General features: G+C 59.8%; 57 protein-coding genes (2 of these 57 cut by a window edge). 16 read left to right on the plus strand and 41 right to left on the minus strand.

Features of this window, described 5'->3' with window-relative positions; genetic code table 11:
- The 22 genes from nuoG to ACRZ9X_RS06375 all read right to left on the minus strand — a co-directional run.
- Positions 1-6: the start of an NADH-quinone oxidoreductase subunit NuoG gene (gene nuoG, locus ACRZ9X_RS06270; RefSeq protein ID WP_480516914.1), read on the minus strand. 2,016 nt of this gene lie to the left of the window's left edge; the window shows 6 of its 2,022 coding nt (coding positions 1-6); the start codon lies at positions 4-6; its stop codon lies beyond the left edge, outside the window.
- 3 nt (positions 7-9) lie between these two features.
- Positions 10-414 carry a DUF5333 domain-containing protein gene (locus ACRZ9X_RS06275; protein WP_480516916.1) on the minus strand — a complete coding sequence of 135 codons (405 nt, stop codon included), beginning with the start codon at positions 412-414 and terminating at the stop codon, positions 10-12.
- Between the two features lie 98 nt (positions 415-512).
- Positions 513-959 (minus strand): hypothetical protein, encoded by a 447-nt coding sequence (locus ACRZ9X_RS06280; protein ID WP_480516918.1) that lies wholly within the window; start codon positions 957-959, stop codon positions 513-515.
- Positions 908-1,324, minus strand: coding sequence for an MAPEG family protein (locus ACRZ9X_RS06285; protein WP_480516920.1), 417 nt, complete (start codon positions 1,322-1,324; stop codon positions 908-910). Before ACRZ9X_RS06285 ends, ACRZ9X_RS06280 begins: the two co-directional genes overlap by 52 nt.
- A 5-nt stretch (positions 1,325-1,329) precedes the next feature.
- Positions 1,330-2,628, minus strand: coding sequence for an NADH-quinone oxidoreductase subunit NuoF (gene nuoF, locus ACRZ9X_RS06290; protein ID WP_480516922.1), 1,299 nt, complete (start codon positions 2,626-2,628; stop codon positions 1,330-1,332).
- Between the two features lie 7 nt (positions 2,629-2,635).
- On the minus strand, positions 2,636-2,863 hold the full coding sequence (locus ACRZ9X_RS06295) for a DUF5337 domain-containing protein (protein ID WP_480516924.1): 228 nt from the start codon (positions 2,861-2,863) through the stop codon (positions 2,636-2,638).
- 30 nt (positions 2,864-2,893) lie between these two features.
- Positions 2,894-4,006: an NADH-quinone oxidoreductase subunit NuoE gene (gene nuoE / locus ACRZ9X_RS06300; protein ID WP_480516926.1), complete on the minus strand. Its 1,113-nt coding sequence runs from the start codon at positions 4,004-4,006 to the stop codon at positions 2,894-2,896.
- Entirely contained in the window at positions 4,006-5,229 is a 1,224-nt protein-coding gene (locus tag ACRZ9X_RS06305) for an NADH-quinone oxidoreductase subunit D (protein ID WP_480517298.1), read from the minus strand. Before ACRZ9X_RS06305 ends, nuoE begins: the two co-directional genes overlap by 1 nt.
- 217 nt (positions 5,230-5,446) lie before the next feature.
- Complete coding sequence (locus ACRZ9X_RS06310; RefSeq protein ID WP_480516928.1) at positions 5,447-5,572, minus strand: hypothetical protein; 126 nt, start codon at positions 5,570-5,572, stop codon at positions 5,447-5,449.
- 1 nt (position 5,573) lies between these two features.
- On the minus strand, positions 5,574-5,747 hold the full coding sequence (locus ACRZ9X_RS06315) for a hypothetical protein (RefSeq protein WP_170658736.1): 174 nt from the start codon (positions 5,745-5,747) through the stop codon (positions 5,574-5,576).
- Positions 5,747-6,352, minus strand: a complete 606-nt coding sequence (locus ACRZ9X_RS06320; protein WP_480516930.1) for an NADH-quinone oxidoreductase subunit C — start codon at positions 6,350-6,352, stop codon at positions 5,747-5,749. The genes ACRZ9X_RS06315 and ACRZ9X_RS06320 overlap by 1 nt, the downstream gene beginning before the upstream one ends.
- The gene (locus ACRZ9X_RS06325; RefSeq protein ID WP_480516932.1) at positions 6,345-6,671 is read right to left on the minus strand and encodes an antibiotic biosynthesis monooxygenase; all 327 of its coding nucleotides are present in this window, start codon (positions 6,669-6,671) and stop codon (positions 6,345-6,347) included. Before ACRZ9X_RS06325 ends, ACRZ9X_RS06320 begins: the two co-directional genes overlap by 8 nt.
- Positions 6,668-7,201, minus strand: coding sequence for a NuoB/complex I 20 kDa subunit family protein (locus ACRZ9X_RS06330; protein ID WP_480516934.1), 534 nt, complete (start codon positions 7,199-7,201; stop codon positions 6,668-6,670). Before ACRZ9X_RS06330 ends, ACRZ9X_RS06325 begins: the two co-directional genes overlap by 4 nt.
- The gene (locus tag ACRZ9X_RS06335) at positions 7,192-7,557 is read right to left on the minus strand and encodes an NADH-quinone oxidoreductase subunit A (RefSeq protein ID WP_170325678.1); all 366 of its coding nucleotides are present in this window, start codon (positions 7,555-7,557) and stop codon (positions 7,192-7,194) included. The genes ACRZ9X_RS06330 and ACRZ9X_RS06335 overlap by 10 nt, the downstream gene beginning before the upstream one ends.
- 187 nt (positions 7,558-7,744) lie before the next feature.
- Complete coding sequence (locus ACRZ9X_RS06340; RefSeq protein WP_480516936.1) at positions 7,745-8,533, minus strand: crotonase/enoyl-CoA hydratase family protein; 789 nt, start codon at positions 8,531-8,533, stop codon at positions 7,745-7,747.
- A gap of 11 nt (positions 8,534-8,544) precedes the next feature.
- Positions 8,545-9,399, minus strand: a complete 855-nt coding sequence (locus ACRZ9X_RS06345) for a hydroxymethylglutaryl-CoA lyase (protein ID WP_480516938.1) — start codon at positions 9,397-9,399, stop codon at positions 8,545-8,547.
- Positions 9,400-9,473: 74 nt separating this feature from the next.
- Complete coding sequence (locus ACRZ9X_RS06350) at positions 9,474-11,402, minus strand: acetyl/propionyl/methylcrotonyl-CoA carboxylase subunit alpha (RefSeq protein WP_480516940.1); 1,929 nt, start codon at positions 11,400-11,402, stop codon at positions 9,474-9,476.
- Positions 11,395-11,826, minus strand: a complete 432-nt coding sequence (locus ACRZ9X_RS06355; protein ID WP_480516942.1) for an ASCH domain-containing protein — start codon at positions 11,824-11,826, stop codon at positions 11,395-11,397. Before ACRZ9X_RS06355 ends, ACRZ9X_RS06350 begins: the two co-directional genes overlap by 8 nt.
- Positions 11,823-12,104 (minus strand): hypothetical protein, encoded by a 282-nt coding sequence (locus ACRZ9X_RS06360; protein ID WP_480516944.1) that lies wholly within the window; start codon positions 12,102-12,104, stop codon positions 11,823-11,825. The genes ACRZ9X_RS06355 and ACRZ9X_RS06360 overlap by 4 nt, the downstream gene beginning before the upstream one ends.
- Before the next feature lie 3 nt (positions 12,105-12,107).
- Complete coding sequence (locus ACRZ9X_RS06365) at positions 12,108-13,715, minus strand: carboxyl transferase domain-containing protein (protein WP_480516946.1); 1,608 nt, start codon at positions 13,713-13,715, stop codon at positions 12,108-12,110.
- A complete protein-coding gene (locus ACRZ9X_RS06370) occupies positions 13,712-14,188 on the minus strand; it encodes a hypothetical protein (protein WP_480516948.1) in 477 nt (158 codons plus the stop codon). The genes ACRZ9X_RS06365 and ACRZ9X_RS06370 overlap by 4 nt, the downstream gene beginning before the upstream one ends.
- Positions 14,185-15,711, minus strand: a complete 1,527-nt coding sequence (locus ACRZ9X_RS06375; protein WP_480516950.1) for an AMP-binding protein — start codon at positions 15,709-15,711, stop codon at positions 14,185-14,187. Before ACRZ9X_RS06375 ends, ACRZ9X_RS06370 begins: the two co-directional genes overlap by 4 nt.
- 136 nt (positions 15,712-15,847) lie before the next feature.
- Between ACRZ9X_RS06375 and ACRZ9X_RS06380 the strand changes: the two genes are divergently transcribed.
- Positions 15,848-16,453 carry an OmpW/AlkL family protein gene (locus ACRZ9X_RS06380; protein ID WP_480516952.1) on the plus strand — a complete coding sequence of 202 codons (606 nt, stop codon included), beginning with the start codon at positions 15,848-15,850 and terminating at the stop codon, positions 16,451-16,453.
- Between the two features lie 52 nt (positions 16,454-16,505).
- Here ACRZ9X_RS06380 and ACRZ9X_RS06385 read toward each other — a convergent pair whose 3' ends face one another.
- From ACRZ9X_RS06385 to ACRZ9X_RS06395, 3 genes are all read right to left on the minus strand, one after another.
- The gene (locus tag ACRZ9X_RS06385; protein ID WP_480516954.1) at positions 16,506-17,669 is read right to left on the minus strand and encodes an isovaleryl-CoA dehydrogenase; all 1,164 of its coding nucleotides are present in this window, start codon (positions 17,667-17,669) and stop codon (positions 16,506-16,508) included.
- Positions 17,670-17,824: 155 nt separating this feature from the next.
- A complete protein-coding gene (locus ACRZ9X_RS06390) occupies positions 17,825-19,015 on the minus strand; it encodes a DegT/DnrJ/EryC1/StrS family aminotransferase (protein WP_480516956.1) in 1,191 nt (396 codons plus the stop codon).
- A gap of 39 nt (positions 19,016-19,054) precedes the next feature.
- Complete coding sequence (locus ACRZ9X_RS06395; RefSeq protein WP_480516958.1) at positions 19,055-19,726, minus strand: HAD-IA family hydrolase; 672 nt, start codon at positions 19,724-19,726, stop codon at positions 19,055-19,057.
- A gap of 134 nt (positions 19,727-19,860) precedes the next feature.
- On the opposite strand from ACRZ9X_RS06395, the gene glmU reads away from it, so the two are divergent.
- Genes glmU through ACRZ9X_RS06410 form a run of 3 tightly spaced genes read left to right on the plus strand, consistent with a single transcriptional unit; the run spans position 19,861 to position 23,724 of the window.
- Positions 19,861-21,216, plus strand: coding sequence for a bifunctional UDP-N-acetylglucosamine diphosphorylase/glucosamine-1-phosphate N-acetyltransferase GlmU (gene glmU / locus ACRZ9X_RS06400; RefSeq protein WP_480516960.1), 1,356 nt, complete (start codon positions 19,861-19,863; stop codon positions 21,214-21,216).
- A 3-nt stretch (positions 21,217-21,219) separates the two neighbouring features.
- Complete coding sequence (gene glmS / locus ACRZ9X_RS06405) at positions 21,220-23,043, plus strand: glutamine--fructose-6-phosphate transaminase (isomerizing) (protein WP_480516962.1); 1,824 nt, start codon at positions 21,220-21,222, stop codon at positions 23,041-23,043.
- A gap of 6 nt (positions 23,044-23,049) precedes the next feature.
- Positions 23,050-23,724 carry a DNA alkylation repair protein gene (locus ACRZ9X_RS06410; RefSeq protein WP_480516964.1) on the plus strand — a complete coding sequence of 225 codons (675 nt, stop codon included), beginning with the start codon at positions 23,050-23,052 and terminating at the stop codon, positions 23,722-23,724.
- Here the strand turns inward: ACRZ9X_RS06410 and ACRZ9X_RS06415 are convergent.
- The gene (locus tag ACRZ9X_RS06415; protein ID WP_480516966.1) at positions 23,721-24,137 is read right to left on the minus strand and encodes a hypothetical protein; all 417 of its coding nucleotides are present in this window, start codon (positions 24,135-24,137) and stop codon (positions 23,721-23,723) included. The two genes, ACRZ9X_RS06410 and ACRZ9X_RS06415, sit on opposite strands and share 4 nt — an antisense overlap.
- 90 nt (positions 24,138-24,227) lie before the next feature.
- On the opposite strand from ACRZ9X_RS06415, the gene moaA reads away from it, so the two are divergent.
- Both moaA and ACRZ9X_RS06425 read left to right on the plus strand, forming a co-directional pair.
- A complete protein-coding gene (moaA, locus tag ACRZ9X_RS06420; protein WP_480517300.1) occupies positions 24,228-25,235 on the plus strand; it encodes a GTP 3',8-cyclase MoaA in 1,008 nt (335 codons plus the stop codon).
- 1 nt (position 25,236) lies between these two features.
- Entirely contained in the window at positions 25,237-26,559 is a 1,323-nt protein-coding gene (locus ACRZ9X_RS06425; RefSeq protein WP_480516968.1) for a 3-deoxy-D-manno-octulosonic acid transferase, read from the plus strand.
- A 42-nt stretch (positions 26,560-26,601) separates the two neighbouring features.
- Here the strand turns inward: ACRZ9X_RS06425 and ACRZ9X_RS06430 are convergent, their stop codons facing one another.
- From ACRZ9X_RS06430 to ACRZ9X_RS06450, 5 genes are read right to left on the minus strand one after another with little or no spacing between them, the layout of a single operon-like run.
- Positions 26,602-27,765, minus strand: coding sequence for a M20 aminoacylase family protein (locus tag ACRZ9X_RS06430; protein WP_480516970.1), 1,164 nt, complete (start codon positions 27,763-27,765; stop codon positions 26,602-26,604).
- Positions 27,766-27,782: 17 nt separating this feature from the next.
- Entirely contained in the window at positions 27,783-28,946 is a 1,164-nt protein-coding gene (locus tag ACRZ9X_RS06435; protein ID WP_480516972.1) for a M20 aminoacylase family protein, read from the minus strand.
- Between the two features lie 14 nt (positions 28,947-28,960).
- Entirely contained in the window at positions 28,961-30,127 is a 1,167-nt protein-coding gene (locus ACRZ9X_RS06440; RefSeq protein ID WP_480516974.1) for a M20 aminoacylase family protein, read from the minus strand.
- Positions 30,128-30,148: 21 nt separating this feature from the next.
- On the minus strand, positions 30,149-31,315 hold the full coding sequence (gene argE / locus ACRZ9X_RS06445) for an acetylornithine deacetylase (RefSeq protein WP_480516976.1): 1,167 nt from the start codon (positions 31,313-31,315) through the stop codon (positions 30,149-30,151).
- A 5-nt stretch (positions 31,316-31,320) separates the two neighbouring features.
- Entirely contained in the window at positions 31,321-33,141 is a 1,821-nt protein-coding gene (locus ACRZ9X_RS06450; RefSeq protein WP_480516978.1) for an ABC transporter ATP-binding protein, read from the minus strand.
- A 284-nt stretch (positions 33,142-33,425) separates the two neighbouring features.
- Between ACRZ9X_RS06450 and ACRZ9X_RS06455 the strand changes: the two genes are divergently transcribed.
- The 3 genes from ACRZ9X_RS06455 to ACRZ9X_RS06465 all read left to right on the plus strand — a co-directional run bounded on the left by ACRZ9X_RS06455 (position 33,426) and on the right by ACRZ9X_RS06465 (position 37,204).
- Complete coding sequence (locus ACRZ9X_RS06455) at positions 33,426-35,132, plus strand: peptide ABC transporter substrate-binding protein (RefSeq protein ID WP_480516980.1); 1,707 nt, start codon at positions 33,426-33,428, stop codon at positions 35,130-35,132.
- Positions 35,133-35,223: 91 nt separating this feature from the next.
- Complete coding sequence (locus tag ACRZ9X_RS06460; RefSeq protein ID WP_170736410.1) at positions 35,224-36,231, plus strand: ABC transporter permease; 1,008 nt, start codon at positions 35,224-35,226, stop codon at positions 36,229-36,231.
- Positions 36,224-37,204 carry an ABC transporter permease gene (locus ACRZ9X_RS06465; RefSeq protein ID WP_480516983.1) on the plus strand — a complete coding sequence of 327 codons (981 nt, stop codon included), beginning with the start codon at positions 36,224-36,226 and terminating at the stop codon, positions 37,202-37,204. Before ACRZ9X_RS06460 ends, ACRZ9X_RS06465 begins: the two co-directional genes overlap by 8 nt.
- A gap of 7 nt (positions 37,205-37,211) precedes the next feature.
- On the opposite strand, the gene ACRZ9X_RS06470 is transcribed toward ACRZ9X_RS06465, so the two are convergent.
- The 6 genes from ACRZ9X_RS06470 to ACRZ9X_RS06495 form a co-directional block, all read right to left on the minus strand.
- Positions 37,212-38,348, minus strand: coding sequence for an MFS transporter (locus tag ACRZ9X_RS06470; protein ID WP_480516985.1), 1,137 nt, complete (start codon positions 38,346-38,348; stop codon positions 37,212-37,214).
- 69 nt (positions 38,349-38,417) lie between these two features.
- Entirely contained in the window at positions 38,418-39,695 is a 1,278-nt protein-coding gene (locus ACRZ9X_RS06475) for a DUF3422 family protein (protein ID WP_480516987.1), read from the minus strand.
- Positions 39,696-39,802: 107 nt separating this feature from the next.
- A complete protein-coding gene (locus ACRZ9X_RS06480; RefSeq protein WP_480516989.1) occupies positions 39,803-40,159 on the minus strand; it encodes a VOC family protein in 357 nt (118 codons plus the stop codon).
- Between the two features lie 153 nt (positions 40,160-40,312).
- Complete coding sequence (locus tag ACRZ9X_RS06485) at positions 40,313-41,767, minus strand: NAD(P)(+) transhydrogenase (Re/Si-specific) subunit beta (RefSeq protein WP_480516991.1); 1,455 nt, start codon at positions 41,765-41,767, stop codon at positions 40,313-40,315.
- A gap of 14 nt (positions 41,768-41,781) precedes the next feature.
- Complete coding sequence (locus tag ACRZ9X_RS06490) at positions 41,782-43,353, minus strand: Re/Si-specific NAD(P)(+) transhydrogenase subunit alpha (protein WP_480516993.1); 1,572 nt, start codon at positions 43,351-43,353, stop codon at positions 41,782-41,784.
- Positions 43,354-43,488: 135 nt separating this feature from the next.
- A complete protein-coding gene (locus ACRZ9X_RS06495; protein WP_480517302.1) occupies positions 43,489-43,938 on the minus strand; it encodes a methyltransferase family protein in 450 nt (149 codons plus the stop codon).
- 178 nt (positions 43,939-44,116) lie between these two features.
- On the opposite strand from ACRZ9X_RS06495, the gene kynU reads away from it, so the two are divergent.
- Positions 44,117-45,310: a kynureninase gene (gene kynU / locus ACRZ9X_RS06500; protein ID WP_480516995.1), complete on the plus strand. Its 1,194-nt coding sequence runs from the start codon at positions 44,117-44,119 to the stop codon at positions 45,308-45,310.
- Here kynU and ACRZ9X_RS06505 read toward each other — a convergent pair.
- On the minus strand, positions 45,303-45,881 hold the full coding sequence (locus ACRZ9X_RS06505; protein ID WP_480516997.1) for a TetR/AcrR family transcriptional regulator: 579 nt from the start codon (positions 45,879-45,881) through the stop codon (positions 45,303-45,305). The two genes, kynU and ACRZ9X_RS06505, sit on opposite strands and share 8 nt — an antisense overlap.
- Positions 45,882-45,980: 99 nt before the next feature.
- Between ACRZ9X_RS06505 and ACRZ9X_RS06510 the strand changes: the two genes are divergently transcribed.
- Together ACRZ9X_RS06510 and ACRZ9X_RS06515 are read left to right on the plus strand one after the other, a co-directional pair.
- Positions 45,981-46,445, plus strand: coding sequence for a (2Fe-2S)-binding protein (locus tag ACRZ9X_RS06510; protein ID WP_480516999.1), 465 nt, complete (start codon positions 45,981-45,983; stop codon positions 46,443-46,445).
- Positions 46,446-46,448: 3 nt separating this feature from the next.
- Positions 46,449-48,689: a xanthine dehydrogenase family protein molybdopterin-binding subunit gene (locus ACRZ9X_RS06515; protein WP_480517001.1), complete on the plus strand. Its 2,241-nt coding sequence runs from the start codon at positions 46,449-46,451 to the stop codon at positions 48,687-48,689.
- Positions 48,690-48,735: 46 nt separating this feature from the next.
- Here the strand turns inward: ACRZ9X_RS06515 and ACRZ9X_RS06520 are convergent, their stop codons facing one another.
- Positions 48,736-49,515: a gamma-glutamyl-gamma-aminobutyrate hydrolase family protein gene (locus ACRZ9X_RS06520; RefSeq protein ID WP_480517003.1), complete on the minus strand. Its 780-nt coding sequence runs from the start codon at positions 49,513-49,515 to the stop codon at positions 48,736-48,738.
- A gap of 171 nt (positions 49,516-49,686) precedes the next feature.
- Here ACRZ9X_RS06520 and ACRZ9X_RS06525 point away from each other — a divergent pair, with 171 nt between their 5' ends.
- Entirely contained in the window at positions 49,687-50,634 is a 948-nt protein-coding gene (locus tag ACRZ9X_RS06525; RefSeq protein ID WP_480517005.1) for a phosphatase PAP2 family protein, read from the plus strand.
- A gap of 3 nt (positions 50,635-50,637) precedes the next feature.
- Here the strand turns inward: ACRZ9X_RS06525 and ACRZ9X_RS06530 are convergent, their stop codons facing one another.
- Both ACRZ9X_RS06530 and ACRZ9X_RS06535 read right to left on the minus strand, forming a co-directional pair.
- Positions 50,638-51,063 (minus strand): GlcG/HbpS family heme-binding protein, encoded by a 426-nt coding sequence (locus tag ACRZ9X_RS06530; RefSeq protein WP_480517007.1) that lies wholly within the window; start codon positions 51,061-51,063, stop codon positions 50,638-50,640.
- Between the two features lie 25 nt (positions 51,064-51,088).
- Positions 51,089-53,221, minus strand: a complete 2,133-nt coding sequence (locus tag ACRZ9X_RS06535; RefSeq protein WP_480517009.1) for a malate synthase G — start codon at positions 53,219-53,221, stop codon at positions 51,089-51,091.
- Positions 53,222-53,426: 205 nt separating this feature from the next.
- On the opposite strand from ACRZ9X_RS06535, the gene pepN reads away from it, so the two are divergent.
- The 3 genes from pepN to ACRZ9X_RS06550 all read left to right on the plus strand — a co-directional run.
- On the plus strand, positions 53,427-55,979 hold the full coding sequence (pepN, locus tag ACRZ9X_RS06540; RefSeq protein WP_480517011.1) for an aminopeptidase N: 2,553 nt from the start codon (positions 53,427-53,429) through the stop codon (positions 55,977-55,979).
- Positions 55,980-56,062: 83 nt separating this feature from the next.
- Positions 56,063-56,404 carry a hypothetical protein gene (locus ACRZ9X_RS06545; RefSeq protein ID WP_480517013.1) on the plus strand — a complete coding sequence of 114 codons (342 nt, stop codon included), beginning with the start codon at positions 56,063-56,065 and terminating at the stop codon, positions 56,402-56,404.
- Positions 56,405-56,602: 198 nt separating this feature from the next.
- A protein-coding gene (locus tag ACRZ9X_RS06550) for a hypothetical protein (RefSeq protein WP_480517015.1) crosses the window boundary here: on the plus strand, positions 56,603-56,770 show its beginning. 1,023 nt of this gene lie beyond the right edge of the window; 168 of the gene's 1,191 nt are visible here — the first part of the coding sequence; its start codon is at positions 56,603-56,605; its stop codon lies off the right edge, out of view.

Consider the following 56,770-nt stretch of genomic DNA (forward strand, 5'->3'; position numbering starts at 1 on the left):
AGACATCGCCTAGTTCGCCCTCAAATACACGCCAATGGCGCTGTTTCTTTCGATCTCTTTCTGCCCCAGCGTGCAGAAAGTGTTCGGATTTTCGTAAGTGACGCCGTTTTGCGCCAAATAGGCCTCGCCTTTGGCGCGCATCCGGTCCTTTTCAGTATCCGAATCCACATAGGCCCGGATTTCCTTGTCCGAATATCCCAGTTTGTTCGCCTTGGACCTCAGGTCCCACATCACACCAATCGCTTTCAACCGACGCCCGCTGATCGAAGGGCAGTACTCGGAAATCTCATTTGCGACGGCGATGTAATAGAGTTCGTTGTCGATCTCTTTGACCTCGCGCAAAGGAGGCTTGGCTTCAGCAGCCGCAGGGACCACCAGCAAAGACAACACCGCACAGAGTTTCGCACCAGACATGAAAAATCCTTTCGTTTTGGAAGAACCAAAACGAACGAGACCAGCACTGTTATGCAATAACAGCCCAAATGCGCCAGCCTGATATGCGAACCATTGCCTCATGGTCGCTGACACCGTCCGATGAAGGTCAGCTTATCGTCGCTGATGCGCAGCTTCTGAGGTTCGGTATCCGGCCCAACAGACCACACAATTCTGGAAGACCCGAAATTCTGAATGCAGAACTTGGTCCCCTCAAAGCGCCCCGCCTCGCGCGCGCCTTTCAGCGATTTGGATACGCCGGTCACCACGACGGTGAAATCCGTGGGCGACGCTTTTTTGTCAACGGGCTTGGCCTTCGCCCGAAACGATTTCCCATCAAAGACGATCTGATCTTCCGATGATTTCACGATACCGCACGCGGTCACCAATCCAAGCGCAACAACCGCCACCTGCAGCCGCAGAAGGCTCGCCCGCAATCCGGCCCGTCCGATATGTTGACAACCAAGGCCCCCCATCAGAACGCCGCCACCAATGCCATGATGCCCGTAATGAACATGCAGGCCCATCCCACAACATAGAGAACAGATCGTAAGCCACTGTTAGGACGACCTATTCCTCGAATATGGACAAACAGCATCGCCAGACGTGCCAGCAGTGCGACCGAAGCCAGAAGGTTCACCCAGAACGGGCTGGCCCCCATCAATATGGCAGCAACCGTGACCGCCACGAAAGCCGGCAGTGTCTCGGTTCCATTCAGATAGGCACGGTTCAGGCGATAGGCCTTGTCGGAATAGTCCTGATCCGGCGTCGCGCCCGGGGCGAGGCCCTTGCCTTGCTTGGCCAGCGCCGTAAACGGCGCCAGGAACAATACGATTAGCGCGAAAATCACCAGCGATGCGACCGCGTGACCATATTCAGCTAGAACGTCCATCAGCCCTACTCCGCCGCCATCGCGCCCATGCGGCCCGATTTCTGCGCCTTGATGCGGTCTTCGATCTCTTCGCGGAAATTGCGGATCAGGCCCTGGATCGGCCAGGCTGCCGCGTCGCCTAGGGCGCAGATCGTATGTCCTTCGACCTGTTTGGTCACATCAAACAGCATGTCGATCTCTTCCAGTTCCGCCTCACCGCGCACCAGACGGTCCATCACGCGCATCATCCAGCCGGTGCCTTCGCGGCACGGCGTACACTGACCGCAGCTTTCGTGCTTGTAGAATTTCGACAGCCGCCAGATCGCCTTGATGATATCTGTGGATTTGTCCATCACGATCACCGCCGCCGTGCCCAGGCCCGAGCCCAACTCGCCCCGCAGATAATCAAAATCCATGATCGCATCGCGCATATTCTCACCGCGCACGCAAGGCACCGAGGATCCGCCGGGGATCACCGCCAGCAAATTGTCCCAACCGCCGCGAATACCGCCGCAATGGGTTTCGATCAGTTGCTCGAACGGGATCGACATCGCCTCTTCGACCACACATGGGTTGTTCACATGGCCCGAGATCGCGAACAGCTTGGTACCTGCGTTGTTCTGCCGGCCAAAGCCCGCGAACCAATCCGCGCCCCGGCGCAGGATCGTCGGCACAACGGCAATCGATTCCACGTTGTTCACCGTGGTCGGACAACCATACAGCCCCGCCCCCGCCGGGAATGGAGGTTTCATCCGCGGCATACCCTTCTTGCCCTCAAGGCTTTCGATCAGGGCGGTTTCCTCACCGCAGATATAAGCTCCAGCACCGTGATGCAGGAACAGGTCGAAATCCCAGCCCGAGCCAGCGGCGTTTTTGCCCAGAAGACCGGCGTCATACGCCTCATCAATCGCGGCCTGCAGCGCCTCACGCTCGCGGATATACTCGCCGCGCAGGTAGATGTAGCAGGTATGCGCATTCATCGCGAAGGACGCGATCAGGCAGCCTTCGATCAACGTATGCGGATCATGGCGCATGATCTCGCGATCCTTGCAGGTGCCGGGCTCGGATTCGTCGGCATTCACCACCAGATACGAGGGGCGACCGTCGCTTTCCTTGGGCATAAACGACCATTTCAGACCGGTCGGAAAACCCGCCCCGCCCCGACCGCGCAACCCGGAATCCTTCATTGTCTGGATAATCCAGTCGCGGCCCTTGTCGATCAGGCCAGCGGTGCCGTCCCAATGCCCCCGGGCCTGCGCGCCTTTCAGAGTGCGCTCATGCATCCCGTAGATGTTGGTAAAGATCCTGTCCTGATCCTTCAGCATGGCTCAGTTACCCTTGGCTATCCTGACGCATGCGCCAGAGTTGAAAAATGTTGACACCCGCATAGATGAACCCTGCCAGAGCGGCAAAATCAAAAAGCAGCGCATAGCGCCCGGGCATACCCAACGCGGGACCGATGAACATGGTCGCGCCAAGCCAGATCACCATCGTCACCGCAATGACGATGCCGACATGGCGGCCCTTTCGGGCTATGGCCTGTTCCGTATCCTTGTCCATCTTCCCCCGATGCCCCTGCGGGCACCTGTCCTAGTCTTCGTAAGTGCCGTCTTCCTTGGCACGTTTGGCAAACTCGGTCTGGTCCCCAACCGCCAGCCTGGCCGCCTGTTCGATCCAGCCGTCGCGTTCGATCCGGCCCTTGAACTTCAGGCGCGCATCCACCCAGGCCACATGCGCAGGCGTCCAGGCGGCGATCTGGTCGTAGTGATAAAAGCCCAGACCGTTGAGCGTCTCTTCCAGCTTCGGCCCGACCCCTTTCAGCAGCTTGAGGTCGTCCGGCAAGCCTCCACGCGCCTCAGTCAGCGTCCGGGGTTTGTCTTCCTTGACCTGTTCCTGCGCGGCCTTGGCCTCTTCGGCCTGCTTAACGGCAGGTTTCGCGGGCTCAGGCGCTTTGGGCGGTTCTGACGCGGCCGAGGCTCCGGCCTGTTTGCCGTCTTTCCCAAGCCACGGCGTCAGGATCGGGACCTCGGTCCCGTCAATGCGCTTGACCGTATCGCCCAGACCCGTCGCCAGGGCCACACTGGCATTGTGGTCCGGCTTACCGGCCTCATGCTCGGTCAGGCTGGTCAACCCTTTCAATGGCTCCGCCGCATAGCGACCGTTCTGCGGGCCCGGCGTCGGAACATTGCCCGCCGACAGATCGTCGATAATCTTGCCAAAGCTCTCGGCGGTCAGGTCCTCATAATAATCCTTGCCGATCTGAGCCATCGGCGCATTGGTGCAGGAACCGAGGCATTCGACCTCTTCCCAGCTCAGCTTGCCATCGGCGGATAGTGCGTGCGGTTTCGCGGCAATCTTGTCCTTACAAACCGAAATCAGGTCCTCAGCCCCGCAAATCATGCAGGAGGTCGTGCCGCACACCTGAATATGCGCCACCGACCCAACTGGTTGGAGTTGGAACATGAAGTAGAACGAGGCGACCTCGAGCACACGGATATAGGCCATGCCCAGCATATCGGCGACGGATTCAATCGCCGGACGGGACAGCCACCCCTCCTGCTCCTGCGCGCGCCACAGCAGAGGGATCACCGCACTGGCCTGACGGCCTTCGGGGTATTTGGTGATCTGAGCCTCAGCCCATTGCTGGTTGGCAGCGGTAAAGGCAAAGCTTTCGGGTTGTTCGGGGTGAAGACGGCGGAGCATTAGCGGTCAATCTCTCCAAATACGACGTCCATGGTGCCGATAATCGCGGCGACATCAGCCAGTTGGTGGCCTCCGGCGACATGGTCCATGGCTTGCAGGTGCAGGAACCCCGGCGCGCGCAGCTTGGCGCGGTAGGGCTTGTTGGTGCCGTCGGCGACCAGATAGACGCCAAACTCGCCCTTGGGGGCTTCGACGGCGGCATAGACCTCGCCCGCGGGGACGTGGAAGCCTTCGGTATAGAGCTTGAAGTGATGGATCAGGCTTTCCATCGAGGTTTTCATGTCCGAGCGTTTCGGCGGGGTGATCTTGCCACGCGCCAGAACATCTCCGGGGCAGTCGCGGATTTTGGCGATAGCCTGACGGATGATCAGCAGTGACTGGCGCATTTCTTCCATGCGCACCAGATAGCGGTCATAGCAGTCGCCATTCTTACCGACGGGGATCTGGAATTCGAACTCGTTATAGCATTCATAGGGCTGCGCGCGGCGTAGGTCCCATGCGAGGCCCGAGCCACGGACCATCACGCCCGAGAAGCCGTATTTCTGGATGTCATCCTCGGTCACGACGCCAATATCGGCGTTGCGCTGTTTGAAGATGCGGTTTTCGGTCAGCAGACCGTCAATGTCGTCCAAAACGGCAGGGAACTCGTGGCTCCAAGCCTCGATATCGTCCAGCAATTCCGGCGGCAGATCCTGATGGACGCCACCGGGACGGAAATAGGCGGCGTGCAGGCGGGCGCCACAGGCACGCTCATAGAACACCATCAGCTTTTCGCGTTCTTCAAAGCCCCAAAGCGGTGGAGTCAGGGCACCCACGTCCATCGCCTGCGTGGTCACGTTCAGCAGGTGGTTCAGAATGCGCCCAATCTCGGAATACAGAACCCGGATCAGCGAGCCCCGGCGCGGCACCTCGACTCCGGTCAGCTTTTCGATGGCCAGACACCAGGCATGTTCCTGATTCATCGGGGCCACGTAATCCAGACGGTCGAAATACGGCAGGTTCTGCAGATACGTCCGGCTTTCCATCAGCTTTTCGGTACCACGGTGCAGCAAGCCGATATGAGGGTCGCAGCGCTCGACGATCTCGCCGTCCAGCTCAAGCACAAGGCGCAAAACACCATGTGCCGCAGGGTGTTGCGGACCGAAGTTGATGTTGAAATTGCGGATCTTCTGCTCGCCGCTCAGCGCATCCGAGCTGCCGTCATCATATCTTGAGCCGTCCATCATCAGACCTCAGAATATCGTCGCTCTGCACGAGCGATAGTTGTAACAATTAGTGCTACAGGTCCAATCATTGGCAACAAGCAAAGCGCTACGCGGCTTGCTGGAACCCCTTGGATGCGAAGCACAATCAACAGTGGGGCGAGCAAAGAAACATACATGCCCAAGCCAACGGACAAGACGGTCAATAAATCGAGAAATGACACTTCGACAAAGTCCATCAGCGACGCCCCCGTTTCTTCTTTGCTTCGGCCCGTACCCGGACCTTTTCAGCTTCGGTCGCTTTGGCTGCGGCCCCTGCCAGCAGAACGCCCAAAGCGCCCAGAATGATCAGTTCGCCTATCATATCAGAGGCGCTCCAACTCTTGCAGCTTGATCCCGACCCACCACAGCAGCGCGATCGTTCCAAACGGAACCAAACATAGAAGGCACCAGTATTTGTTGATCCCGAAAAACGGCAAAATCTTCACCATCGGGATGATGGTCAGTGCAGATAGGATCAACCACCAGATGCCGCCCATTATTCGGACTCCTGCTTCTCATCCCCTGGCAGAATATAATTCGCACCCTCCCATGGGCTCATGAAATCAAACTGCCGGTATTCCTGAACCAGCGACACGGGTTCGTAGACCACGCGCTTTTTCGCCTCGTCATAGCGGACCTCGGTATAGCCGGTGGTCGGGAAATCCTTACGCAGCGGATGACCGCGAAAGCCATAGTCGGTCAGAATGCGCCGCAGGTCCGGGTGTCCCGAGAACAGGATGCCGAACATGTCGAACACCTCACGCTCGAACCAGTTGGCCGAGGGGTGAATATCGACGATCGAGGGCACCATGTCTTCTTCGCGGATCGAAACCCGCAGGCGGATGCGCTGGTTCTGGTACATCGACAGGAAGTGATAGACCACATCGAACCGTTTGGCCCGTTCGGGGTAATCGACGCCAGTGATATCGACCAGTGACGAGAACTTGCAACTTTGGTCGGATTTCAGGAATTCAACGAATTCCACAAGGTTCGACGGGGCCACATCGACGTTCAGCTCGCCATGGGTCACATCCCATGACAGAACACAATCTGCCCTCTTCAGCTCAAGCTGCGCGCCGAGTTCTTTGAGCGCTTCACTCATTGCGGCCCTCCTGCAAAACTTCGTCATAGAACGTAGCTTCTGCGTCGTAAGACTTGAAAAACTTCGCCATAAAGTCGGGCATAACCGTCTTTGCGACGTCCTCGCCCGCATAGGTCGCAATGGCGGCCATGTCACGCCATTTGCTCAGCACCACGACATGGCAGGGATCCTGATCGCGCCGGACTTGGAAGGACACGCTTTCGAACCCTTCCACGGCGCGCATGCCGGGGAGCGCACGCGTCCGAAAGGTACCGACCCACTCGGCAACATCGTCTCGGGCAACCACAGCCTCCCAGCGCCTGACAACCGGATCACTCATCGCACGATCGTTCCTGTACGACGGATTTTGCGTTGCAACTGCATCAGGCCATACAGCAGCGCCTCAGCGGTCGGAGGGCAGCCGGGCACGTAGATATCCACCGGAACGATACGGTCACAGCCACGCACGACCGAATAGGAATAGTGGTAGTAGCCGCCGCCGTTGGCGCAGGACCCCATCGAGATCACATAGCGCGGCTCGGGCATCTGGTCGTAGACCTTTCGCAGGGCCGGGGCCATTTTGTTGGTAAGGGTGCCAGCGACGATCATCACATCTGACTGACGCGGGGACGCGCGCGGAGCGATACCGAACCGTTCCGCATCATAGCGCGGCATCGAGGTATGCATCATCTCAACTGCGCAACACGCCAGACCAAAGGTCATCCAGTGCAACGAACCAGTGCGCGCCCAGTTGATGATGTCCTCGGTCGAAGTCAGCAGGAAACCTTTGTCCTGCAATTCCGCATTCAGGGCCTGGGTGGCGACTTCTTTATCGACGCCGGTGGCGTTTGCACCCGTCATCACTCCCATTCCAGCGCCCCCTTCTTCCACTCATAGGCAAAGCCGATGGTCAGCACGGCCAGAAACACCATCATGGACCAGAAGCCCACATCGCTGATGTCCTTGAAGCCCACGGCCCAGGGAAACAGGAACGCAATCTCCAGATCGAAGATGATGAACAGAATCGAGACCAGATAGAATCGGACATCGAACTTCATCCGCGCATCATCGAATGCGTTGAATCCACATTCATATGCGCTGACCTTCTCGGGGTCGGGATTGCGGACGGCCAGTACCACAGCCGCCAGAATCAGGACGATTCCAAGGCCCACGGCAACGGCCAGAAACACCAGAATCGGGAGGTACTCCCGCAGCAGGTCTTCCACGTATAGCTCCTTTCCTGCGCATGCCCCGAAAGGGTGCGCCGTCAATTGGCGAGTTGACTGGCCATTCTCTATCTGTGCGGGGTCAGAGGGTCAACCGACCAGAAACGCGCAGGGGGCTATTAATCCGCTTACGCCTGTTCTGCCCTTGCCAACCGAAATTTTGAATCCACGCGAAGGCTTGTGCCTTCTAAACATTACTAATCCATGCAGGTTTTCGTTTTTCGAAGAAAGCAGTGATCCCTTCGCGCGCCTCTTCGGTTTCCCAGCGCGACACCAATCCCCTAATCGTGTGGTCGATCACAGCATCGTCAATGCGAGGACCCAGATGTCGGATCATCTCTTTGGCCGAAGCCACCGCCCCCGGCGCGCAAGAAAGATAGGGTAGCACCTCTGCCTCAACCGCGTCGTTCAACCCGTCGACAGGGACGTTTTTGGCCAGCAATCCCAGATCGACGGCTTCTGCAGCATCAAACAGACGGGCCGACATGAAAACACGCCGGGCGCGCGCCTCACCCATTCGCGCAATCACATAGGGGCCAATCGTCGCCGGGATCAGACCCAGACGGGTTTCGGTCAGCGCCATTTTCAGACTGTCGACCCCAATCGCCACGTCGCAGACAGCGGCCATCCCGACGCCGCCGCCAAACGCGTTGCCCTGCAAGGCACCGATCAAGGGCTTGGGCAGCGTGTTCAGCGCATTCAGCATCTCGGCCAACTTGCGCGCCTCGACAAAGCGCGTTTCAGGATCGGCGGCCATCTGCGCCTGCATCCAGCCCAGATCGCCCCCGGCACAGAAGCTTTTGCCTGACGCAGCCAGAACGACCACGCGCACCGAGTCATCACTGGCCAATTGCCCGGCGGCTTGGGTGAGCTCGGCAATCATTTGCGCCGACAAGGCATTGTGTTTTTCGGGGCGGTTCAGCGTCAGTGTAGCCACACCGCGCGCATCTGTTTCCAGCGAGATCGTATCAAACATAGGCGTCCCCCTCATTCTGGCCGCATGGCGCGCGCCATGTCCGCCGCCAGCTCCAGAACAGCGGTATCCAGACCGGTTTCATAGCCCAGCCGCCCCAGATGAGCGGCCACAGCCTCGGTCGCGACATTGCCCGCCGCACCGGGCGCATAAGGGCAACCGCCCAGCCCGCCCACGGCGGCGTCAAACACCCGCACGCCCAGCGCCAGTGAGGCGTCTATGTTGTCAATCGCCCGCCCGTTGGTGTCGTGGAAATGTCCCGCAAGGCGGGTCGCGGGTACACGCTCACGCACCGCCAGCAGCATATGGGCGATCTTGTCCGGAGTCGCCTGCCCGATCGTGTCGCCTAGAGAAATCTCGTAGCAGCCATGGGCGAACAGCGCGTCCGCTACCTCGGCCACCTTTTCGGGTGAGGTCGGGCCGTCATAGGGGCAATCGGTCACGCAAGAGACATAGCCCCGCACCGGCAGGTCGATATGGCGCGCGGCTTCGAGGATCGGCACAAACCGCTCGATGGACTCGGCGATGGTTGCGTTGATGTTGGCTTTCGAAAACCCCTCAGACGCCGAGGCAAACACCGCGATCTCATCCGCCTTGGCCGCCAGCGCATCCTCATATCCCCGCATATTCGGTGTCAGCGCCGCATAGCGCACGCCGTCGGCCCGGGTAATTCCGGCCAGCACCTCTGCGCTGCCCTTCATCTGCGGCACCCATTTCGGAGAGACAAAGCTCGCCACCTCAATCCGGTTGAACCCGGCGCGGCTGAGGCAATCGACCAGAGCCACCTTCTCGGCCACCGGAATCTCGCGCTGTTCGTTCTGCAGACCATCGCGCGGCCCGACCTCGAATATTTCGACCCGTTCTTTCATCAGCGCATCCCTTCCCGGCTTCTTCTCGTTTCAAATACGGATGACTGTGCCACGCAATGCACGGCCCGAACAGATCAATCCTCGGCCAGCCGAACCAGCGCCGCCCCGGCCTCGACCTGCGCGCCCGCCTCGGCCAGCACCTCGGCCACCACGCCATCACGGGCGGCCAGCAGCGAATGTTCCATCTTCATGGCTTCCAGAATGGCCAGCCGGTCGCCCTCCTTCACCTCTTGCCCTGCCGAGGCAAACACGGCCTTGACCAAACCGGGCATGGGGGCCTCGATCACATTGGTGTCACCCGCCGCGCTGGCGTCACGGTCCAGCGGGTCAACGACCTCAAACACCTGCCCGTAGTCATCGAATACAGTGATCTGAGACCCGGCGATGGCGACGTTGGGCATCGGCTTGCCGTCGATGGTCCAGTCGCCGCTGCGCTGAGCGATCAACTGCGTGCCGTCGACCTCCCAAACCTGACGATCAGGCCCGTCGACCTGCACATCCAGATCGACGATGTCCCCATCCCGCAGCAACTGAACCGCGCGGTGCATTGGTCCCCAAAGGGTAAAGCCGGTCTCCGAAACTGCATCTGTCAAACCCAGCGCAGTCATCGCAGCGGCCACGGCGGACGCAGGGCCTGGGTCGGCCTTTTGAACCAGATTTTCCAGGTCACGCCCGATCAGACCAGTATCCACATCGCCTGCAGCAAAGCCGCTGTGCCGCGTCAAAGCCCCCAGGAAAGCAAGATTGGTCACCGTCCCTGCCACCACGGTACGACGCAAGACACGGTGCAGGCTTTCCAGAGCAACCGCACGGGTCGGTCCATGTACTACCACCTTGGCGATCATCGGATCATACCAGGGGCTGATCGTATCCCCGGCCCGCACGCCACTATCGGCGCGGCACTCTTGCGGGAAGTTCAGATGGGTCAGAGTACCCGTCGCGGGTAAAAAGCCCTTGGGCACATCCTCGGCATACAACCGCGCCTCAAAGGCGTGCCCGCTGATGGACAGATCACTTTGCTGCTTCGGCAGGCTTTCCCCTGCAGCAACGCGCAGCTGCCATTCGACCAGATCGACGCCCGTGATCGCCTCGGTCACCGGGTGTTCGACCTGCAGGCGCGTGTTCATTTCCATGAACCAGAACCGATCCGGGCGCAGCCCGTCCGAGGCATCGACGATGAACTCAACCGTCCCCGCCCCCTTATAGCCAATCGCCTCAGCCGCACGCACGCCCGCCTGCCCCATCGCCGCGCGCATTTCAGCGGTCATGCCGGGGGCCGGAGCCTCTTCGATCACCTTCTGGTGCCGCCGCTGCAATGAGCAATCGCGTTCGAACAGATGCACGGCCTGGGTGCCGTCGCCAAACACCTGCACCTCGATATGACGGGGCTTGGCGACGAATTTCTCGACCAACACGGCATCGTTGCCAAAGGCCGTCTTGGCCTCACCGCGCGCGCTGCCCAAAGCCGCCGCGAAATCCTCCGGCCGTTCGACCAGCCGCATTCCCTTGCCACCGCCTCCGGCAACAGCCTTGATCAGCACGGGATAGCCAATAGCATCTGCAGCCCCAGCCAGATGTTCGGGATCCTGATTGTCGCCATGATAGCCGGGCACGACGGGAACGCCCGCATCCTCCATCAACACTTTTGCCGCGTCCTTGAGACCCATCTTGCGGATCGCATCTGCCGAGGGCCCGATGAAAGTCAGGCCCGCAGCTTCGACCGCATCCACAAAATCCGGGTTCTCGGACAGGAAACCATATCCGGGGTGGATCGCCTGCGCGCCGGTATCCAGCGCCGCCTGTATGATCACGTCGCCCTTCAGATAGCTCTCAGCCGGGGCCGCACCGCCGATATGCACGGCCTCATCCGCCATCTGCACATGCTTGGCCGAGGCATCCGCATCAGAATAAACCGCCACGCAGGACACGCCCATCTTCTGGGCGGTTTCCATGACGCGACAGGCAATCTCACCCCGGTTGGCAATCAGGATTTTGTTAAACATCGATACTCTCCGCCAAATCCTCTACCAGCCGGAACCGTTCACAAAGCAATTCCATTTCGGGATCAAACCCGCCATTTCGTTCGAAATAGCGGCGGTGATCTTCGCGCCAGCCCTCAAGCGTCTCATTTTCGCCCTCGGCCAACGCAAAATCCTCGGTCACATCGCAATACCGGCAGATCGAAACCTCAACCGTTTCAATCACCAGCGCCGGTCGGTCGTCCCACTCCAAAGCGATGTCCCGCTGCCCCACAGCCGGAGTGTCTGCGCTGCCTTCGGGATAGTCTCGCAAAGCACCGCAGGTTGCCGTCTTCCGGCCTGAGCGCACCAAGGCCAGAAGCTCGGCGCTGAGGGCCGCGTTATCGCCGAACTTGAAAGTCTGCGCACCGGGATAGCGTGAGATCAGTTGCCTAAGGTCTTCGCTCATGAAAGCCCTCTAAGTGTTCGAACTGTTGTTTCATGCAGCGCCTCTGCATCTGGCATGGGTAAATTGGTCAATATTCCACCATAAGGAGCGACTTTTTTACCCGTGAGGCAGGAGCGATCTCGAATAGCTGGCTCACTGAGGGCTAAAATCAAAGCCTCACCGAGCTCTGTTTCTATGCGCTCGCCCTCTATTGGTTCTCCGACAACTCCCGTGAGCCAAAGCACAGTGCCTTTGCCGGGAATTGAGAATACATCCTGAACTTTCCCAGAAAACGCCATAGCTTACATCCTGAACACGCCGAAACGTGTCTCCTCAATCGGGGCATTCAACGCGGCGCTCAGCGACAGGGCTAGCACATCGCGCGATTTGCGTGGATCGATGACACCATCGTCCCAAAGGCGGGCTGAGGCATAGAGCGGGTGCGATTGCTCCTCGAACATCTCCAGCGTCGGGCGTTTGAATTCGGCCTCTTCCTCGGCCGACCAAGAACCACCCTGACGTTCGATCCCGTCGCGCTTGACGGTGGCCAGAACGCCCGCGGCTTGCTCTCCGCCCATCACCGAGATGCGCGAATTGGGCCATGTCCACAGGAATCGCGGCTGATAAGCGCGCCCGGCCATTCCGTAATTGCCCGCACCAAAGGACCCACCCACCAGCATCGTTATCTTCGGCACAGATGTCGTCGCCACGGCTGTCACCATCTTGGCCCCATGCCGCGCGATGCCCTCGTTCTCGTATTTGCGGCCCACCATGAAGCCGGTGATGTTCTGCAAAAACACAAGCGGTGTCTTGCGCTGCGAACACAGCTCAACAAAATGCGCACCCTTCTGCGCGGCCTCGGAAAACAGCACGCCATTGTTGGCGATGATCCCGACCGGGCAGCCTTTGATATGGGCAAAGCCGGTCACCAGCGTCTCGCCAAAGCGGGGCTTGAATTCATCGAACCGAGAGCCGTCGACCAGACGCGCGATCACCTCGCGGATGTCATAGGGCGTGCGCAGGTCGGCAGGAACAACGCCCAGAATTTCTTCGGGGTCATAAGCCGGGTCCTCGGGCGTCTCGAACTGGAGGCCGGGCTTCAGCCCGGCACCGCCCAACGACCCGACCGCGCGGCGGGCCAAGGCCAGAGCGTGGGTGTCATCCTCGGCAAGATAATCGGCCACACCTGACAGGCGGGTGTGCACATCGCCACCGCCCAGATCCTCGGCGCTGACCACCTCTCCGGTCGCGGCCTTGACCAGAGGCGGCCCGGCCAGAAAGATCGTGCCTTGCTCTTTGACGATGATCGTCACGTCCGACATCGCGGGCACATAGGCACCACCCGCCGTGCACGAGCCCATCACGACAGCAATCTGAGCAATCCCCTTGGCGCTCATCCGCGCCTGATTGAAGAAGATGCGGCCAAAGTGATCGCGGTCGGGAAAGACCTCATCCTGATTGGGCAGGTTCGCGCCGCCGCTATCCACCAGATAGATGCAGGGCAGATGGTTTTCCTCGGCAATCTCCTGCGCGCGGAGGTGTTTCTTGACGGTCATCGGATAGTAAGTGCCGCCCTTCACGGTGGCGTCGTTGCACACCACCATGACCTCGCGCCCCTGGACCCTGCCAATGCCTGCGATCACCCCGGCACAGGGTGCTGCATCACCATACATCCCATGCGCCGCTGTCGCGCCGATTTCCAGAAACGGAGACCCCGCGTCCAGCAAGTTCGCCACCCGACGTCTCGGGAGCATCTTGCCCCGAGACTCATGCCGCGCGCGGGATTTCTCACCCCCGCCTAAGCGGGCGGACTCGGCGGCGGCAGAGATTTGCGCCAACGCCTCGAGGTGGGCTGTGTGGTTGGCCTTGAAGCCCTCAGAGGTGGGCATGGCTTTGGATGTGAGTTTCATTCTGTTTCCGATCCTCCGGGCGCATTTGACAACCGTTCAAGATCTCTGGCTGCGCTCCATCGCACTACGATATTAAAAGTCTCACACATAAACTCTGTCATTTGAGAGCAGTCTGGATCGAATTCATCATTTCTGAATTTCTCCAAACGACGCGGGTAAGACCATTTCTTTAAGCCGCTCAAACCTGCTACTTGATCTGGCAAGCCATCCGCGATTTCTAGGGTCTTTGCCAGAAGATGCGCGTTCAACTTCTCCATGCAATCGCGCGGGTCCTCGGGTGGATGCCCAAGCTCGCAATAATCATATGCTGACGACATACATCGAGTATCCATTTCGTCCGCTATGATGGTGCTTGAAAGCGCTGTGCAACCGTCAAACCAAGCTGGGACATCCAGCGTTTCTATCGTTTCCTCAGAAGCTAGCGGAGTGGCGGCGCCAAAGCACAGAACACTCAGTGTCAGAAGTCGCTTCATTCGTGAACTTCCCCCGCTGCCCGCGCCTTCAATTCCTTCCGGATCACCTTCCCCGTCACCGTCATCGGCAGCTCGTCCAAAAACGCCACCTCACGCGGATAGGAATACTGCGCCAGACGGTCCTTGACCCACGCCTGCAGCTCCGCGCCCGTCGCTTCGGCCCCCGGCTTCAACACCACATAAGCCTTCACGATCTCGGTCCGCAGCGGGTCGGGCTTGCCGACCACGCCGACCGTTGCCACCGCCGGGTGGGTCAGCAGGCAATCTTCGATCTCAGCCGGGCCGATGCGGTATCCGGCTGAGGTGATCACGTCATCATCGCGCCCGACGAAGCGCAGATAGTCACCTTCCCATACGCCTCGGTCCCCAGTGATCAGCCAATCGCCCCGGAATTTCTCAGCCGTGGCTTCGGGACGGTTCCAGTATTCCAGCAGCATTGAGGCCGAGCCGCGCCGGATCGCAACGTCACCCTCTTCATCCGTCGGTTGGCCATCGTCATCAACCACCGCAACCTCATGGCCCGGCACCGGTTTGCCAATGCAGCCGGGGCGCACCGGGAAATCCTCGGCGCAGGAGGACACGACCATGTTGCATTCGGTCTGGCCATAGAACTCGTTGATCGTCAGGCCAAACGCCTGCTGCCCCCAGGCCAGCATCTCGGCCCCCAAAGGCTCACCCCCCGACGCCACAGAACGCAGGCCGGGGATCGACTGATCCGCTGCCTTCAGCATCCGCAGCGCGGTCGGCGGGAAAAACACATTCCGCACCCCGCCGCGCGCCACCACATCGGCGCAGGCCTCGGGCGAGAACTTCTCGAGCCGCGCCGCCACCACGGGGATGCCCAGCGCCAGCCCCGGCATCAATACGTCGAACAGCCCACCGATCCAGGCCCAGTCGGCGGGGGTCCAGAGGCAGTCACCCTCGCGCAAATGGTCATGACTGATCGACACGCCCGGCAGGTGGCCGGTCAGAACCCGGTGCCCGTGCAGCGCACCTTTGGGGCTGCCCGTGGTGCCCGAGGTATAGATCAGCACGGCAGGGTCTTCTGAGCTGGTATCCGCAAATGGCAGAGGGTCATCCGATGGAGCGATCTGATCAATCAGAACAGGAGTTGCCAAATCACCCAATAACGCCGCGCCTTCGACATCGGTCAGGACAACCCGGGCGCCGGCATCTCCGATCCGGGATCGAAGAGCATCGTGTTTGAACAGTTTGAACAAAGGCACCGAAATTGCACCGATCTTCCAGATCGCCAGATGCGCCGCCGCGCACCACGGCGACTGGCTGAGTAACACGCCCACACGGTCACCGGCGCGCACCGATTGCAGCAGATGGTACGCGACGCCATCCGTCATGCGCGCCAGCTCACCAAACCGGAAGGCGGTCTTCCCCGCTGCGGTCAAGTCGACAATCGCCACACCTTCGGCTGGATGATCCAGGCATTGCCGCGCCATATTCAACCCGGTCGGAACGTCCCAGCTGCCATCAGCATGCAACCCCGGTATGCGCCTAGTGGGATACATTCATATAACCTTTTGTTTTTATACAAATCCACCCCACGCCCGAAACCGGGGGCATCACGGAAACTTGATACAGATCAGAGCCGGGGACCGACGGCGCCTGTAGCTGCGGATCGTTAGCTAAAACATAGGCCGTGAAATGACCAAAAAACTCGCCGCTTTGACTCTTTCGACCGCGCTTATCGCGCTTGCCGCGCCTGCCTTCGCCCAGTCCCAGGGGGATTGGACCGTGGGCGTCGGCGTTGGCTATCTCGACCCGAAATCCGACAACGGAACGCTGGCCGGGCTGGACGCCGAAATCGACTCCGACACACGCCCGATCTTCACCGTCGAGTACTTTGTTCAGGACAACCTCGGGATCGAGCTTCTGGCATCGACCCCTTACACCCATGACATCACACTCGGTGGCAATATCGACGCAGGCAGCGTCGATCACCTGCCCCCGACCCTGTCGCTGAACTATCACTTCCCGACCACCAGCAAGTGGAAGCCCTATGTCGGCGCCGGGATCAACTACACCATCTTCTTCGACGAAGATTCGCCGCTGGGCGATCTGGAACTCGACAATTCGGTTGGTGTCGCGGTTCAGGCCGGGCTTGACTACATGGTCACCGATAACGGGTCTGTACGCCTGAACGTGCGCTGGTTCGACATCGACTCGGACGTCGAACTGGACGGCGTCGATATCGGCGAAGCCGAAATCGATCCCTGGCTGATCGGCGTATCCTACGTCCATCGGTTCTGATCCTTTTCAGACAGCGCATGCCCCGCGGGTTCCTCAACCGCGGGGCGTTCCGTCAGAGCATCTCGTTCATCAGTTCGCGCCCGATCAACATCCTGCGAATCTCGCTGGTACCGGCCCCGATCTCCATCAACTTGGCATCCCGGAAAATTCGGCTAACCGCTGAATCCGACAGGAAACCGGCCCCGCCCATGGCCTGCACGGCCTGATGCGCCTGCGTCATCGCAGCCTCGGAGGCATAGAGGCAGCACGCCGCTGCATCCTGACGGGTCACATCGCCCCGGTCACAGGCTTTGGCGACCTCATAGACATAGGCCCGCGCCGAATTCATCGCCGTATACATATCGGCAATCTTGCCCTGCATCAGCTGGAACGCTCCAATCGGTTTACCGAACTGTTTGCGCTCGGCGAGATAGGGCATGATTTCATCCAGACAGGCCGCCATGATTCCGGTTCCGATCCCGGCCAGAACCACGCGTTCATAATCCAGACCGGACATCAGAACAGCAACGCCTTTGCCCTCTTCCCCCAGAACGTTCTCGAACGGAACCTCGACGTCTTCGAAAATCAGCTCGGCCGTGTTCGAGCCGCGCATCCCCAGCTTGTCGAAATGAGGCGAGGTCGAAAACCCCGTCATCTCTTTCTCGATCAGAAAGGCGGTGATGCCGCGTGAACCGGCCTCGGGGTCTGTCTTGGCGTAAACCACCAGCGTGTCCGCGTCCGGCCCGTTGGTGATCCAGTATTTGCTGCCGTTCAGCCGGTAATGATCGTTCCGCTTTTCCGCCCGCAGCTTCATCGACACAACGTCAGACCCGGCAGATGCTTCGGACATCGCCAGCGCGCCCACATGCTCGCCCGAGACCAGTCGGGGCAGGTATTTCGCTTTCTGTTCGGCCGTCCCGTTCAACTTGATCTGATTGACACAAAGGTTCGAATGCGCGCCATAAGACAATGAAACCGAGGCCGAAGCGCGGGCCACTTCCTCGACCGCGACCGTGTGGGCCAGATAGGTCATCGCCGCGCCGCCATACTCTTCCGGCACGGTAATCCCCAGCAACCCCAGATCACCCATTTCCCTCCACAGCTCGTTCGGAAACGCGTTCGAGGCATCGACATCGGCGGCCATCGGCTTGACCCGCTCTTGCGCCCAGCGGTGCACCATCTCGCGCAGGGCATTCACGTCTTCACCCAGATCAAATTGCATGGTCGCCGTGAACATCCGCGATCTCCCTCTTCGCTTTAATGAACAGTTGTTCAATAAATATCAGCAAAACTCTCAGCGGTCAACGACGGCAATATGGAAACACCCTGCCGACCCGTCAGGGGTGGCAGGGTCCGGATATCGAGCGTGCGCTGAAAGCGCACTCCTTCGGATTACGATTGATAGACCGCGCCGACCTCGGCCCGGATGATCCGCGCGATCAGGCGGCAATCATCCAGCGAAAAGGTCAAAGGCACCCGCATGTCCATGATCCCAGCCAGTATCCGGTCGCTTGTGGGCAAAGGCATGCTTTCGGCATAGCGCCAACTGTCATAGCGCGAGGTGAATCCCGTGGGTTCGGCCCCGCCGAACCATTTCAGTTCGACCCCGCGCGCGGCGCAACGGCGGATCACCTCGGCAATCCGCTGGGGCGACCAGTCCAGCAACAGGAACTGGATCGACGACCCTACAAAAGTCTCGCCTTCGGGCCGTTCGACGATTGTCAGGCCGGGCGTACCACGCAGATCGGATTCAATCGCGGCATAACGCTCATTCCACCGCTGCACCTGCCGGTCGAGATCGCGCAGCTGAGGCCGCAGGATCGCGGCGCGCAGATTGTCCATCCGGCCCGACACATTTGGCGTGGTGTATTTGATTCGCTCAAACACCTCCGGCCCCGGCGCGGCCAGATGTCGTTCATAAAGCATATAGGAGCCCGACAGCATCGTGGCCCTGGCCGCCAATTCCTCGTCATCAGTGATCAGCAAACCGCCCTCACCGGAATTGACATGCTTGTAGGTCTGGCACGAGTAACACCCGATGGCCCCCTGCCGTCCCGACAATTGCCCGCGCCATGCGGCCCCCATCGTATGGGCACAATCCTCGATCACCGTTACCCCGGCGGCATCACACATTCGGATCAGCCGGTCCATGTCACACAGATGTCCCCGCATGTGGCTCAGCATCAGCACCTGAGCCTGATCCAGCTTGGCCTCTAGATCATCCAGATCAATCGTCAGACCTTCGGTCACACCGACAAAAACCGGCTTGGCACCAACTGATGCGATCGATCCGGGCACCGGTGCCAACGTGAACGCATTGGTCAGAACCGGATCGCCTGGCTGCACGCCCACCGCGCGCAATGCGGTTGCCAGTGCATACCCTCCGGACGACACCGCAAGACAGTATTTCGCCCCCATCTGGGCGGCAAATTCCTGTTCCAGCAGCGCGGTTTCCCCCAACTCGCCGGGGACCACATTGTAGCGATGCAACCGCCCATGGCGCAGGACGGCCAAAGCCGCCTCGATGGCCTCGTCCGGGATGGGCTCCTGCTGGGTGAAACTGCCAGTAAATGTCTCGGTCATGAATCCGTTCTGAGGCCGCAAACGCCTTCGGTCAAGGGACTAAGCCGCCACACCAATCAGACCGGCCACGACATCGGGCAGATCATCGAACCGATGCAGCAGCGCCTCTGGCTCCAGCGCGGCCATGTCATCGCCCGACGGCCCGAAGGTGACCAGAACCGAGGGCACACCCGCAGCGCGGGCAGTATTGCGGTCGGTGTCGGAATCACCGATCAGCACACACATATCGGGATGCCCACCCGCCCGGCGCGCCGCTTCGCGCAAGGGTTCGGGGTCAGGTTTGCGCACTGGCAATGTATCGGCTCCGACCAATGAGGCGAAACGATCCCGGACCCCCATCTGCCTCAGCAACTGATCTGCCAAAGCCTCGGGCTTGTTCGTGCAAATCCCGACGCCATAGCCTGCCGATTTCAATGCTTCGACCGCTTCAAGTGCGCCGGGGTAGAAGTGTGTATGCGTATCGATGGCCTGCGCATAAGCCTCAAGCAACATCGGATAGTAGGACAGGATCGTGTCCTCGTTATAACGTCCGACCCGTTTCAACCCATGGCTCAGCATCATCCGCCCGCCGCGCAAGGCGACGGCCGCATCCTGACCGTGGACCAGCACATCGCCATGCCCCATATGGCGGAAACAGTGGTTTGCCGCCTCCAGCAGATCGCCCGATGTATCCGCCAAAGTTCCGTCAAGATCGAAGATGACCGTGCGCATGACCCCTCCTGCCTCGGCGGCTTCCCGCCATGAGTTGTTGCAAACGGCAATCTAGTTTGATGGCTGAACCGCTTGCGCCTTTGCCCCCAGCGGATAAAACGGACCGCAACAAAACACAAAGAGAAAACGATTTCATGACCATTGCCCTTGTCATCCTCGCCGCCGGAAAAGGCACCAGGATGAATTCGGATATTCCCAAAGTCCTGCATCCCATCGCCCAGACGCCATTGCTGGTGCATGCCATGCGCGCCGGAGCAACCCTGTCGCCCGAACGGACTGTAATCGTCACGGGCCACGGTGCCGAGATGGTCGCCAAAGCAGTCAAGGCCGAGGACGAAGCCGCCATAGTCGTGACGCAGGAAGAGCAGTTGGGAACGGCCCACGCAGTCAATCAGGCGCGCGACGCACTGGACGGGTTTGAAGGCGATGTGATTGTCCTGTTCGGCGACACGCCGTTTATTCAACCCGCCACGTTGCAGCGCATGATCGATGCACGGCAATCCCATGATCTGGTCATGCTGGGATTTGACATCGCCGAGGTTCAGCCGCGCTATGGGCGGCTGATCATGGACGGCGACCGGCTGGTGGAAATCGTCGAGTACAAAGATGCAACCGAGGAACAACGCGCCATTCGCTTTACCAACAGCGGATTGCTGGCCTGCGACGCCAAACTGCTGTTCGATCTGATCGATCAGGTCAGCAATGAAAACGCATCTGGCGAGTACTATCTTACTGAAATCGTTGGTCTCGCCAACGCACGGGGCCTGTCGGCCACCGCGATCAAGTGCGCCGAGGCCGAAACGCTGGGCGTGGATTCCCGCGCCGATCTGGCCGCTGCGGATGCCGAGTTTCAGACGCGCGCCCGGGCCGAGTTGCTTGCGCTGGGTGTGACCTTGATGGCCCCCGACACGGTCTACCTGTCCGCCGACACGGTCATTGGCCGCGACACGGTGATTGAACCCAATGTGGTGTTCGGCCCCGGCGTCACGGTAGAAAGCGGCGCGACGATCCGTGCGTTTTCGCATCTGGAAGGCTGTCATGTCAGCCGGGGATCCGTCGTGGGACCCTATGCCCGTCTGCGCCCCGGCGCAGAACTGGCCGAAAACGCCAAAATCGGCAATTTCGTCGAGGTCAAGAATGCCGAAATCGCCGAAGGTGCCAAGGTCAATCACCTGAGCTATATCGGAGACGCATCTGTGGGGGCGGCGTCCAACATTGGTGCGGGCACGATCACCTGCAACTATGACGGCGTGATGAAGCATCGCACCACTATTGGTGAGAATGTCTTTGTCGGTTCAAACACCATGCTGGTGGCCCCCGTGACCTTGGGCGACGGAGCGATGACAGCGACCGGAACCGTGGTGACCCGCGATGTCGAACCCGACGCGCTGGCGCTGGCGCGGGCCAAACAGGAAAACAAACTTGGCTATGCGCGTAAATTGTTCAAAGTTTTGAAGGCGAAAAAGGCTCGCCGCGAAAAAGGAGCCTAAGGCATGTGTGGAATTGTAGGTGTTCTGGGTGAACATGAAGCCGCGCCCATTCTGGTCGAGGCACTGAAACGGCTGGAATATCGCGGCTATGACAGTGCCGGGATTGCAACGGTCAATGACGGCACGCTGGGACGTCGCCGGGCTGTGGGCAAGCTGGTCAATCTCAGCGATTTGCTGGTGCATGATCCGCTGCCTGGCAAATCCGGTATCGGGCACACCCGCTGGGCCACGCACGGAGCGCCCTCGGTCACCAATGCGCATCCGCACAAGGCAGGCCCCGTGGCCGTGGTGCATAACGGTATCGTCGAGAATTACCGCGAACTGCGCGCGGAACTGGCGGAACACGGGATTGGTTTTCAAACCGAAACCGACACTGAAACCGTGGCTCTGATGGCCGAGCGTTTCCTGAGTACCGGCCTGTCCCCGGTTGAGGCTGCATTCAAGACCATCGATCGACTGGATGGTGCTTTTGCGCTGGCGTTTCTGTTTGACGGTCAGGACGATCTGATCGTGGCCGCGCGCAAGGGCTCTCCGCTGGCAATTGGCCACGGCGACGGCGAGATGTTCGTCGGCTCGGACGCCATCGCTCTGGCTCCGCTGACGGATAGGATTACCTATCTTGAGGAAGGCGACCGTGCAGTGCTGACCCGGACCTCGCTGGAGATCCGCAACGAAGCCGGAGAGCTGGCCAACCGGGAAACGCGCCAGATCAAGCTGGATCAAGCCCGCGCAGACAAGGGCGGGCACAAGCATTACATGGCCAAGGAAATCGCTGAACAACCCGTCGTGGTGGCCGAGGCGATCCGGTCCTATCTGCCCACCGGTGGCGATCAGGTGGTTCTTCCGGGGGCCGAACTGGATTTCTCGAAACTGGACCGTCTGACAATGGTGGCTTGCGGCACGGCCTTCTATGCTTGCCTGACGGCCAAATACTGGTTCGAGCAGCTGGCCAAGATGCCCGTCGAAGTCGATATCGCAAGCGAGTTCCGCTATCGCGAACCCCCGATCACCGACCGAACGCTTGCTTTGTTTGTCAGCCAGTCGGGCGAAACCGCCGACACCCTGGCCGCGCTGCGCTATTGCGAAGGGAAGGCGGACAAGATCGTTTCTGTCGTCAACGTCCCCGAAAGCTCGATCGCGCGGGAAAGTGACATTGCCCTGCCAATCCATGCGGGTGTTGAGATTGGCGTGGCCTCGACCAAGGCCTTTACCTGCCAGCTTAGCGTTCTGTTGATGCTAGCGCTGAAAGCCGCCGCGGATCGTGGCACTTTGAGCGCCGAGGAAATCGCCGATCACGCCGCAGCCCTGCGCGGTTTGCCGACCGTACTGAACACGGCGCTGGATCAGAACCGGGCGATCAAAAAGGCTGCCCAGCGTCTGTCCGAGGCGCGCGATGTTCTGTTCCTGGGACGTGGCCTGATGTATCCGCTTGCTATGGAGGGCGCGCTGAAACTGAAGGAAATCAGCTACATCCATGCTGAAGGTTATGCATCAGGTGAACTCAAACACGGCCCCATTGCGCTGATCGACAAGCATATGCCGGTTGTCGTCATGGCCCCGCGGGATACGGTTTTCGACAAGACAGTTTCGAACATGCAAGAGGTCATGGCGCGAAAGGGTAAGGTCATTCTTATTTCGGACGATGATGGCATCGCCGACGCCGAGGACGGTGTCTGGACCACGATCCGAATGCCGCATATCCACACCAGCCTTGCGCCGATCCTCTATTCTGTTCCGGCGCAGTTGCTGGCCTATCACACGGCGGTCGCCAAAGGGACCGATGTGGATCAGCCGCGCAACCTGGCGAAATCCGTGACCGTCGAGTAATCGGCGATGCAGGCCTATCTGGATCAGATCAAGGCGCATGCCGATCCCGAACGGGCGGCACAGGTAGCGGCCTATCACAAGATCGACCGCCCCTATCTGGGTGTACCAAATCCGGTGCTGAATGATCTGACCAAGGCCTGGCGCCAGCAGCTTGATACAGACAGTCGCGTGGCCCTGGCGGACGCCTTGTGGCGGACAAACATCCACGAAGCACGCGTCGCTGCCGCCAAATTGCTGACCCAGGCGCGTATCCGACCGGATGACGTGGTCTGGGAGCTGCTCCTAGGCTGGGTCCCGGATTTCGACGCATGGGCCATCGCCGATCACGCCTGCATGGCCCTGCAAAAACGGCTGACCGCGGATCCCTCTCGACTGGATCAGGTCGAAAGTTGGACAGGTTCAGATCATATGTGGACCCGTCGCGCGGCTCTGGTTGCTACCTTGCCATGGACAAAGCAGAACCATCCCAAGCCCGAAGATCTGGCCTGTCGAGACCGGATCCTGGGATGGGCCGCTGGATATGTTCCAGATCGTCAATGGTTCATCCAGAAAGCCATAGCGTGGTGGCTGCGCGAATTGTCGAAACACGATCCTGAACGCGTGCGTGGCTTTTTGGATCAGCACGGTGCCGCCATGAAACCATTTGCCCGCAAAGAAGCTGGTAAATACCTGCGCGCCTAGTTCGAGTAAACGTCCAGTTCGACCAGTTCGTCTAACGGCACCAACAAAGCCCGCATCGCCTCAAGCGACAACTGACTGCCTCCGCCTTCTGGGCCAGCGATCGGCACCAGCGTGATGAACGCCTGCGCGCCCGTGCGCGGAACCACGACCCGGCCAGTGGTCTCGACTTCGACCAGTGGGGTCCGCAGCCAACGCCCCGGCGTGGTGGGATCACCCAAACTGGCAATGGTGCGTTTCGCGCCACTCCAGCTGGCGACAGCGACCGCAGGCTCGGGCGCAACCGGCGCGGTCTCGGTGACCTCTGGGGTTTGCTGCGGCGGCGCGTCAATGCCGCCGAACACCCGATCCGTGGTCGAACGTATGGCATCGCAGCCAACCAGAGGGAAACAAAGAAGAAGCCACGTGGTTTTCATATGGTGAATCTATCTGCCTGCGCCCATCTGTACCAGCGCTATCTGCGGTTCCCCCTTGCCGCTGCCCGACCTGCGCTTTACCTATGTCGCATGACTGCTCCACTGATCGACCCGTTTGCCCGCGCCATCACCTATCTCCGCGTCTCCGTCACGGACCGCTGTGATTTCCGCTGCGTCTATTGCATGTCCGAGGACATGAAGTTCCTGCCCAAGAAGGACTTGCTGACGCTGGAAGAGCTGGACCGTATGTGCACCACCTTCGTGAACATGGGTGTCGAAAAGCTGCGCATCACTGGCGGAGAACCTTTGGTGCGCCGAAACATCATGTCCTTCTTCCACAACATGACGCGGCATCTGGACAGTGGCGCGTTGAAAGAACTGACACTGACCACTAATGGCTCGCAACTGCACCGTTTCGCAGATGATCTTTATGCGGCGGGCGTGCGCCGGGTGAACGTCTCGCTGGACACGCTGGACGAAGACAAGTTTGCCAAGGTCACGCGCTGGGGCCGCCTGAAGCAAGTTCTGAACGGCATCGACGCCGCGCAAAAGGCGGGACTGCGGATCAAGATCAACGCAGTGGCGCTGAAGGGCTTCAACGAACCCGAGCTGCCACAGATCACCGAATGGTGCGCCGAACGCGACATGGACCTGACCTGGATCGAGGTCATGCCCATGGGCGATATCGGCAACGAGGATCGGCTGGATCAGTACTGGTCCCTGAAAGACGTGCGCAAGGAATACGAGAACCACTATACCGTGACCGATCTGGCCGAGCGCACCGGCGGCCCCGCCCGCTATGTCCGTCTTGAAGAGACCGGCCAAAAGATCGGCTTCATCACCCCGCTGTCCCATAACTTCTGCGAAAGCTGCAACCGCGTGCGCCTGACCTGCACCGGAGAGCTGTATATGTGCCTCGGCCAGGAAGACATGGCCGACCTGCGCGGTGCCCTGCGCGACCACCCAGATACCGAAGAACCACTTGAACGGGCGATCCGCGCGGCCATAAACCTCAAGCCCAAGGGCCATGATTTCGACTATTCCCGGCAGGCGGTCGACGGCCAGATGAGCCGCCACATGAGCCACACAGGCGGCTGATTTGCCCGGCCCCGGCGGACAGCCGACGCTGCTGTACAAGCTGTACTGCGGTCTGACTTCTCTGGTCGGACCACTGATCTGGCGTAAGGTGCGCGCAAAACTGCAGGCCGCGAACGTGCCCGAACAGCGACAGCAGGAAAGGTTGGGCCATGCCAGCGCCCCCCGCCCCACCAAACGCCTGATCTGGTTCCACGCCGCCAGCGTCGGCGAAAGCCTGTCCGTCCTCAGCCTGATCAAGCGACTGGGCGAACGCCTCCCCGATGCCGAATTCCTGATCACTTCGGGCACCCCAACGTCCGCCGAGTTGATCGCCAAACGCATGCCCCCGCGCACGCGCCACCAATACCCTCCGCTCGACGGCGGCGGACCGGTGCGACGGTTTCTGAACCATTGGCAACCGGATGCCGCCATCTTCGTCGAAAGCGAAATCTGGCCCCGCCTCATCGTCGAGACCTCAAAACGCGGAACACCGCTGGCCCTGCTCAACGCGCGCCTGTCCGAAAAATCCGTCGCGGGTTGGACGAAGCGCCCCAAGACTTCCCGGTTCCTCCTGAACCATTTCTCGCTGTTCCTGACCCAGAACAAGAAAACCGCCAGCAACCTGATCGCTATGGGTGCTACGCCTGAGAAGGTACAACCCGGCACCAACCTCAAAGCCTTGTCCGACCCACTACCGGTGGACACAAAAACTCTGTCTCAGATCACGCAGCAGATCAGCGATCGCCCGATCTGGATCGCCAGCTCTACCCATCAGGGTGAGGAAGAAACCGTTCTCACCGCGCATAAAGCCCTGCTCGACCGCTGGCCCGATCTGTTGCTTCTGCTGATCCCGCGCCACCCCGAGCGCCACACAGAAATCGGTGATCTGATCCACGCCCAGGGCCTTACACATGCCCAGCGCAGCGCCGACCAGCCCATCACCGGCCATACTCAGATCTACATGGCCGACACGCTGGGCGAGTTGGGCACATGGTACACCCTTTGCCCGATCGTCTTCCTCGGCGGTTCTCTCAAAGAGATCGGAGGACACAACCCCTTCGAACCCGCGCAAGCCGGGGCCGCGGTCCTGACCGGCCCGGGTACCTTCAACTTCGCGGAAACCTTCGCCCCGCTGATAGAAACTGGCGGCGCCATCGAGGTCCAAACCGCGCCCGATCTGACCAAGGCCGTCGACCGCTGGCTCTCGGACATCAACGCACTGAACAAAGCCCGCGGCGCCGCCCAGTCCTGCGTCAACAGCCAGGCCACCGCGCTGGACATGGTCATAGAAACCCTGTGCACCACGCTCGACTTGCGTGCACCGGATCCCTCTTCATCTGGCTAAAAATATCCCGGGGGTGTGGGGGCAGAGCCCCCACCCTTTCCATCAGGCTGCCGGCATCCGCTGTTCGACAATCTCCGCCCACCAACTGCATCCGGCCGGAATCGCGTCATCGTTAAAATTGTACTCCGGGTGATGAACCGCTGCGGTATCACCATTGCCCACCAGAATATAAGCCCCCGGACGTTCCTCCAGCATAAAGGCGAAATCCTCGCCCCCCATGACCAGCGGTGCGTCATCGCAAGCCCCCGATACCGACCGCGCCACGTCTGCGGCAAATTCGGTCTGCGCGTCGCTGTTCACCATCACAGGATAGCCCCGGATATAGGTCACGTCCGCAGTTCCGCCAAAGGTCGCCGCCACGCCGGCGCAAATCTCTTTGATCCGGGTTTCGGCCAGATCGCGCATCTCTTTGGTCATGGTGCGCACGGTGCCTTTGATCTGCACCGTCTGCGGGATCACGTTGAACGCCTTCGAAGATGTCTCGAACGACGTCACCGACACCACCACCTGATCAATCGGGTCGGCATTGCGCGAGGCAATCGTTTGCAGCGCCAACACGGCCTGCGCCGTCATCACGGTCGTATCCACCGTCTCCTGCGGTTTGGCGGCATGCCCGCCCCGCCCCTCAAAAGTGATGTCAAACTGATCGGTCGCCGCAAAGAACGAGCCCGGGCGGATCGCAAAACTGCCGACCGGACGACCCGGCCAGTTGTGCATGCCATAGACCTCCTGAATGTTCCAGCGCTCCATCATGCCGTCTTCGCACATCTCGCGACCACCTCCGCCGCCTTCTTCGGCAGGCTGGAAAATCACCACGACGGTGCCGTCGAAATTGCGCGTCTCAGACAGGTATTTCGCCGCGCCCAACAGCATCGCCGTATGCCCGTCATGACCGCAGGCATGCATCGCCCCGTCGGTTTTCGAGGCATAGTCTAGCCCTGTCGCCTCATGGATCGGCAGAGCGTCCATATCGGCGCGCAATCCAATCACCTTTCCGCCGGTATCGGCCTTACCCTTGATCACACCAACAACCCCGGTACGACCGATCCCGGTCACGACCTCATCGCAGCCGAATTCCTTCAGCTTTTCGGCCACCAAGGCGCTGGTGCGGTGTGTTTCGAACAGAATCTCGGGGTTTTCGTGAATATCCCGTCGCCATGCGGTGATTTCATCCTGCAACTCGGCAAAGCGGTTTTTGACTGGCATCTCTTCTCTCTCCTATTTCAAGCCGCCGGCATCCGGCGCTCGACCATTTCGGCAAACCAGGAACATCCCATCGGGATGATCTCATCATTGAAGTTGTATTCGGGGTGGTGCAGCCCGGCGCTGTCGCCATTGCCCAGCACGATAAAGGCACCGGGGCGTTCTTCCAGCATGAACGAAAAATCCTCGCCCCCCATCACCATGGGCGCCTCATCACAGCTGCCGCCAACGGAAATGGCGGCCTCGGCGGCATAGCCGGTCTGTTCCTCGGCGTTGATCGTCACCGGCACACCGCGCGTATAGGTCACTTTGGCGGTGCCACCAAATGTCTCGGCAATACCCTTCACGACTTCGCTCAGCCGCGTCTCGATCTGGTCGCGCACCTCTGCGGAATGGGTGCGGACAGTTCCGCGCACCCGCGCCGATTGTGGGATCACGTTGAACGCCTTGGACGACGTCTCGACCGAGGTCACAGACAGAACCGCCTGCAGGATCGGATCCGTATTGCGCGACACGATGGTCTGAAGCGCGACAATCAGTTGCGACAGCATCACTGTGGTATCAATGGTTTCCTGCGGCTTGGCCGCATGACCACCCTTGCCTTCCAGATGAATGTCGAACTCATCCGCAGCCGCCAACAACGGACCGGACCGAATGGCAAATTGCCCGGTGGGGACACCCGGCACATTGTGCATGGCATAAACTTCCTGAATGCCAAAGCGGTCCATCAGCCCGTCCTTGCACATCGCCTCGGCCCCGTTTCCGCCCTCTTCTGCCGGTTGGAAGATCACGATGGCCGTACCGTCAAAGTTCCGCGTCTCAGAGAGGTATTTTGCCGCCCCCAGCACCATCGCCGTGTGCCCGTCATGGCCGCACGCATGCATCGCGCCCTCGGTCTTCGAGGCATAGTCCAGACCTGTCTGCTCCTGCATCGGCAGTGCGTCCATGTCAGCGCGCAACCCGATCACGCGGCCCTGCGTGTCGGTCTTGCCCCTGATGACACCAACAACGCCAGTGCGGCCAATGCCGGTTACCACCTCATCGCAGCCGAACGCTTTCAGCTTATCGGCGACCAAGGCGCTGGTGCGGTGGGTGTCATAGAGGATTTCAGGTTGTTGATGGATATCCCGCCGCCAACCGGTGATCTCTTCGTGCATTTCGGCAAGCCGGTTCTTGATTGGCATCTGGTCCTCCCAAATCAGGTGACGGGCAATCGTCGTTCCACCAGTTCAGCAAACCAGCTGCATCCGGCAGGAATGGCGTCGTCGTCGAAGTTGTATTCCGGGTGATGGCACATGGCCGTGTCCCCGTTTCCGATAAAGATGTAGGCTCCGGGCCGTTCTTCAAGCATGTAAGCAAAATCTTCGGACGGCATGATCGGATCGGGGCTGTTATTGACCTTGCCCGCCACGGCTTGCGCAGCCTCGGCGGCATAGATCGTTTCGTCCTCCGAGTTCACCGTCACCGGATAACCCGGTTTCCACGTCATCGTGGCCGAGGCACCAAAGGCCGAGGCGGTATCTTCCGCGATCCGACGTACACGCTCTTCCGCGATTGCGCGGTATTCGGGGTCCAGCGTCCGCACTGTGCCCTGCAGACGGGCCGAATGGGCGATCACGTTCGACGCAACACTGTCCGTCTCAAACGTCCCCACCGTCAGAACCACGCGTTTGATCGGGTCAACGGTACGCGATACAACCGATTGCAAAGCCACGACAATATGGGACGCGACCAGAGTCGTATCGATTGCATCATGCGGGGCCGCAGCGTGGCCGCCCTTGCCGGTGACAACGATTTCAAACTCATCGGACGAGGCCAGGAACGCGCCGGGCCGGATTGCGAACTCGCCAACCGGATAACCCGGCATATTGTGCATGCCATAAATTTCCTGAATGCCCCAACGGTCCATCAAACCATCGCGGCACATGGCCAGACCACCGGCGCCGCCTTCCTCGGCGGGCTGGAAGATCAGCACGACGGAGCCGTCAAAGTTTCGTGTCTCGGCCAGATATTGCGCCGCACCCAGCAGCATTGAGGTATGCCCGTCATGCCCGCAGGCATGCATCTTGCCCGAAACGGTTGAGGCATAGTCCAGCCCCGTCGCCTCTTCGATCGGCAGCGCATCCATATCCGCCCGCAGCCCGATCACCCGGCCCTGCGTGTCCTGCCGCCCCTTGATCACCGCCACAACGCCTGTCTTGCCGATCCCCGGTGTGATCTCATCGACGCCGAACTCTTTCAGGCGGTCGACCACAAACCCTGCGGTTTCTTCGACATCATACATCAGCTCGGGATGCATGTGCAGATGACGACGCCATTTGGTGATCTCACCATGCCTTTCGGCGAGCCGGTTTTTGACGGGCATCCTTGACCTCCGATCCGAGTGTTATTCGCAGAGCCGTTCTACCAGACGTTCCATGAATTTCTGGCCTGCGTTGAATTGAGAAACCGTAATGAATTCATTCGGCTGATGCGCCTGTGCGATATCACCGGGGCCGCAGATCACGGCGGAATAACCCGCTTCCTGAAACTGTCCCGCCTCAGTGCCATAGCTGACCACATGACTGGCATTGTCACCAGTCAGCGAGCGCACCAGCATCTCGGCCTCGCCATCCTGTTCAGGCACAAGACCGGGGATCGAGAAATGTTCGGACAGCTCAATCCGCGCGTCCGGGTGGACTGCCTGCATCCGCGCCTCGACCTCGCGCACCTTGTCGAAATACGCCTTTTGCCAGACCCCCTTATCCTCATCCGGGACGGTGCGGAAATCCATCATGAAGTGGCAGTCTTTGGCAGTGATGTTATGCGCGGTGCCGCCTTCGATCATGCCCACATGACAGGTTGTCCAGGGCGGATCGAACACTGCCGCAATGTCCGAAGGCTGCGCCGCCATATTCTGAGCGTTGCGTTGGTTGGCCCAATCAATCAGCGGCGCGGCCTCCATGATCGCGTTGACGCCGGTGTGCATGATCGAGCTGTGGACCTCGAACCCAACCATATGCGTGTCGAAACCGAACCCGCCCTTGTGGCCGGTCACGGCCTGCATCACCGACGGCTCTCCCACGATCACCGCAGAGCCCTTTGGCAGTACCTCTTGCATCGCTTCGATCATCGGCGGGGCACCCGTGCAGCCGACCTCTTCATCAAAGCTCAGCGCCAGTTGCAGGGGGCGTTTGATATCGGCGTGCTGCGCCTCGGCCAGTGCCCAGATGGCCAAAGCGTCAAAGCCTTTCATATCGCAGGTGCCGCGCCCGAAATACTTGCCGTCTTTTTCGGTGACGATGAACGGATCGGTGTCCCAGGGCTGGCCGTCCACCGGCACCACATCCGTGTGCCCGGACAGGACAATCGCGCCCTCTTCCCACGGTCCGACATGCGCGAAAACGGCTGCCTTATGCGGCTGGTCCGGGTCCGGCCAGCGATGCGGTTCGATCCCGTGGCTGCGCAGATACTCTTCAACCCAGTCAACCAATGGCAGATTGGTTTCGCGGCTGACCGTCGGGAAAGAGATCAGCTTGGTCATGATCTCAAGCGGGCTCAGGCGTTGGGGCATTTGGATCAGTATCCGCTGTCGGTCGTCAGGACGAAGTGCCCCGGTTCAACCTCGTTATATTGCGAGGGTTCAGGGGCGTAACCAATCGGATGAATTGGCGACGGGATCGGCTTGAAGTTCAAGTCTTTTTCCGACTTCCGTTTGTTCGGATCGGCAATCGGTACCGCCTTCATCAGCGCCTGTGTATAAGCGTGCTGTGGGTTCTCAAACACCCGCGCTCGCGGTCCCAGCTCGACAATCCGACCCAGATACATCACGCCTACATGGTGGCTGACACGTTCGACCACAGCCATGTCATGGCTGATGAACAGATAGCTGAGGTTCAGTTCCGACTGCAGTTCCATCATCAGGTTAAGAACCTGCGCCTGTACCGAGACGTCCAGCGCCGAGACCGCCTCATCCGCTACAATCAGCTTGGGGTTCAGGGCAAGCGCGCGCGCGATGGCGATCCGTTGACGCTGACCGCCCGACATCTCATGCGGGAAGCGGCGCATGAAGCTGCGCGGCAGTTGCACCTTGTCGAACAATTGCGCCACCCGGTCCTGCAATTCCGACCCCGAGGCGACGCCGTAATTGCGCATCGGTTCCGCCACCTGATCGACCAGTTGCATCTGTGGGTTCAGCGAGGCGAACGGGTCCTGAAAGATCATCTGCATGTCCAGCCGCGCCTTGCGCAGGCCCGCCGGATCCAGCTTCATGATATCGACGCCGTCCAGATCGACCGCACCCTTCATCGGTTCAACCAGACGCAGGATCGAGCGCCCAGCCGAAGACTTGCCGCAGCCCGACTCACCCACGAGGCTGAGGGTCTGACCACGGTTGATGGTGAATGATACATCCTCGACCGCATGCACGTTCGAAATGGTCCGCCGCAGCAATCCGCCTTTGACCGGGAAGCGCGTGGTCAGGTTTTTGACCGTCAGCAATACATCGTCGGTACCGGGAATCGGCGCAATGTTCTGACCTTCAACGCCCAGCAGCTTCATCGGTTCGGGCGCGGCCTTGCCCTGCATCTCACCCAGCTTCGGCACCGCCGCCAACAGCGCCTTGGTGTAATCATGTTGCGGGTTTTCGAAAATTTCGGTGACCGAGCCCTCTTCGACCTTGTTGCCCCGGAACATCACAACCACGCGGTCGGCCATCTGCGCGACGACGGCCATGTCATGGGTGATGAACATCACCGCCGTGCCGGTTTCGCGCTTGAGCCGGTCCATCAGGGCCAGAATCTCGGCCTGAATGGTCACGTCCAGGGCAGTTGTGGGTTCGTCCGCAATCAGCAGGCGCGGCTCGCAAGCCATGGCCATCGCGATCACGACGCGCTGGCGCATCCCGCCGGACAATTCGTGCGGATATTGCTTTAGCCGCCGTTCGGGTTCGGGGATGCGCACCTGCCGCAGCAGTTCCAACGCGCGTTCTTCCGCTTGCGACTTGGACATGTTCTTGTGAATGCGCAGACCTTCGGTCAGTTGCCGCCCGACGGTAAACACCGGGTTCAGGGCTGTCATCGGCTCCTGAAAGATCATCCCGATCTCGTTGCCGCGAATCTGTTTCATCAGATCCTGATCGGCATCGGCGAGGTTCATCTCATCGCCGTCGCGCCGGTCAAACAGCAACTGACCGCCCGCAATCTCGCCGCCGCCGAATTCCACAAGGCGCATCAGAGACAGCGAGGATACCGACTTGCCGGACCCGGATTCGCCAACAATACATACGGTTTCGCCGGGGTTGACCTCGAACGAGACATCCTCGACGCCGACAACCGGACCGTCCTTGGTCTGAAACTCGACCCGCAGTTTTTTGATCTGGGCAATAGGCTGGTCCAGCACGCGCGCACTCCCGTCTGCGTCATTTTTGTTCTGAATGCCAAACGCTAAGGCCGCTGGCCGGGAAAAGTCAAACCCCATCGGAAATTCGTGACGGCAAGGCTTGCTTTTTTTTGAAGTTCTGTTTCGATACGCCTCGTAACCGTCTTGGGGAGAAGGTGAAATTTGCGGCAGGCAAAAAACATTGCCGTTTCAATTCAAATCCTTACCCCATTCGCGGCAACGCCAAATCCGCAGGCATTGCGGAGATAATCGAGACACATGCGTGTCCAATCCGGGAGTGTATAATGAAAATCAAAACCCTTTTGCTTGGTGCGATTGCAAGCACGGCGATGGCCCCGATGGCCTTTGCCGAGCGCGGATCGGACGGCAATGTCAGCATCATTTACTGGCAGGCCCCGTCGATCCTGAACCCGTTTTTGTCGGGCGGTACCAAGGATGTGGAAGCCGCCTCGCTGGTGATTGAACCACTCGCCCGCTATGATCAGGACGGCAACATGGTTCCGTTCCTCGCGTCCGAGATTCCGACGGTTGAAAATGGCGGCGTCAGCGAAGACCTGACCTCGATCACGTGGAAAATCGCGCCGGGCATCAAATGGTCCGACGGCACCCCGTTCACGTCGGCGGATGTGAAATTTACCGCTGATTACTGCATGCACCCCGAAGGCGGCTGCGCGCAGGTAACTAAATTCGAGGGCGTCACCTCGGTCGAAGCTGTGGATGACCTGACCGTCAAAGTCACCTTCGACGCACCGACCCCGTTCCCTTACGGACCGTTTGTGGGCGGCGAAAGCCCGATCATTCAGGCCGCTCAGTTCGCCGAATGTCTCGGTGCCAAGGCGCCCGAGTGCACCACCGAAAACTTCAACCCGATCGGTACGGGGCCGTTTGCGGTTACTGAGTTCAAGCCGAACGACGTGATTACCTTTGCCGCCAACGACAACTATCGTGACCCGGCAAAACCGGCCTTTGCGACTGTGACCTTCAAAGGCGGCGGTGACGCGACGGCGGCTGGTCGAGCGGTCATGGAAACCGGCGAATTCGACTATGCCTGGAACCTGCAGCTTGCGCCCGAAGTGATCGCGCAGATGGAAGCCGGCGGCAAAGGCACGCCTGTTGCGGGCTTTGGCCCGCTGGTCGAGCGCATCATGCTGAACCAGACCAACCCGTCGCCCGATCTGCCGGAAGGTGAGCGGTCAACTGCCAAGCATCCGCATCCGTTCCTGCAGGACCCTGCGGTTTACAAAGCAATGTCCATGGCCATCGACCGTCCGCTGCTGGTGGAAATCGGCTACGGTCAGGCTGGCAAGGTGACCTGTAACTGGGTTCCGGCCCCGGCGGCCTTCAACTCGACCTCGATGAGCTGCGACACGCAGGATATCGAAGGCGCGAAAAAGCTGCTGGATGACGCAGGCATCGTCGATACCAATGGCGATGGCGTACGCGAAAAAGACGGTGTTCCGCTGAAAATCGTCTATCAGACCTCGACCAACGCTGTCCGTCAGGACTTCCAGGCGCTGATCAAGGAATGGTGGAGCCAGATCGGTATCGAATCCGAGCTGCGCAACATCAACGCATCCGTCTTCTTTGGTGGTGATCCGGGCTCGCCCGACACGTTCCAGAAGTTCTATGCCGACGTTGAGATGTATGCCAACACCTTCAACGGCACCGACCCGCAATCCTATCTGGGCAACGGTCTGTGCGACAAGGCTCCCAAGCCAGAATCGCAGTGGCAGGGCGAAAACATCAGCCGCTTCTGCAACGAAGAGTTCGACAAGCTGCATGGTCAGTTGGCCGAAACCGCCGGTCTGGAAGCCCGCGCCGAGATCGCGAAGAAGCTGAACGACATCATCGTGCAGAATGGCGGTATGATCCCGCTGGTGCACCGTGGTCGTCTGTCGGCACATGCAAACACACTGGGTGGCGTTGTCCTGAACGTTTGGGACAGCGAGCTGTGGAACATTGCGGACTGGTACCGCAAAACCGGTTCCTAAACCTTAGCCTTGCAAATCTGCGCCCCGGTCCATATCGGGGCGCAGTCCTTTGCACACCCCAACAAGAAGACGCATATAAAGGCGCCTCTTAATGCTGAATTTTACCATCCGACGACTGGTGCTGGCCGTACCAACGCTGCTGTTCATCAGCCTCGTCATCTTCCTGCTGCTCGAGCTTGCCCCCGGCGACCCGATGGCGCAGGTCCCACTCACCGTCCCCCCCGAAGTCAAAGAGAAGATGCGCGAGGCACTTGGCCTCGGCCAGCCGATGCATATCCGGTTCTGGAAATGGATCGTGCAGTTCTTCTGGATCGAACCACAGGTTCTGGTCGACGCCATGTTCGGCACCACTTTCTCTGAAGGTGACCTGCGTGTGATTTCGTGGCAGACCCGCTCGCCCGTCATGGACATCGTCGTTCAGCGTATCCCCCAGACCCTGTGGGTTGTTGGCACCGCCTATGTCGTCGCCATCCTGATCGCCCTGCCCATCGGCATCTATTCCGCCTACCGCCAGTATTCGTGGTTCGACCAGATGGGCACCTTCGTGTCGATGGTCGGCTTCTCGGTCCCGCCCTTCTTCTCGGGCGTGCTGGTGATTGTGATCTTCTCGGTCCAGCTGGGCTGGTTCCCGTCGATCTATGACACCACCCTTGTGGTCAACAGTTGGGACAGCTTTATGCTGCAGCTCAAGCAGATGATCATGCCGGTGATGGTTCTGGCACTGCAGATCACCGCGCAGCTCAGCCGGTTCATGCGCGCCTCGATGCTGGACAACCTCAATCAGGATTACGTCCGCACCGCCCGCGCCAAGGGGCTGAGTGAATATACGGTTGTCATGGTCCACGTTCTGCGCAACTCGATGATCCCCGTGGTCACCGTGATCGCGCTGGGTATTCCGGCCATCTTTGGCGGCGCGATTATCACCGAGCAGGTGTTCAAGGTGAACGGCATCGGCCAGTTGCTGATCGGCGCCATTCAGGCCAACGACCTGCCGATGGTGCAGACGCTTACCTTCATCTTTGCCGTGCTGATCGTGCTGTTCAACCTGATCGCCGACGTCCTGTACGGCATTCTGGACCCGAGGATTCGCTATGACTGATACCGATAAATCAGACACGCTGATCCCCGACGAAGGATTGGCCCCCGCCTCGACCGCGTTGCCGACCACGGGCGTGATGGAGGAACTAACCACCCCGCCCCGCAGCCAGTGGCGCGATGTGTGGGATCAGTTCAAGACCCATAAGGGCGCGATGATCGGAGCGGTCCTGTTCGTCTTCATCGTCGCCGCCGTGTATCTGGGGCCGTTCATCTGGACCATCGACCCCACCCAGATCGACATCCGGTCGCGTAATCAGGGCCCCAGCCTTGCCCATCCCTTCGGCACCGACCAACTGGGCCGGGATATTTTGGCACGGATGATGTCCGGCGGTCAGACCTCGGTGTCGGTTGGCATCACCGCGATGCTGCTGGCGCTGTTTCTGGGCTCGTTCATCGGCGTTCTGGCCGGGTTCTTCAAACGGCTGGACGGCCCGCTGATGCGCCTGACCGACCTGTTCCTCGCCCTGCCCCTGCTGCCACTGTTGCTGGTCATGATGCTGCTGTTCCGCGAGCCGCTGTCGGCGGCCTTCGGGTTGGAGCGCGGCATCTTCATCCTGATCGTCTGCGCCATCGGCATCACCTCGTGGATGCCTACGGCACGGATCGTGCGCGGCGATGTGCTGGCCATCAAGGAACGTGAATTCGTGCTGGCCGCGCGGTCCATCGGCACCAGCAACAGCCAGATCATCACGCGGCATATCCTGCCGAATGTGTTGTCTCCGATCATGGTGTCTGCCACGCTGGGCATCGCGACGGCGATCATCACGGAAAGCGCGCTGTCCTTCCTCGGGCTTGGCTTCCCGCCAGACTTCCCGACATGGGGCCGGTTGCTGTTCGATGGCGTCGACTACCTGCAGCAATACCCCGAGCGTGTGTTCTGGCCCGGCCTGGCGATCTCGTTGACGGTTCTCAGCGTGAACTATCTGGGCGACGGCCTGCGCGACGCGCTGGATCCGCGTATCCGCGGACGTTAAACGAACTTCAGTCGGCGCGCTTCAGCGCGCCGGCCAACAGGATGATCAGAACGGCCAGCGGCAACAAAACTGCAAATGCCAGCCTCAAGGTCATCAACTCGGCCAGAAACCCGATCAGCGGGGGGCCGATCAGCAACCCTCCGTAACCCAATGTCGCAACGCTGGCGATCGCCTGCCCGGGTGGCACGTCCGGGTCGTTGGCGGCGCGACTGAAGGCCAATGGCATGATCACCGCATATCCCACCCCCATCAGCGCAAAGCCCACCAGCGCCAATCCCGGCTGCCCTGCTGACACCACGCCAAAGACGCCCAAAGCGGCACATATTCCCCCAAACCGGGCTGTGGCAACAGGCCCAAACCGGGCGATGACCACGCCGCCCGCAAGCCGAAACGCAACCATCGTCACGGAAAAGACCGCATATCCCAAGGCAGCGACGCTCTCAGTTGCACCGGTCTCATCACGCAGGAATATGGCGCTCCAATCGGCTACGGCCCCTTCCCCCAATGCGCCGCACAGCGCCGTGAACCCAACCAGAACCAAAGCCCCCGACGGCAACGCGAACACCGATCCCGGTTCCGAAATCGTGCGCTTTGAGGTCCAGCGCACCCAGGACAACCCAAGCGCAAGCGCCACCACGACGCCACCGGCCAGCAAAAAATGCTGCAGCACCGTCATGTCCATCTGAACCGCCCCATACCCGCTGAGCGCGCCCAGCCCGGCCCCAAGGCTCCACATCGCGTGGAACGAAGACATGACCGGCTTGTTGTAGGCCTGTTCAACCTCGGCTGCCCAGGCATTCATCGCCACATCCATCGAGCCATGAAAGGCCCCGAACACAAACAAAAACGCCGCGAGCAACCAGAACCCGCCCGCAAAGGCCAACAGCACCAGTGAAAACGTATAGAGCACGGCGATCACGCGGGTTATCGCAACCGCTCCGAACCTGTCGGTCAGTCGTCCTGTAACCGGAAACGAACACACCGCACCTGCCGCCATGAACAGCAAACCCAGCCCCAGTGCCTCATGCGTCAGCTCCAGCTTGTCGCGGACCGCAGGGATACGAGACGCCCAGATACCAAACAGCGCCCCGTTCAAAATGAACATGGCGGCAACAGCACGCCACGCAGCCACAATACCGATCACAGGAAGCCCTCGCGAAATCCGTCAAACGCCGCCCGTTCTACAGATCATTCGTCGATTGGCAAAGGCCACCTATTCCAGCCGCCTGCGAATTCTTCGAACCCCCAGCCAAACGGCCAGAACCACAGGCAGAGTCACCAAGGTCGTCAACATCCCCTTGCTGATCCCGGCCTGCGTCAGCGGGTACAGCAGATAGCTGACCAACGAGACCGCATAATAGCTGATAGCAACCACCGAGAGCCCCTCAACCGTATGCTGCAGTCGCAGTGCCAGATCGGCGCGCCGGTCCATGCTTTCCAGCAAGGCCTGGTTCTGTGCGCTGCGCTCGACATCCACACGGGTGCGCAGTAATTCCCCCGCCCGGATCGCCCTGTCGGACAGGGCCTGCAACCGGCGTTCGGTAGACTTCACCGTGCGGATCGCAGGATCGTACCGGCGCATCATGAAATCGGCAAAGCTCTGCCCACCTTCAAACCGTTCTTCGCGCAGCACTTCAATCCGCTGATTCACGATGGCCTCATAGGCCCCGGTCGCCCCGAAGCGAAAAGAACACTGGGCTGACAGCGTCTCAAGCTCGGTCGAGGTCGATAACAGATCCGGCAGCAACGCGTCGGGATGGGCCGAATTGTCGGTCATCTGGCCCATCAACCGCGTCAGCCGACCATCCAACTCACCGATCCGGGGCATCAACTGCTTGACGCGGGCGAACCCCAGCATCGACATCGCCTTGTAGGTCTCAATCTCGCACAGACGCTGGATGACCCGGCCAATCCGCCGTTCTCCGGTGCCAGCCGTCACGAACAGCGCAAACCGCATATGCCCAGCCGGATCGATACGGAAATCGCTGGCGCAGATTGCAGCGTCATCCACGACACGCGCCACGGCCAAACTTTCCGGCTCAAACCAATCGGACAACGCGGCTTTGACCCCCTCGTCACCCTGCCGTTCGACCACCCGCATCATGACCGAGGTCACACGCTGGCCCGGACTTGCCATCAGCCAGTCCGGCGGGAACACTTCGAAATCCGCCGGGTTGAACGCCCGGTCGCTGACATTCTGTGCGATCGCCGTATAGGTCACGAACTCGGTGTGCTGTTCCCATTTCAGCCAATGCCGCCCGATCTGCCCGGCATAATGGGTGGCATCAGGTTGTGGATGCAGCGCCCCGTGCCGATCGAGCAGCGCCTTCAGATGCGCCATATCCTCATCCCGATCCCGAGCCACCGCTTCATCGGGTTTCTTGATGGCCAGAAACACAACCGTGCAGGGTGCCGCTGCCACGGGAAACGGGCGCGCGTGCAACTCGTTGGCCAGCGCATAGCGCAACGGGTGGTCATCTATGGGTGTCATCAGTGGCTCCGTTTCCTAGGGCGCACTATACGGCACATAGGAAATACATCAATTATCTTTTTATTTCATATACTTACACGGATACAACGGTATACAAACCCGCTATCTCATTGATTTGGCTGCCATAGCTCAATCGGATTCCCTTCCGGGTCGTGAATACGGGCGAATTTACCCACCTCACTGTCCCATTCCGGGTTGGTCTCAACGGTGATCCCATCCGCCTCAAGCTGAGCGGTCAGCGCGGCCAGATCATCCACGCGAAAATTGATCATCCACTGCTGTTCTGGCCGCCCGAAATAGGTGGTGTCCTGCGCAAAGGGCGCAAAGACGGTATAGCCTTCACGCTGCATCCACGGAACCGGGTCAAAGTGATGAACGCCCAAGTGTCTCTCATACCAGGCCGTCAGAGCTTCAGGGTCACGCGCCCGAAAGAACACACCACCAATACCGTTCACTTTCTCCATAGCAAACCTCCAGATACACACGCAGGATACCACACTCCACCTGCTTCATCTGGCCAAAAATATCCTGGGGGTTTGGGGGCAAAGCCCCCATCAACTCAAAAAAAAGAAAAGGGCGCCCGCAGGCGCCCTTTGCAATTTGACCGTGCCCTCAGATCAGTCGATCATCGGCAGCAGCTTGTCCAGCGAGGCCTTCGCGTCGCCATAGAACATTCGCGTGTTTTCCTTGAAGAACAGCGGGTTTTCGATGCCGGAATAGCCGGTGCCCTGACCGCGCTTGGACACAAACACCTGCTTGGCCTTCCAGCATTCCAGAACCGGCATCCCGGCGATGGGGCTGTTGGGGTCTTCCTGCGCCGCAGGGTTCACGATGTCGTTCGAGCCGATGACGATGGCCACATCCGTGTCCGGGAAGTCGTCGTTGATCTCATCCATCTCCAAGACGATGTCATACGGCACCTTCGCCTCGGCCAGCAGCACGTTCATGTGGCCCGGCAGACGACCCGCAACGGGGTGGATCGCAAAGCGAACCTCTTTGCCCTTGGCACGCAACTTGCGAACCAGTTCGGACACCGATTGCTGCGCCTGCGCCACGGCCATGCCATAGCCCGGGATGATGACAATGCTGTCAGCATCGTTCAAGGCCGCTGCGACGCCGTCTGCTTCAATCGCGATCTGCTCGCCCTCAACCGCCATCTGCTCACCCTGCGGGCCACCGAAGCCGCCCAGGATAACGCTGACAAAGTGCCGGTTCATCGCCTTACACATGATGTAGGACAGGATCGCACCCGACGAGCCCACCAGCGCACCAACAACGATCAGCAGGTCATTGCCCAGCGAGAAACCAATCGCCGCCGCTGCCCAACCTGAATACGAGTTCAGCATCGACACAACCACCGGCATGTCCGCCCCGCCAATACCCATGATCAGATGATAGCCAATGAACAGCGCAGCCAGCGTCATCAGGATCAGCGGGAACAGACCGCCCGATGCGGTGTACCAGATCAAGCAGATCAGCGAGAGTCCCGCAGCAACCGCATTCAGCGCGTGGCCGCCCGGCAGCTTGGTCGCCGCCGAGGTCACCTTACCCGCCAGCTTGCCATAGGCCACGACCGATCCGGTAAAGGTGATCGCGCCGATGAAGATGCCCAGAAACAGTTCCACATGCAGGATTGCCAGTTCGGCGGATGTCTTCTTGGCGATCAGCTTGGCAAAGGCCCCCAGATCACTCAGGTCCGCCTGCGACGCGCTGTCGGCAATCGCCATAACCTGCGCCACGTTGCCGATCTCAAAATGCGCGTTGAAACCCACAAACACGGCCGCCAGACCCACCAGCGAGTGCATCGCGGCCACCAGCTGTGGCATCTCGGTCATCTGGACGCGTTTCGCCACATATTGACCGATAAAGCCCCCGCCCGCGATCAGCAGCAGCGACAGCAACCACAGGCCCGACCCGGGGCCAACCAGCGTGGCAAAGACCGCCAACGCCATACCAACGATGCCATACCAGACTGCGCGCTTGGCGCTTTCCTGGTTCGACAGACCACCCAGAGACAGGATGAACAGAACAGCCGCAACAACATAGGCGGCAGTGGTAAAGCCAAATTCCATCTACCCGGCCTCCCTTAAGATTTCTGGAACATGGCGAGCATGCGCCGGGTTACGAGGAAGCCGCCGAAAATGTTGATCCCGGCCATGAAGACGGACAGCGCCGCCAGCAGAATGACCAGGAAAGACCCCGATCCGATCTGCATAAGCGCCCCGACGATAATAATCGACGAGATCGCGTTGGTGATCGCCATCAGCGGAGTGTGCAAGCTGTGGCTGACATTCCAGATCACCTGGAATCCCACAAAGATCGCCAGCACAAAGACGATGAAATGCTGCATAAAGCTGGCCGGGGCTACCAGCCCCACCAACAGCATCAGCGCACCGCCCACCCCCAGCAGGGTGAACTGCTGCTTGGTCTGCGCCTTGAAGGCCGCAATCTCTTGTGCTTTCTTCTCTTCCGGGGTCAGCTCTTTGACCTCAGGCTTTTTCTGCGCCGCGATCGCCTGCACTTTGGGCGGTGGCGGCGGGAAGGTGATGTCGCCCTCAAAAGTCACGGTGGACCCGCGGATCACATCGTCTTCCATATCGTGATTGATCTGACCGTCCTTTTCAGGCGTCAGGTCGGTCATCATGTGACGGATGTTGGTCGCATAAAGCGACGAAGACTGCGCCGCCATTCGGCTGGGGAAGTCGGTATAGCCGACGATGGTGACGCCATTGTCGGTCACCACCTTCTCATCCGGCACAGTGCCTTCGACGTTACCGCCGCGTTCCGCAGCAAGGTCAACAATGACCGACCCCGGCTTCATCGCCTTGACCATATCCTCAAGCCACAGCTTCGGAGCCGGGCGGTTTGGGATCAGGGCGGTGGTGATGACGATGTCCATTTCCGGAGCCAGCTCTCGGAACTTGGCCAGTTGGGCCTCGCGGAATTCCTCGGACTGAACCGAGGCATAGCCGCCCGTGGCCGCACCGTCCTGCTGTTCTTCCTCAAAATCCAGATAAACGAACTCGGCCCCCATGGATTCGACCTGCTCCGCCACTTCGGGGCGGACGTCAAACGCATAGGTAATCGCGCCCAACGAGGTCGAGGTGCCGATGGCCGCCAGACCGGCCACGCCCGCGCCAACGATCAGCACCTTGGCAGGCGGCACCTTACCGGCAGCCGTCACCTGACCCGTGAAGAAACGACCAAAGTTGTTCCCCGCTTCGATCACCGCGCGATACCCGGCGATATTCGCCATCGACGACAGCGCGTCCATCTTCTGCGCGCGGGAAATACGCGGCACCATCTCCATCGCGATGACATTCGCACCCTTGGATTTGGCTAGTTCCATGCCTTCTTCATTCCCTGCGGGATTAAAGAACGAAATCAGCGTCTTGCCCTTGGTCAGGCGCTTCAACTCGGTCTCGGTGGGCTGGCGGACCTTGGCAACGATATCCGACGACTTCCACAGAGCGGCTGCGGTCTTGACGATCTCGACCCCGGCCGCTTCATACGCTGCGTCCGAAAAACCTGCCGCCGCGCCGGCGCCCTTTTCGATGGCGCATTCATACCCGAGTTTTTGCAGCTGCACGGCAGACTCGGGTGTCATTGCAACCCGGTTCTCTCCGTCCAGAATTTCTTTTGGTGTGCCTATCTTCACCGGCATTTCCCCCTAGTTATCACTCTGAACGAGCGGCTGATCGGTATTTCTCGTTTAACATTCATCTTTCTTGCGCAACATTTCTCATTACGCAAGCGCAGCAATACTGACGCTGAGTTACAAACGCCTTATCCATCATATCCAGCGTCGGGTTTGACGTTCATAGCGTGCGAAGTCCGCGCGGAAGGTCCGGCGCAAGCGATCTTCTTCCGGCAGGATGAACCGGCGCTCCAGCACCCAGACAAAGATGGGAACAAGAACCAGCGACAATACGGCATCAAACCGCAGGATCAATCCGGCAAGGATCAGAACATCGCCCAGATAGATCGGGTTGCGGCTGCGCTTGAAAATCCCCGTCTGCACCATCGACGTCGGGACCTTGTGCGGAATGACCGTGGTTTTGAACCGGCGGAATTCGGCAATGGCCAGAACCGCAAGGATAAGCCCGGCCCCGATCAACACGCCGCTTATCAGATCCGTGAACCCTCCGTCCAACGACAGGCCGAACGAAACGTACCGCGCCTGTAGCCACGCGAGGACGGCAAAGCCCAGCAACCAGACCGGAGGAAGATCGACGGTGCGCATGTACGGATTACTTTCTGCCCTTTTCCAGCGACGGGTGTCGCATTTGACCGCTCGTCTACCGCTTTCTGTCGGAAATGGCAAAACAACAGATGGTCGCAGGGATTTCACACCTGCGCGCAGATGGACAGGCCCGGTCAGATGGGCTAGCCCTGTGCGCAAGTTCACTTGCAGGACCATCATGACCGATTTCACCGCAACCAAAGCCATGTTCGATCTGCCCGAGGGCGTTCTCTACCTTGACGGAAACTCGCTTGGGCCGCTGCCCCGCGCCGCCGGGGAACGGGTGCAGAAGACGATGCGGGACGAATGGGGGCAGATGCTGATCACCGGCTGGAACAAGGCCGGATGGATGGGATTGCCAACCGGTCTGGGCGACCGTATCGGACGGCTGATCGGGGCCGAACCGGGCAGTGTGGTGACGGGTGATACGTTGTCAATCAAGGTTTATCAGGCCGTGGCCTCGGCGCTCGAGCTGTGCCCCGGCCGCAAGGTCGTGCTTTCGGATAACGGCAACTTTCCTTCGGACCTTTATATGGTCGATGGCCTCTTGCGTTCGCTCGGCCCGGAATATGAACTGCGCGTGGTAGACCCCGAGGACGTCGCGACAAACATCACAGAAGATGTCGCCGTGCTGATGCTGACCGAGGTCGATTACCGCACGGGCCGGATGCACGATATGAAGGCGCTGACCGAACAGGCGCATGCGAACGGGACAGTCACAGTCTGGGATCTGGCCCATTCCGCCGGAGCGATTCCGGTGGACCTGTCCGGCTGCAACGCCGATTTCGCCGTTGGCTGCACGTATAAGTATCTGAACGGAGGGCCCGGCGCGCCGGCCTTTATCTACGTCGCCCCGCGACTGGCCAACCGGGTGCGGCCTGCCCTGTCGGGGTGGCTGGGGCATGAATTCCCCTTTGCCTTCGATCTGGATTACCGCCCCGGCACCGGCATCGAAAGAATGCGGGTGGGCACCCCTCCGATCCTCCAGATGACGGCCTTGTCAGCCGCAATGGATATCTGGGACATGGCCGACATGGCTGATGTCCGCGCAAAATCCATCGAACTGACCGAATTGTTCATCACCCGGGTCGAAGCCACCTGCCCAGACCTGCACCTTGCCAGCCCCCGTGACCCGGCACAGCGTGGCAGTCAGGTCTCGTTCCGATTTGCCGAAGGATACGCCGCCATGCAGGCGCTGATCGCCCGTGGCGTGATCGGAGATTTCCGCGCGCCGGATGTCATGCGGTTCGGCTTTACGCCGTTATACATTGACGAGACAGACGTCGAGCAGGCGGTGGACATTCTGGCGGATATCATCGTCAACAAGCTGTGGGACAAACCTGAATTCAAGATCCGGCAGCGGGTTACCTGACCTCAAGCCCCGCCCCCAGCAACGCGGCCAACTGAGAAATGCGGCGCTGAAACTCATCAGCATTGACGGCGGTCAATTTGATACCCATCAGGGTGGCAGTAATGGTTTTGGCGGTCTCGTCGGGTCCGTTGGGCAGGCGAACACGCCCGGCGCTGTCCTCGCGCCGCAGCCAATCGGCGTAAAGAGCGGTCAGCGTCGTCTCGCCTTCGGCCAAAATATCCGAGGCTGTCGATTTACTTGTGTCCAGCATCTCCATCCCGTGAGGAGATGCGAGGATGGTGGCCATGCCGTCGATCTGCGCACTGATCGCGTGGCACAGCCGATCTGACACGCTGCCCTCATCAGACAAAGCTCGTGCCACATTTTCTGTCTTTTCAGCATAATGCGCACGCGTCAGGCTGCGCACTATGGCTTCTTTGTTCTTGTAATGCAGATAGACCGCCGGGCGCGACATGCCTGCGCCTTTGGCAATGTCATCCATCGAAGTCTTGCGAAACCCATAAGTCGCAAACGCCTCGAGCGCCGAAGCCAGGATCGCCTGCTGCTTAGGATCATCTAGTTTGTCTGTCATAAATCCGCTCTGACATTTTTTGTTTATTATGTCAATTGACAACCTGACACTTTTCGATAAATATGTCAGAACACCAACCACAACCAAGAGAGATGCGCCATGGCGACCGCCCTGACTATCAATGGAAAGACCCATCAGGTGGATCTGCCTGATGATGTTCCCCTTTTGTGGGTCCTGCGGGACGAGGTCGGGTTGACCGGCACCAAATTCGGCTGCGGCGTTGCTGCTTGCGGCTCTTGCACGGTACATATCGACGGAGAGGCCGTTCGGTCATGTCAGGTCGCTTTGTCCGATGTCTGGGGCGATGTGACCACGATCGAAGGGCTGGGCACACCGGATGCCCTGGCGACAATCCAACAATCCTGGGTCGATCATCAGGTCGCGCAATGCGGCTACTGCCAATCCGGCCAGATCATGCAGGCGGCTGCGCTGCTGGCCGAGAACCCCGCCCCTTCGGATGCCGAGATAGACGACGCGATGCAGGGTAACCTGTGCCGCTGCGGCACGTATCCACGTATCCGGGCAGCGATCCATGATGCGGCATCCCGGTTGAAGGAGGCATAAGCGATGGCATCTATAGGTAAAATCCTCCGTCGAACGTTCTTGATCGGGTCCGCTGCCGTTGTCGGCGGCGTGGCCTTTGGGGCCTATTACGTCAGCCGCCCGGCGGCCAATCCCTTGAAACCGGGTCAGGGCGAAACCGTACTCAGCCCGTTTATCCTGATCGACCAGAAAGGTGTGACGCTGTTTGCACCGCGCGCCGAAATGGGACAGGGCGTCATGACCACATGGGCGGCCCTGATCGCCGAGGAACTGGACGTAGAGCTGGACGATATCCGCGTTTTGCACGGGCCTGCCGCAGCGGCCTATTACAACAGCGCCCTCATTGGCGAAGGACTGCCGAACAAGGGTTACGACATTTCGGACTTCCAGCACAATCTGGGCGAGGCTTTGGGCGTTTTGGGCAAAACGCTGCAATTGCAGGTCACCGGGGGATCGACCTCGATGAAGGACGGTTTCGAACGGATGCGCGAGGCCGGAGCGACCGCGCGCGAAACCCTGAAACAGGCGGCCGCGGACAGACTGGGCGTTGACCGGGCGCAACTGAAAACTGAAAGCGGTGCGGTGATTGCGCCTGACGGCACAGGTATTCCCTACACCGAACTGGCCGAAGCTGCCGGGCAGATCGATCCGCCTCATATCGAACTGCGCGACCCGGCAAACTGGCGCTTGCTGGGCCAAAACCTGCCGCGTGTGGATGTGGTGGGAAAATCCACCGGAACCGCAGAATTCGGCATCGACGTGCGCCCGGAGGGTTTGAAATTCGCCTCGGTACGGATGAACCCCAAACTGGGCGGCGCGATGAACGGCTTTGACGCCAGTACCGCCGAGTCTATGCCCGGTGTCGAAAAGGTGGTCGATCTGGGGACTGGCGTGGCAGTCATTGCCAACAACACATGGCTGGCCATTCAAGCGGTCGAGGCGATAGACGTCGATTGGGGCGAGGCCCCGTACCCATCCGACACCGAAGCGCTGTTCGCAAAGATCGCCGAAGCCTTTGACGACGCACCGAATTCAACAATGCGCGATGACGGCGACGTGGACACGCTGCCTGAAGGTGCCACCGAAATCACGGCTGAATATCGCGTGCCTTATCTGGCGCATTCGACGATGGAGCCGATGAACGCCACCGCCCTGTTTACCGGCACCAAACTGGATCTGTGGTGCGGCAATCAGGCTCCGACACTTCTGCAAATCCGCGCGGCCAACACGGCCAATCTGGACAAAGAGGCCGTTGAGGTCCACACCACCTATCTGGGCGGCGGCTTTGGACGGCGTGGTGAGCTGGACTTTGCCGAAATTGCCACCAAGGTTGCAATGGCCATGCCCGGCGTTCCGGTTCAAACAACCTGGAGCCGCGAAGAAGACATGCGCCACGACTTTTATCGCCCGGCGGCGCTGGCCCGGATGCGGGGTGCGGTCAAGGATGGCAAGGCGGTGCTGATCGACGGCAAGGTCGCGTCACAATCCTGCACTCAGCAGGCAGTCGAGCGCTATACCGGACTGCCTGGCGGTGGCCCCGACAAGGTTCTGGTGGAAGGGTTCTTTAACCAGCCTTACGCGGTGCCCAATTACCGGATGAGCGGTCATATCGCCGATCTGGCCGTCCCCGTGGGGTTCTGGCGCTCGGTCGGCAACAGCCATAACGGGTTCTTCCATGAAACCTTCATGGACGAGATGGCCCATGCCGCCGGTCGTGATCCGCTGGAGTTCCGGTTGGAACTGGCCAAGGCCGAGCACGGTCCCTCGGCGGGCGTGCTGCAGGCCGTCAAGGACATGTCCGGCTGGACCGGAGAGACACCGGATGGCGTCGGGCGCGGCGTGGCGATGAGCTACAGCTTCGGCACCCCGGTTGCTCAGGTGATCGAAGTGGTCGACGAGGACGGCACCATCCGTATCGCCAATGCGTGGATTGCGTGTGACGTCGGTTTGGCCCTGGATCCCGGTACGGTCGAGGCACAAATGTTCGGTGGCATGATCTACGGGCTGTCGGCGGCGGTCATGGGAGAGATCACCTTTGCGGACGGAGAGGTCGAGCAATACAACTTCCCCGACTATGACGCCCTGCGCATGCATAATGCACCTGTGACTGAGGTGCGTATTCTGGAAACCAACCCCCATCTGGGTGGTGTTGGGGAACCGGGAACGCCTCCGTCCATGCCCGCGCTTGGCAACGCCCTGTTCGACCTGACAGGCGCGCGCGCGCGCACCCTGCCCCTGATCAATCAGTTCAACCTACTGGTTTGATCACACTGCGTCGGTCCGGCCCTTCTCTCTCGGGCCGGCGCAGACATTATGCGGTTTGCTGGAACAATCCCGTGCGCGATCCGGCTGACCATGCCCGAACCGCGTCACCGAAGGCTTCGAACAACGGACGCGACACCGGGTCGTTCACAGCATCCCACTCCGGATGCCATTGTACAGACAGGGTAAAGCCCGGAGCATCCTTGATGTAAATCGCCTCGGGTGTGCCATCGGGGGCATGACCGTCGATCACGACGCGGTGCCCGATTGTCTTGATACCCTGCCCGTGCAACGTGTTGGTCATGATTTCGCGCGCGCCCATCAGCCGATGGAACACACCGCCCTCGGTCAGAGTCACCACGTGGCGCAGGGCGAATTTCTCTTCCAACGTGCCGTCGGGCGGCATCCGGTGGTTCATCCGCCCCGGTAAATCCCGAATTTCGGGATACAACGTCCCGCCCAGCGCCACGTTGACTTCCTGAAACCCGCGGCAAATACCAAAGAAAGGCTGCCCACGATCAACGCAGGCCCGTACCAACGGAAGTGTAATCGCATCGCGCGCGCGGTCGAAATCACCATGCGCTTCGGTCGCGGGCTCTCCATATTCCTCCGGGTGTACATTCGGGCGACCACCGGTCAGTAGAAAGCCATCACAGACATCCAGCAATTCCTCAACCGACACATAGCGCGGGTCGGCGGGGATCAGCAGTGGCAGACACCCCGACACATTCGCCACAGCGTCCGAGTTCATCGTCCCACCGGTATGAGTCGGATATTGATCATTCATCAGGTATGAATTGCCGATGATACCGACGACAGGACGAGACATTCACTTCCTCACTGTTTTGCAGACTGCCCGAACATTCATGCCAAACCCGGGCCGTATTTCAAAGTGCGGTGGCGCAGCTTGCGATGTGAATTTCTCAACAACTGCGCAGGAACGCCAAAGATATGCCGCAAATATGATGCACCAGTTGACGAAATAGGTCAGGCAGGTCTCATGGCGAACTCAACAGTCGAACAAGGAGTGGTAACAGTTTTCTCTGAACGACTGGGGCTGTCCCGCACAGAAACTCTCTTAAGCTCTTCACTGCTGCTGATCTTGATTCTTTGCGGCGCATTATCGGTACTGAAATCCCAACCCGTCGCGTGGTCCGCATTCTTTCTGACACTCATTCCAGCCATTGGGCTGTTCGCGGTTGGTTGTTATATCCGGTGCTACAAGAACCAGCCTCGCATCGCCCAGCTTGCCATCGCAAACAGCCTGTTCCTTGGTTTCATGGGGCTGTCGACGATATTGATCTATCTTCGGTTTCCAATTGGGCAGCTCACAACCGACACCTTACTGCTGCGCGCCGATGCGGTGGTTGGATATGTTTGGCCTGATTTCGTTGAGGCAGTGGCAGGCTACCCGGAAATCGCAGGCGCGCTGCGCTGGGTTTACCTGAGCTCTCTGCCGCAACTGTTTGCTCTGATAAGCATTCTCGCTCTCACTGGGAGAGCGGATACACTGAATCGCGCGCTCATTGCGGGTAGTTTCAGCCTTATGTTGACAACGCTGATCTGGTGGCTGGCGCCCAGCGTCGGTCCGTCGGCCTTCTTCAATTTGCCAGAAGGTCTCGAAGAAGAGATCAGACTGGTCACAAATAGCGCATATGCGCAGACGCTGCTGTATCTGTCCCAGAATGGATTGGCCATTATCGCGCCGGAAGACATCCTGGGAACCGTCGCGTTTCCTTCATATCACACGGTGATGCTGCTTTTGGTTGTCTGGTATCTTTACAAAACGCCGTTTTTCTATCCGGCACTTGCACTGAACCTGGCGATGGTGCCCGCCATCCTCTCACACGGAGGGCACCATCTGACCGATATGGCCGGTGCATTGGCTGTGTTCGCGCTTTCGGCCTGGGTGGCGGCGCGTCCGCAGTTGGGTAGCCCCATAAAATAAGTTTCAGATCTCGCCGATTAGACCGGCGGCTTCGATACCAGCCAGCGCGGCGGCAGCGTCGTTGTCTGATGTATCACCAGTGACTCCAACCGCACCGATCACCGCGCCTTTTTTGTCACGGAGCAAAACACCCCCCGGAACAGGCACGACCTGACCGCCGTAAACGCCGTTCACAGCGGCCATGAAATAAGCCTGTGCCTCGGCCCGGGCCATTTGCGCAGTACCAGCCATACCCAGCATGGCAGAGCCATAGGCCTTGCCTTGCGCGATCGCAAAGCGACCGGGGGCAGCTCCGTCTTCGCGCTCAAACGCGATCACATGGCCACCGGCGTCCAGAACGACGACCGAGAGCGGTTTCAGCTCCAGCTCATGGCCTTTTTCAAGGGTCTTGCGGATGATTGTGCGGGCTTTGCGCAGGGAAACTGCCATGTCGTGTCCTTTCAATGAGAGGGTTTCAAAGGCTGGCTTTCAGCTCCAGACGGCGGGCGTGCAAAACCGGCTCGGTATAACCTGACGGCTGAACACGGCCCTTGAACACCAGATCGCAGGCAGCCTGAAAGGCAATGCCGTCAAACCCCGGCGCCATCGGTCGATATTCCGCATCCCCTTCGTTCTGGCGGTCCACCACCGCCGCCATTTTCTGCATCGCGCCCATGACCTGCTGTTCGCTGACAATGTCATGATGCAGCCAATTGGCCAGCGCCTGCGACGAGATCCGGCAGGTCGCGCGATCTTCCATCAGGCCGATATCGTTGATGTCCGGCACCTTCGAACAGCCCACGCCCTGATCGACCCACCGCACCACATAGCCAAGGATGCCTTGTGCATTGTTCTCGATCTCGCGGGTGATCTCATCATCGCTCAGATTGCGTCCACCCAGCAGCGGCACCGTCAGCAAGTCATCCAACGTACCGCGCGCGCCGCCTGCGGCCAGCTCATCCTGACGTGCCAGAACGTCGACCTTGTGATAATGCGTGGCATGCAAGGTTGCGGCAGTGGGCGATGGCACCCATGCGCAGGTTGCCCCCGACTGCGGGTGGCCGATCTTGGCATCCAGCATATCGCCCATCCGGTCAGGCATCGCCCACATGCCTTTGCCGATCTGCGCCTTGCCCTTGAGACCGTACGCAAGACCGATATCGACATTGCGATCTTCATATGAGGTGATCCACGGCGTCACCTTCATGTCGCCCTTGGGCAGCATCGGGCCGGCCTCGATCGAAGTGTGTATTTCGTCCCCGGTCCGGTCGAGGAACCCGGTATTGATGAAGGCCACACGCGATTTTGCTGCGCGGATGCACTCCCTGAGATTGACCGAGGTGCGGCGTTCCTCATCCATGATGCCCAGCTTCACCGTGTTTCGCGGCAGGCCAAGGATGTCTTCGACCGTGTCGAATATCTCGACCGCAAAAGCCACCTCGGCGGGGCCGTGCATCTTGGGTTTCACCACATAGACGGACCCTTTGACCGAGTTCCCGCCGTCGCGCTGCAGGTCGTGCATGGCGATCAGCGTGGTGCACAGCGCATCCATCAGCCCCTCGCCAACTTCACGCCCTTCGGCGTCCAGCACGGCGGGGTTGGTCATCAGGTGTCCCACATTTCGCACCAGCATCAACGAGCGGCCCTTCAACGTACCCGCCTCGCCCTCAGCCGTAGTATAGATCAGATCATCAGCCAGCTTGCGGGTAAATGTCTTACCGCCCTTTGTCACCTCTTCGGTCAGATCGCCCTTCATCAGGCCGAGCCAGTTGCCATAGGCGACGACCTTGTCCTCGGCGTCCACACAGGCCACGGAATCCTCGCAATCCATGATCGTGGACAACGCCGATTCCATCTGCACATCCGCTATACCCGCCGGGTCGGTGGCCCCGATAGTGCTAGCGGCGTCGATCACGATCCTGATATGCAGCCCGTTGTGCTTCAGCAGCACGAAATCAGGCTGTTCGGCTGCACCACCAAAGCCCTCAAAACGCGCGGCATCGGCCAAAGCCGGCACCAACGCGCCGCCCTCGACCCGCAGCCCGGTCACGTCGGCCCATGACCCATTGGCCAATGGGACTGCATCATCCAAAAAGCCTTTGGCCCAGGCGATAACACGCGCGCCACGTGCGGCGTCATAGCCTCCGGCGGCGGGCAAATCCCCCATCGCATCCGTTCCATAAAGCGCATCATACAAGCTGCCCCAGCGTGCATTGGCAGCATTCAGGGCAAACCGCGCGTTGGTGATGGGCACAACAAGCTGAGGGCCGGGAATTGTCGCGATTTCAGGATCGACATTTGCGGTCTCAATCTGGAAATCGGCACCCTCCTCGACAAGATATCCGATCTCGCGCAGGAAGGCCTGATAAGCGGTGGCGTCATGGTCCTGACCTTTTCGATCAGCGTGCCATGCATCTATCTGACCCTGAATGTCTTCCCGTTCAGCAAGCAAGGCGCGGTTCTTCGGGCCCAATTCGGTCACCATACGTGCGAAACCATCCCAGAACGCATCGGCGGTTACGCCTGTCCCCGGCAGGGCCTGACCTTCGATGAACTCGGCCAAAACCGTATCGACCCCTAGTCCGCTGCGTGTCTGTCGGTTGCTCATGCTCTCTCTCCCCGCCGATGTGCGCCACTGTATGCAGCCAGCATGTAGAGCGAAAGTTTCCGACAGGCAACGTATGCCGTTGCGTTCCGGTAAAAAAACCTTACCAAAATATCATTTCATGCGTTATCGAACCCGCCAGCCCCGCTTGCAGCCCGCCGCCACAGCCCATAACGTCGCGCATGAACCAATCTGCACGAGGTCCATGATGCGTGATGCTGCTCCTACGACGATCTATCTGAAAGACTACACCCCCTTCGGGTATCTGGTAGACAACGTGAATCTGACATTCGATCTGGCTGCACATGCCACGCGCGTGACCTCGCGCATCGCCTTTCGTCCAAACCCCGATGCTACGGACCGCACGTTTTTCCTGCACGGCGAAGATCTGAAACTGATCCGGGCCGCGATTGACGGAGGTGTGGTCGCGCCTGAAGTGACGGACAAGGGCCTGACCGTCCCGGCCCCTGATGCGCCTTTCGTCTGGGAGGCTGAGGTCGAGATTGATCCGGGCAACAACACCGCGCTTGAGGGGCTGTATATGTCGAACGGCATGTATTGCACCCAGTGCGAGGCGGAAGGGTTCCGCAAGACCACGTTCTACCCGGACCGCCCTGACGTGATGTCGACCTTTACCGTGCGCATCAATGGCGACCTTCCCGTACTGCTGTCCAACGGCAACCCTTCGGGCCAGGGTGACGGTTGGGCAGAGTGGACCGACCCCTGGCCCAAACCCGCCTACCTGTTCGCGCTGGTCGCGGGCGATCTGATCGCCCATCCCGGCCAGTTCACCACAATGTCGGGCCGTGACGTCGAACTGAACCTATGGGTCCGCCCTGGGGATGAGGGCAAATGCGCCTTTGGCATGGAGGCGCTGAAGAAGTCGATGAAATGGGACGAGGATGTCTATGGCCGCGAATACGATCTGGACGTGTTCAACATCGTGGCTGTCGACGATTTCAACATGGGCGCAATGGAAAACAAGGGGCTGAACATTTTCAACTCTTCGGCTGTGCTGGCCAGCCCCGAGACCTCGACCGACAACAATTTCGAGCGGATCGAAGCCATCATCGCGCATGAATATTTCCACAATTGGACCGGCAACCGCATCACCTGCCGCGACTGGTTCCAACTGTGCCTGAAAGAGGGGTTAACGGTCTTCCGCGATGCGCAATTCACTTCGGACATGCGCTCGGCCCCGGTCAAGCGCATCCATGATGCCATCGACCTGCGCGCCCGTCAGTTCCCCGAGGATAACGGCCCCCTGTCCCACCCTGTCAGGCCCGAGAGCTTTCAGGAAATCAACAATTTCTACACCTCGACCGTTTACGAAAAAGGTGCCGAGGTGATCGCAATGCTGAAAAGGCTGGTGGGCGATGACGCCTATGCCCAAGCACTGGATCTCTATTTCGACCGGCATGACGGGCAGGCCTGCACAATTGAAGACTGGATCAAAGTGTTCGAGGACACGACGGGCCGCGATCTGACTCAGTTCAAACGCTGGTACAGCCAATCAGGCACGCCACGCGTCAAAGTGGCGGAAGGATGGGCCGACGGCACCTATACCCTGACCCTGTCGCAACATACCCCGCCCACGCCCGGTCAGCCCGAAAAGCTGCCACAGATCATTCCGGTTGCCGTGGGTCTGCTGGGCCCCAATGGCGATGAGGTCCGCGCGACTGAGGTTCTGGAATTAACAGAGCGCGAGCAAAGCTTTACTTTCCCCGGGCTGGCCGCCAAACCCACGGCTTCAATCCTGCGGGACTTCTCGGCCCCGGTTATTCTGGAACAGGATCAGAGCAACGCGGAACGTGCGTTCCTGCTGGCTCATGACACTGACCCGTTCAACCGGTGGCAGGCCGGACGTTCGCTTGCGCAGGATACGCTGCTGCGCATGATCCGCGACGACGCGGCCCCGGATTCCGATTACCTGGATGGGCTGGTGTCTGTGCTACGCGACCGTGAACTGGACCCGGCTTATCGCGCTTTGATGCTGGGCTTGCCGACTCAGTCGGAACTCGCCGCCACCCTGCACGAGCAGGGCCACACGCCCGACCCGATGGCGATCTGGACCGCGGTTGAGACGCTAAGACAGGCAACCGCGCAGCATGTGCAGGACCTTCTTCCCCGATTGCAGAGCGAATCTCTGGTCGATGCACCCTACAGCCCGGATGCGCAACAATCAGGCAAGCGCGCGCTTGGCAGCGCAACCTTGTCTTTGACGACGCGTCTGGATGGTGGGCTAAAGGCCGCTGAAGACTATGCCAATGCCGACAACATGACCTTGCAATTGACCTCGCTGGCCTGCTTGCTGCGTGCGGGCAAGGGCGCAGCCGAACTGGCCGCTTTCTACACCCAGTGGCAGCATGACCGGCTGGTCATCGACAAGTGGTTCGGACTGCAAGTGTCTATGGCGACTCCGGAAACTGCGGTCGGAAACGCGCTTTCCCTGACTGACCACCCGGACTTCAACTGGAAAAATCCAAATCGCTTCCGGTCTCTGATCGGTGCAATGGCCATGAACCACGCCGGTTTTCACCATGAAAGCGGCGCAGGCTATGCCTTGCTTGCAGACTGGCTGATCCGGCTGGACCCGGTGAACCCGCAGACAACGGCGCGCATGTCTGCGGCGTTCCAGACCTGGCGGCGCTATGATGCCGCGCGGCAGGACCTGATGCGCGCGCAGTTGACGCGGATTGCGGAAACGCCTGACCTGTCCCGCGATTCGACAGAAATGGTGTCCCGCATTCTCGGCTCATGACTGCGTTTACTTTTACACGCCATAACCGGTCGCAACGTGCGGTGATCCTTCTGATCTGCATATACGCCGCGCTTGTGGCCTTGATGGTGCTGTTCGACGCCGTCTGGTGGCTGATGGTCTTGCTGGCCTTGCCTACCTTGCCGGCGCTTTGGGATGTCATAAAGGACACCAACGCCGGGATGGAGCTGAGCGATACGGCCCTGAGTTGGCATTCCGGTCAACGATCGGGCAACTTGGAATTGTCGGACATTGATCGTTTTCGATTTGACACACGATGGGATTTCTCCGTTCGGGTCACGGCAATATTACGGTCCGACAAGAAAGTCAGATTGCCAGATGAATCGCTGCCGCCCCATAAAAATCTTGAAAAACTGCTTCAGCACGCCGGATTTACCGTCGAACGTCACCATTTCCGGGTTTTCTGAAACGATTCACAAATTCAGAACAAATTGATCCGAAATCCGCCGACCTGAACCCCGTCACCTTGATTTTTCGAACATTTTTAGGCAACGTTAATCTGTTACCTATGTTTTAATAGTTCGAGTTAAGCCATGTTCCGGTCCTTCAAGGCGTTTTCAGCCAGATTGTCAGGTCATACCTATCCCGTTTCCCCGCAGGCATCTGTGTCAGATCCTGCCGGACCGTCACGGTTTGTGGATACCGGCCAACTGAACATTCCCGTCGCAAAAACCGGGCCAGAAGATCTGGTCGCCAAGAAGATGATTGAACGCGGGCGCGCGTTCGCGCGTCAGGACCGCTGGAGCGAACTGTCGCAGGAAATGCTGGCCGCA

It is taken from the genome of Ruegeria sp. AL1, from assembly GCF_056540905.1.

Coding starts and splice junctions, on each gene's coding strand:
- ACRZ9X_RS06275 (WP_480516916.1), bottom strand. CDS start 414: ATGTCTGGTGCGAAACTCTGTGCGGTGTTGTCTTTGCTGGTGGTCCCT.
- ACRZ9X_RS06280 (WP_480516918.1), bottom strand. CDS start 959: ATGGGCCTGCATGTTCATTACGGGCATCATGGCATTGGTGGCGGCGTT.
- ACRZ9X_RS06285 (WP_480516920.1), bottom strand. CDS start 1,324: ATGGACGTTCTAGCTGAATATGGTCACGCGGTCGCATCGCTGGTGATT.
- nuoF (WP_480516922.1), bottom strand. CDS start 2,628: ATGCTGAAGGATCAGGACAGGATCTTTACCAACATCTACGGGATGCAT.
- ACRZ9X_RS06295 (WP_480516924.1), bottom strand. CDS start 2,863: ATGGACAAGGATACGGAACAGGCCATAGCCCGAAAGGGCCGCCATGTC.
- nuoE (WP_480516926.1), bottom strand. CDS start 4,006: ATGCTCCGCCGTCTTCACCCCGAACAACCCGAAAGCTTTGCCTTTACC.
- ACRZ9X_RS06305 (WP_480517298.1), bottom strand. CDS start 5,229: ATGGACGGCTCAAGATATGATGACGGCAGCTCGGATGCGCTGAGCGGC.
- ACRZ9X_RS06310 (WP_480516928.1), bottom strand. CDS start 5,572: ATGATAGGCGAACTGATCATTCTGGGCGCTTTGGGCGTTCTGCTGGCA.
- ACRZ9X_RS06315 (WP_170658736.1), bottom strand. CDS start 5,747: ATGGGCGGCATCTGGTGGTTGATCCTATCTGCACTGACCATCATCCCG.
- ACRZ9X_RS06320 (WP_480516930.1), bottom strand. CDS start 6,352: ATGAGTGAAGCGCTCAAAGAACTCGGCGCGCAGCTTGAGCTGAAGAGG.
- ACRZ9X_RS06325 (WP_480516932.1), bottom strand. CDS start 6,671: ATGAGTGATCCGGTTGTCAGGCGCTGGGAGGCTGTGGTTGCCCGAGAC.
- ACRZ9X_RS06330 (WP_480516934.1), bottom strand. CDS start 7,201: ATGGGAGTGATGACGGGTGCAAACGCCACCGGCGTCGATAAAGAAGTC.
- ACRZ9X_RS06340 (WP_480516936.1), bottom strand. CDS start 8,533: ATGTTTGATACGATCTCGCTGGAAACAGATGCGCGCGGTGTGGCTACA.
- ACRZ9X_RS06345 (WP_480516938.1), bottom strand. CDS start 9,399: ATGAAAGAACGGGTCGAAATATTCGAGGTCGGGCCGCGCGATGGTCTG.
- ACRZ9X_RS06350 (WP_480516940.1), bottom strand. CDS start 11,402: ATGTTTAACAAAATCCTGATTGCCAACCGGGGTGAGATTGCCTGTCGC.
- ACRZ9X_RS06355 (WP_480516942.1), bottom strand. CDS start 11,826: ATGAGCGAAGACCTTAGGCAACTGATCTCACGCTATCCCGGTGCGCAG.
- ACRZ9X_RS06360 (WP_480516944.1), bottom strand. CDS start 12,104: ATGGCGTTTTCTGGGAAAGTTCAGGATGTATTCTCAATTCCCGGCAAA.
- ACRZ9X_RS06365 (WP_480516946.1), bottom strand. CDS start 13,715: ATGAAACTCACATCCAAAGCCATGCCCACCTCTGAGGGCTTCAAGGCC.
- ACRZ9X_RS06370 (WP_480516948.1), bottom strand. CDS start 14,188: ATGAAGCGACTTCTGACACTGAGTGTTCTGTGCTTTGGCGCCGCCACT.
- ACRZ9X_RS06375 (WP_480516950.1), bottom strand. CDS start 15,711: ATGTATCCCACTAGGCGCATACCGGGGTTGCATGCTGATGGCAGCTGG.
- ACRZ9X_RS06380 (WP_480516952.1), top strand. CDS start 15,848: ATGACCAAAAAACTCGCCGCTTTGACTCTTTCGACCGCGCTTATCGCG.
- ACRZ9X_RS06385 (WP_480516954.1), bottom strand. CDS start 17,669: ATGTTCACGGCGACCATGCAATTTGATCTGGGTGAAGACGTGAATGCC.
- ACRZ9X_RS06390 (WP_480516956.1), bottom strand. CDS start 19,015: ATGACCGAGACATTTACTGGCAGTTTCACCCAGCAGGAGCCCATCCCG.
- ACRZ9X_RS06395 (WP_480516958.1), bottom strand. CDS start 19,726: ATGCGCACGGTCATCTTCGATCTTGACGGAACTTTGGCGGATACATCG.
- glmU (WP_480516960.1), top strand. CDS start 19,861: ATGACCATTGCCCTTGTCATCCTCGCCGCCGGAAAAGGCACCAGGATG.
- glmS (WP_480516962.1), top strand. CDS start 21,220: ATGTGTGGAATTGTAGGTGTTCTGGGTGAACATGAAGCCGCGCCCATT.
- ACRZ9X_RS06410 (WP_480516964.1), top strand. CDS start 23,050: ATGCAGGCCTATCTGGATCAGATCAAGGCGCATGCCGATCCCGAACGG.
- ACRZ9X_RS06415 (WP_480516966.1), bottom strand. CDS start 24,137: ATGAAAACCACGTGGCTTCTTCTTTGTTTCCCTCTGGTTGGCTGCGAT.
- moaA (WP_480517300.1), top strand. CDS start 24,228: ATGACTGCTCCACTGATCGACCCGTTTGCCCGCGCCATCACCTATCTC.
- ACRZ9X_RS06430 (WP_480516970.1), bottom strand. CDS start 27,765: ATGCCAGTCAAAAACCGCTTTGCCGAGTTGCAGGATGAAATCACCGCA.
- ACRZ9X_RS06435 (WP_480516972.1), bottom strand. CDS start 28,946: ATGCCAATCAAGAACCGGCTTGCCGAAATGCACGAAGAGATCACCGGT.
- ACRZ9X_RS06440 (WP_480516974.1), bottom strand. CDS start 30,127: ATGCCCGTCAAAAACCGGCTCGCCGAAAGGCATGGTGAGATCACCAAA.
- argE (WP_480516976.1), bottom strand. CDS start 31,315: ATGCCCCAACGCCTGAGCCCGCTTGAGATCATGACCAAGCTGATCTCT.
- ACRZ9X_RS06455 (WP_480516980.1), top strand. CDS start 33,426: ATGAAAATCAAAACCCTTTTGCTTGGTGCGATTGCAAGCACGGCGATG.
- ACRZ9X_RS06460 (WP_170736410.1), top strand. CDS start 35,224: ATGCTGAATTTTACCATCCGACGACTGGTGCTGGCCGTACCAACGCTG.
- ACRZ9X_RS06465 (WP_480516983.1), top strand. CDS start 36,224: ATGACTGATACCGATAAATCAGACACGCTGATCCCCGACGAAGGATTG.
- ACRZ9X_RS06475 (WP_480516987.1), bottom strand. CDS start 39,695: ATGACACCCATAGATGACCACCCGTTGCGCTATGCGCTGGCCAACGAG.
- ACRZ9X_RS06480 (WP_480516989.1), bottom strand. CDS start 40,159: ATGGAGAAAGTGAACGGTATTGGTGGTGTGTTCTTTCGGGCGCGTGAC.
- ACRZ9X_RS06485 (WP_480516991.1), bottom strand. CDS start 41,767: ATGGAATTTGGCTTTACCACTGCCGCCTATGTTGTTGCGGCTGTTCTG.
- ACRZ9X_RS06495 (WP_480517302.1), bottom strand. CDS start 43,938: ATGCGCACCGTCGATCTTCCTCCGGTCTGGTTGCTGGGCTTTGCCGTC.
- kynU (WP_480516995.1), top strand. CDS start 44,117: ATGACCGATTTCACCGCAACCAAAGCCATGTTCGATCTGCCCGAGGGC.
- ACRZ9X_RS06505 (WP_480516997.1), bottom strand. CDS start 45,881: ATGACAGACAAACTAGATGATCCTAAGCAGCAGGCGATCCTGGCTTCG.
- ACRZ9X_RS06510 (WP_480516999.1), top strand. CDS start 45,981: ATGGCGACCGCCCTGACTATCAATGGAAAGACCCATCAGGTGGATCTG.
- ACRZ9X_RS06515 (WP_480517001.1), top strand. CDS start 46,449: ATGGCATCTATAGGTAAAATCCTCCGTCGAACGTTCTTGATCGGGTCC.
- ACRZ9X_RS06520 (WP_480517003.1), bottom strand. CDS start 49,515: ATGTCTCGTCCTGTCGTCGGTATCATCGGCAATTCATACCTGATGAAT.
- ACRZ9X_RS06525 (WP_480517005.1), top strand. CDS start 49,687: ATGGCGAACTCAACAGTCGAACAAGGAGTGGTAACAGTTTTCTCTGAA.
- ACRZ9X_RS06530 (WP_480517007.1), bottom strand. CDS start 51,063: ATGGCAGTTTCCCTGCGCAAAGCCCGCACAATCATCCGCAAGACCCTT.
- ACRZ9X_RS06535 (WP_480517009.1), bottom strand. CDS start 53,221: ATGAGCAACCGACAGACACGCAGCGGACTAGGGGTCGATACGGTTTTG.
- pepN (WP_480517011.1), top strand. CDS start 53,427: ATGCGTGATGCTGCTCCTACGACGATCTATCTGAAAGACTACACCCCC.
- ACRZ9X_RS06545 (WP_480517013.1), top strand. CDS start 56,063: ATGGTGCTGTTCGACGCCGTCTGGTGGCTGATGGTCTTGCTGGCCTTG.